This is a genomic window from Streptomyces sp. NPDC056628, from assembly GCF_042792555.1.
Lineage (GTDB): Bacteria > Actinomycetota > Actinomycetes > Streptomycetales > Streptomycetaceae > Streptomyces.
In genome coordinates this window covers 1-44,649 of sequence record NZ_JBHTWG010000048.1, presented here as the reverse complement: position 1 = coordinate 44,649, position 44,649 = coordinate 1, and the positions used below count along the sequence as shown (strand labels likewise).

Annotated in this window: 38 protein-coding genes and 1 pseudogene; 22 read left to right on the top strand and 17 right to left on the bottom strand. The window is 72.7% G+C overall.

The features are described from left to right. Nucleotides 1–345: 345 nt before the first annotated feature. Nucleotides 346–2,745, top strand: coding sequence for a beta-L-arabinofuranosidase domain-containing protein (locus ACFRAC_RS33660; RefSeq protein WP_382937901.1), 2,400 nt, complete (start codon nt 346–348; stop codon nt 2,743–2,745). Nucleotides 2,746–2,770: 25 nt separating this feature from the next. On the opposite strand, the gene ACFRAC_RS33655 is transcribed toward ACFRAC_RS33660, so the two are convergent. Beyond that, nucleotides 2,771–3,604 (bottom strand): phosphotransferase enzyme family protein, encoded by an 834-nt coding sequence (locus tag ACFRAC_RS33655; protein ID WP_382937897.1) that lies wholly within the window; start codon nt 3,602–3,604, stop codon nt 2,771–2,773. 168 nt (nt 3,605–3,772) lie between these two features. Between ACFRAC_RS33655 and ACFRAC_RS33650 the strand changes: the two genes are divergently transcribed. Further along, complete coding sequence (locus ACFRAC_RS33650; protein ID WP_382937894.1) at nt 3,773–4,591, top strand: SAM-dependent methyltransferase; 819 nt, start codon at nt 3,773–3,775, stop codon at nt 4,589–4,591. 188 nt (nt 4,592–4,779) lie between these two features. Here the strand turns inward: ACFRAC_RS33650 and ACFRAC_RS33645 are convergent, their stop codons facing one another. After that, nucleotides 4,780–6,003: an MFS transporter gene (locus tag ACFRAC_RS33645; protein ID WP_382937891.1), complete on the bottom strand. Its 1,224-nt coding sequence runs from the start codon at nt 6,001–6,003 to the stop codon at nt 4,780–4,782. 459 nt (nt 6,004–6,462) lie between these two features. On the opposite strand from ACFRAC_RS33645, the gene ACFRAC_RS33640 reads away from it, so the two are divergent. Beyond that, a complete protein-coding gene (locus ACFRAC_RS33640; protein WP_382937888.1) occupies nt 6,463–6,687 on the top strand; it encodes a hypothetical protein in 225 nt (74 codons plus the stop codon). A gap of 100 nt (nt 6,688–6,787) precedes the next feature. Here the strand turns inward: ACFRAC_RS33640 and ACFRAC_RS33635 are convergent, their stop codons facing one another. Continuing rightward, nucleotides 6,788–7,087, bottom strand: coding sequence for a hypothetical protein (locus tag ACFRAC_RS33635; RefSeq protein WP_382937886.1), 300 nt, complete (start codon nt 7,085–7,087; stop codon nt 6,788–6,790). A gap of 119 nt (nt 7,088–7,206) precedes the next feature. Here ACFRAC_RS33635 and ACFRAC_RS33630 point away from each other — a divergent pair, with 119 nt between their 5' ends. From ACFRAC_RS33630 to ACFRAC_RS33620, 3 genes are read left to right on the top strand one after another with little or no spacing between them, the layout of a single operon-like run. Beyond that, complete coding sequence (locus tag ACFRAC_RS33630; RefSeq protein ID WP_382937883.1) at nt 7,207–9,285, top strand: DUF4139 domain-containing protein; 2,079 nt, start codon at nt 7,207–7,209, stop codon at nt 9,283–9,285. Nucleotides 9,286–9,289: 4 nt separating this feature from the next. Beyond that, nucleotides 9,290–10,852, top strand: coding sequence for a DUF4139 domain-containing protein (locus tag ACFRAC_RS33625; protein ID WP_382937881.1), 1,563 nt, complete (start codon nt 9,290–9,292; stop codon nt 10,850–10,852). Beyond that, nucleotides 10,849–11,403 (top strand): TlpA family protein disulfide reductase, encoded by a 555-nt coding sequence (locus ACFRAC_RS33620; RefSeq protein WP_382937878.1) that lies wholly within the window; start codon nt 10,849–10,851, stop codon nt 11,401–11,403. Before ACFRAC_RS33625 ends, ACFRAC_RS33620 begins: the two co-directional genes overlap by 4 nt. 66 nt (nt 11,404–11,469) lie before the next feature. On the opposite strand, the gene ACFRAC_RS33615 is transcribed toward ACFRAC_RS33620, so the two are convergent. The 3 genes from ACFRAC_RS33615 to ACFRAC_RS33605 all read right to left on the bottom strand — a co-directional run bounded on the left by ACFRAC_RS33615 (nt 11,470) and on the right by ACFRAC_RS33605 (nt 18,219). Then, nucleotides 11,470–15,741, bottom strand: coding sequence for a discoidin domain-containing protein (locus tag ACFRAC_RS33615; RefSeq protein WP_382937875.1), 4,272 nt, complete (start codon nt 15,739–15,741; stop codon nt 11,470–11,472). A 406-nt stretch (nt 15,742–16,147) separates the two neighbouring features. Then, nucleotides 16,148–16,732 carry a TetR family transcriptional regulator gene (locus tag ACFRAC_RS33610; protein ID WP_382937872.1) on the bottom strand — a complete coding sequence of 195 codons (585 nt, stop codon included), beginning with the start codon at nt 16,730–16,732 and terminating at the stop codon, nt 16,148–16,150. Beyond that, the gene (locus ACFRAC_RS33605) at nt 16,729–18,219 is read right to left on the bottom strand and encodes an MFS transporter (RefSeq protein WP_382937868.1); all 1,491 of its coding nucleotides are present in this window, start codon (nt 18,217–18,219) and stop codon (nt 16,729–16,731) included. The genes ACFRAC_RS33610 and ACFRAC_RS33605 overlap by 4 nt, the downstream gene beginning before the upstream one ends. A 260-nt stretch (nt 18,220–18,479) precedes the next feature. Between ACFRAC_RS33605 and ACFRAC_RS33600 the strand changes: the two genes are divergently transcribed. Both ACFRAC_RS33600 and ACFRAC_RS33595 read left to right on the top strand, forming a co-directional pair. Further along, nucleotides 18,480–19,487: an NADP-dependent oxidoreductase gene (locus ACFRAC_RS33600; RefSeq protein WP_382937862.1), complete on the top strand. Its 1,008-nt coding sequence runs from the start codon at nt 18,480–18,482 to the stop codon at nt 19,485–19,487. 21 nt (nt 19,488–19,508) lie between these two features. Next, complete coding sequence (locus ACFRAC_RS33595) at nt 19,509–20,561, top strand: alcohol dehydrogenase catalytic domain-containing protein (RefSeq protein ID WP_382937857.1); 1,053 nt, start codon at nt 19,509–19,511, stop codon at nt 20,559–20,561. Nucleotides 20,562–20,582: 21 nt separating this feature from the next. Here ACFRAC_RS33595 and ACFRAC_RS33590 read toward each other — a convergent pair whose 3' ends face one another. The 6 genes from ACFRAC_RS33590 to ACFRAC_RS33565 all read right to left on the bottom strand — a co-directional run bounded on the left by ACFRAC_RS33590 (nt 20,583) and on the right by ACFRAC_RS33565 (nt 27,063). Further along, nucleotides 20,583–20,975 (bottom strand): cupin domain-containing protein, encoded by a 393-nt coding sequence (locus tag ACFRAC_RS33590; protein WP_382937854.1) that lies wholly within the window; start codon nt 20,973–20,975, stop codon nt 20,583–20,585. 56 nt (nt 20,976–21,031) lie between these two features. Continuing rightward, complete coding sequence (locus ACFRAC_RS33585) at nt 21,032–22,444, bottom strand: glucoamylase family protein (protein WP_382937852.1); 1,413 nt, start codon at nt 22,442–22,444, stop codon at nt 21,032–21,034. A 185-nt stretch (nt 22,445–22,629) separates the two neighbouring features. Beyond that, complete coding sequence (locus tag ACFRAC_RS33580) at nt 22,630–23,832, bottom strand: family 1 glycosylhydrolase (RefSeq protein ID WP_382937850.1); 1,203 nt, start codon at nt 23,830–23,832, stop codon at nt 22,630–22,632. A gap of 132 nt (nt 23,833–23,964) precedes the next feature. After that, nucleotides 23,965–24,834 carry a carbohydrate ABC transporter permease gene (locus ACFRAC_RS33575; protein WP_382937847.1) on the bottom strand — a complete coding sequence of 290 codons (870 nt, stop codon included), beginning with the start codon at nt 24,832–24,834 and terminating at the stop codon, nt 23,965–23,967. Beyond that, on the bottom strand, nt 24,831–25,802 hold the full coding sequence (locus ACFRAC_RS33570) for a carbohydrate ABC transporter permease (protein WP_382937844.1): 972 nt from the start codon (nt 25,800–25,802) through the stop codon (nt 24,831–24,833). The genes ACFRAC_RS33575 and ACFRAC_RS33570 overlap by 4 nt, the downstream gene beginning before the upstream one ends. Before the next feature lie 16 nt (nt 25,803–25,818). Next, on the bottom strand, nt 25,819–27,063 hold the full coding sequence (locus ACFRAC_RS33565) for a sugar ABC transporter substrate-binding protein (protein ID WP_382937841.1): 1,245 nt from the start codon (nt 27,061–27,063) through the stop codon (nt 25,819–25,821). Between the two features lie 508 nt (nt 27,064–27,571). On the opposite strand from ACFRAC_RS33565, the gene ACFRAC_RS33560 reads away from it, so the two are divergent. Next, nucleotides 27,572–28,408, top strand: a complete 837-nt coding sequence (locus tag ACFRAC_RS33560; protein ID WP_382937839.1) for a methyltransferase domain-containing protein — start codon at nt 27,572–27,574, stop codon at nt 28,406–28,408. An 18-nt stretch (nt 28,409–28,426) separates the two neighbouring features. Here ACFRAC_RS33560 and ACFRAC_RS33555 read toward each other — a convergent pair whose 3' ends face one another. The 4 genes from ACFRAC_RS33555 to ACFRAC_RS33540 all read right to left on the bottom strand — a co-directional run bounded on the left by ACFRAC_RS33555 (nt 28,427) and on the right by ACFRAC_RS33540 (nt 31,581). After that, nucleotides 28,427–29,494: a LacI family DNA-binding transcriptional regulator gene (locus ACFRAC_RS33555; protein ID WP_382937905.1), complete on the bottom strand. Its 1,068-nt coding sequence runs from the start codon at nt 29,492–29,494 to the stop codon at nt 28,427–28,429. A 528-nt stretch (nt 29,495–30,022) separates the two neighbouring features. Next, a complete protein-coding gene (locus tag ACFRAC_RS33550; RefSeq protein WP_382937836.1) occupies nt 30,023–30,856 on the bottom strand; it encodes a sterol desaturase family protein in 834 nt (277 codons plus the stop codon). Next, complete coding sequence (locus ACFRAC_RS33545; RefSeq protein ID WP_382937833.1) at nt 30,853–30,978, bottom strand: hypothetical protein; 126 nt, start codon at nt 30,976–30,978, stop codon at nt 30,853–30,855. Before ACFRAC_RS33545 ends, ACFRAC_RS33550 begins: the two co-directional genes overlap by 4 nt. A 132-nt stretch (nt 30,979–31,110) precedes the next feature. Beyond that, complete coding sequence (locus tag ACFRAC_RS33540) at nt 31,111–31,581, bottom strand: FadR/GntR family transcriptional regulator (protein WP_382937830.1); 471 nt, start codon at nt 31,579–31,581, stop codon at nt 31,111–31,113. 260 nt (nt 31,582–31,841) lie between these two features. On the opposite strand from ACFRAC_RS33540, the gene ACFRAC_RS33535 reads away from it, so the two are divergent. The 8 genes from ACFRAC_RS33535 to ACFRAC_RS33500 all read left to right on the top strand — a co-directional run bounded on the left by ACFRAC_RS33535 (nt 31,842) and on the right by ACFRAC_RS33500 (nt 39,187). Beyond that, a complete protein-coding gene (locus tag ACFRAC_RS33535; RefSeq protein WP_382937828.1) occupies nt 31,842–32,606 on the top strand; it encodes a hypothetical protein in 765 nt (254 codons plus the stop codon). 164 nt (nt 32,607–32,770) lie between these two features. Beyond that, complete coding sequence (locus tag ACFRAC_RS33530; protein WP_382937826.1) at nt 32,771–33,055, top strand: hypothetical protein; 285 nt, start codon at nt 32,771–32,773, stop codon at nt 33,053–33,055. 75 nt (nt 33,056–33,130) lie between these two features. Beyond that, a complete protein-coding gene (locus ACFRAC_RS33525) occupies nt 33,131–34,204 on the top strand; it encodes an NAD(+)/NADH kinase (RefSeq protein WP_382937823.1) in 1,074 nt (357 codons plus the stop codon). Nucleotides 34,205–34,291: 87 nt separating this feature from the next. Next, a complete protein-coding gene (locus ACFRAC_RS33520; protein WP_382937819.1) occupies nt 34,292–35,461 on the top strand; it encodes a sensor histidine kinase in 1,170 nt (389 codons plus the stop codon). Next, nucleotides 35,458–36,117, top strand: coding sequence for a response regulator (locus tag ACFRAC_RS33515; protein ID WP_382937815.1), 660 nt, complete (start codon nt 35,458–35,460; stop codon nt 36,115–36,117). The genes ACFRAC_RS33520 and ACFRAC_RS33515 overlap by 4 nt, the downstream gene beginning before the upstream one ends. Nucleotides 36,118–36,231: 114 nt before the next feature. Beyond that, entirely contained in the window at nt 36,232–36,870 is a 639-nt protein-coding gene (locus ACFRAC_RS33510) for a GPP34 family phosphoprotein (RefSeq protein ID WP_382937812.1), read from the top strand. A 14-nt stretch (nt 36,871–36,884) separates the two neighbouring features. Continuing rightward, complete coding sequence (locus ACFRAC_RS33505) at nt 36,885–38,441, top strand: carboxylesterase/lipase family protein (protein ID WP_382937807.1); 1,557 nt, start codon at nt 36,885–36,887, stop codon at nt 38,439–38,441. 71 nt (nt 38,442–38,512) lie between these two features. Continuing rightward, nucleotides 38,513–39,187: a hypothetical protein gene (locus ACFRAC_RS33500; protein ID WP_382937805.1), complete on the top strand. Its 675-nt coding sequence runs from the start codon at nt 38,513–38,515 to the stop codon at nt 39,185–39,187. On the opposite strand, the gene ACFRAC_RS33495 is transcribed toward ACFRAC_RS33500, so the two are convergent. Further along, entirely contained in the window at nt 39,171–39,797 is a 627-nt protein-coding gene (locus ACFRAC_RS33495) for a glyoxalase (RefSeq protein WP_382937802.1), read from the bottom strand. The genes ACFRAC_RS33500 and ACFRAC_RS33495 overlap by 17 nt on opposite strands. 309 nt (nt 39,798–40,106) lie before the next feature. Here ACFRAC_RS33495 and ACFRAC_RS33490 point away from each other — a divergent pair, with 309 nt between their 5' ends. From ACFRAC_RS33490 to ACFRAC_RS33470, 5 genes and pseudogenes are all read left to right on the top strand, one after another. Beyond that, nucleotides 40,107–41,978, top strand: coding sequence for a hypothetical protein (locus ACFRAC_RS33490; RefSeq protein WP_382937800.1), 1,872 nt, complete (start codon nt 40,107–40,109; stop codon nt 41,976–41,978). After that, nucleotides 41,975–42,400, top strand: a complete 426-nt coding sequence (locus tag ACFRAC_RS33485; RefSeq protein WP_382937798.1) for a hypothetical protein — start codon at nt 41,975–41,977, stop codon at nt 42,398–42,400. The genes ACFRAC_RS33490 and ACFRAC_RS33485 overlap by 4 nt, the downstream gene beginning before the upstream one ends. Before the next feature lie 49 nt (nt 42,401–42,449). After that, complete coding sequence (locus ACFRAC_RS33480) at nt 42,450–43,238, top strand: hypothetical protein (protein WP_382937796.1); 789 nt, start codon at nt 42,450–42,452, stop codon at nt 43,236–43,238. Nucleotides 43,239–43,342: 104 nt separating this feature from the next. Then, a complete protein-coding gene (locus ACFRAC_RS33475; RefSeq protein WP_382937793.1) occupies nt 43,343–44,152 on the top strand; it encodes a universal stress protein in 810 nt (269 codons plus the stop codon). 24 nt (nt 44,153–44,176) lie between these two features. After that, a pseudogene (locus ACFRAC_RS33470) lies at nt 44,177–44,362 on the top strand (N-acetyltransferase); the annotation flags it as partial. Between the last annotated feature and the right edge of the window lie 287 nt (nt 44,363–44,649).

Sequence of the window (44,649 nt, the reverse complement as noted above, 5' to 3'; positions counted from 1 at the left end):
GCGTTGTCGGGATCGTCCGCGTACGCCCAGTACGCGGACGACCCTCCGCCTTGCGATGCACCGCACCAGACGCCGCGGACCCCGCCCTTCGGGCGCACGACGCTACTTTCGAAACACGCCCTAGCCCCGGAGCTGTCCCGGCCGTCACGGGCGATCTCCGCACCGGCTGACCGCCGTCCCTCGCCGCGCTCCCTCTGGACAGGTCAGCGCGAGCGTGCTGTCATGCCGACGACCGCCCTTTCAACGTTGTAGAAGCCAGGGAGCCGAGCGCTCCGTCCTCCCCCACGTACGTGCGCGACATCGTTGTCCCCCTCGGTCGACCCTTCCCGGAAGGCAGGTCCCCCCATGTCCCTCAGTCGACGGGCGTTGCTCGGCGCGGGCTCGTTCTCCCTCACGGCCGCGGCTCTCGGCGCTCCCCTCGCCGGGGTCGCGGCCGCGGCCCCCGCCCCGTCGGCCGGGACGCCGGTGCCCGACCGGTTCCGGCGGCTTCGGCCGGGCAGTGTCACCGCGCGCGGCTGGCTCGCCGGGCAGCTGCGGCTGCAACTCGGCGGCCTGTGCGGGCGGTTCGAATCCGGCTCCCACTTCCTGGACTTCGCGGCGACCGGCTGGGTGCACCCGGAGCGCGGCGGGTGGGAGGAGGTGCCCTACTGGCTGCGGGGCTACATCCCGCTGGCCGTCGCGACGGGCGACACGGCCGCGCTGAAGCGGTCGCGGGAATGGGTGGACGCGATCCTGGCCACGCAGCAGGGGGACGGCTTCTTCGGTCCGCGCGCCCTGCGCACCTCCCTCGACGGCGGGCCCGACTTCTGGCCGTTCCTGCCCCTGCTCCAGGCTTTGCGCAGCCACGAGGAGTACACCGGCGACCGGCGCGTGGTGCCGTTCCTCGTCCGCTTCCTGCGCTTCATGAACGCCCAGGGGCCAGGGGCGTTCGACCGGAGCTGGGTGTCGTACCGGTGGGGCGACGGGCTGGACATCGCCGTCTGGCTCCACCGCCGTACGGGCGAGGCGTTCCTGCTCGACCTCGCGGCCAAGATGCACACCCACGGCGCCGACTGGACCGGCCCCACACCGAGCCGGCACAACGTCAACATCGCCCAGGGCTTCCGCGAACCCGCCCAGTACGCGCAGCTCACCGGTTCCGCCGAGCTCACCCGGGCCACCTATCGCGCCTACGACACGGTCATGGCCGAGTACGGACGGTTCCCCGGCGGAGGTCTGGCCGGTGACGAGAACTACCGGCCCGGGTTCACCGACCCCCGTCAGGGCTTCGAGACCTGCGGCATCGTCGAGTTCATGGCCAGCCACGAGCTGCTGACCCGCGTCACCGGCGACCCGGTGTGGGCGGACCGCTGCGAGGAGCTGGCGTTCAACATGCTCCCCGCCTCCCTCGACGCCGAGGGCAAGGCCGTCCACTACATCACCAGCGCCAACGGCGTCGACCTCGACGACCGGGCCAAGACGCAGGGGCAGTTCCAGAACGGCTTCGCCATGCAGGCGTTCCAGGCCGGCGTCGACCAGTACCGCTGCTGCCCCCACAACTACGGCATGGGCTGGCCGTACTTCACCGAGGAGCTGTGGCTGGGCACGCCCGACGGGGGTCTCGCGGCCGCGATGTACGCGCCCAGTTCGGTGCGCACCCAGGTCGCGGGCGGCACGACGGTGACCGTCACCGAGGCCACCGACTACCCCTTCGGGGACACCGTCACCTTCACGGTGTCCACGCCCCGCCCCGTACGGTTCCCGCTCGTGCTGCGCGTCCCCGGCTGGTGCGGTGGCCCCGAACTGCGGGTGAACGGGACCGCGTCCCCGGCGTCCGAGGGCCCGTCCTGGGCGCGGGTGGAGCGCACCTGGCGCGACGGCGACACCGTGCGCGTCCGGTTCCCCCAGCAGGCCAGGCTGCGGACGTGGTCCGGTCAGCACGGCGCGGTCAGCGTGGAGCGGGGCCCGCTCAGCTACTCCCTGGCCATCGGGGAGCGCTACGAACGCGTCGGCGGCACCGACACGTTCCCCGCCCACGCCGTCCACGCCACCACGCCGTGGAACTACGGCCTGGTGCCGGACACCCCGCTCACCGTCGCCCGCACCGGATCCGGCGTACCCGCGCAGCCGTTCACCCCGCGGACGGCCCCCGTGCGGATCACGGCGCAGGCGCGGCGCGTCCCGGAGTGGATCGCGGACGACGAGCACGTCGTCGCGCCGCTCCAGGACGGACCCGCCCGCAGCACCGAAGCCGTGGAGACCGTCACGCTCATCCCCTCGGGCGCGGCCCGGCTGCGGATCACCTCCTTCCCCACGGCGGCGCCCGACGGCAGGCCGTGGATCCCCGAGCCGCCCTTCCGCCGGCTGCGGAACAAGCACAGCGGCAAGGTCCTCGCCGTCGACGGGATGTCGTTGGAGAACAGCGCCCGTGTCGTGCAGTTCGCCGACACCCGGACCGCCGACCACGCCTGGCAGCTCGTGGACAGGGGCGACGGCTGGTTCCTGATCCGCAACGGCCACAGCGGCAAGGTCCTCGGCGTCGACGGCATGTCGACGCAGAACAGCGCCCGTGTCGTGCAGTTCGAGGACAACGGCACGGCGGACCATCTGTGGCGGCTGGTCGACGACGGCGACGGCTGGTGCCGCGTGCTGAACAGGAACAGCGGCAAGGTGCTCGGGGTGGACGGCATGTCGACCGCGGACAGCGCGCAGGTGGTCCAGTTCGACGACAACGGAACGGACGACCACCTGTGGCGCTTCCTGTGACGTCCGTGCGGGCGTCTCCCGTGTCCTACCCGTCGCCTGTCGCCGTCCGGAGCCGCTCCAGCCACTCGGCGGCCAGTGCGCGTCCGCCGGGAAACCGGTCCTCCCGGTCCCAGCGCCAGGCGGTGATCATCGCCAGGACGAGGGTCCGGCACCGGCGCAGCAGGGTGGGGTCGGCTCCCGCGTAGTGCGCGGCGACCTCGTCGGGCGCGTGGGCGAGGTCGAACTCGACGGGGCCGCGGCAGCACGTCTCCAGGTCGATGAACCGCACCCCGCGGTCCGTGGTGAGGACGTTCCCGGGGTGCGGTTCGCCGTGCAGCAGCTGTTCGGCGCCGCCGTGCTCGCGGACGGCGCGTCCCAGGGTGCGCAGCGTGTCCGCGAGCAGGGCCCGGTCGGCGTCCGCCAGCTCCGGGGTGCGGGCGCGGTCCGCCACGAGACGCCGGGCCTGCGCGACCCGGTCGGTGAAGTGCGGTGCGGGCACGTCGAGTTCGCGCATCCCGGCGTGCAGTCGCGTGAGGGCGGCCGCGTACGCGGCGGGCGGGACGTCCTCCGAGGTGGCCGGCGCGTAGTACGTCCACAGCGTGATCACGAAGCCGTCCCGCTCGTAAGGGCGCGGCTCGACGCGGGGGTCCAGGGCGGCCACCGGGCATCCCGATCCGGCGAGCCGCCGCGCCAGGTCGATCTCGAACCGCGCCACCTGGTCCGTCACGGGCGCCACCCGGGCCAGGAGGTCGCAGGGCAGCAGGCGCAGGGTGAGCTTGTTGGAGTCGTGCAGGACGACCGCGTCGTCGGCGGGCAGGCCGAGCGAGGAGACGACCGTCAGGGCGGCGGCCGTCGCGCGTGACGCCTCGGTCCCGTTCATCGTCGCCCCGCCTCTCCGCCGGGCACGGCCACGCCCGGCCGGCGCACCCTACCAAGGCACCCCGTGCGTCACGCCGGGGTCCGCTCCCGGATGCGGTCACGTCCCTCAACTCGGCCCGGTAGGTTGCTCCTTGCCGGGTTGCACAGGCCAGATCTGGAGGGACTTCGCGTGACCGAGATTTCCGCCGCGTCGAGGGAGGCGCGCAAGCGCATCAAGACGGACCAGCCGCACACGGCCCGCATCTGGAACTACTGGCTGGGCGGCAAGGACAACTACGAGGTCGACCAGGCGGCCGGGGACCAGATCCGCGGCCTGCACCCGGGCATCGGCGACTACGCCCTGGCCGACCGCAGGTTCCTCGGGCGCGCCGTGAAGTACCTCGCCGGCGAGTGCGGCACACGCCAGTTCCTGGACATCGGCACCGGTCTGCCGACGGCCGACAACACGCACGAGGTGGCTCAGCGCATGGCGCCGGAGTCCCGCGTCGTGTACGTCGACAACGACCCCATCGTGCTGGCGCATGCCGAGGCCCTGCTGACCAGCACGCCGGAGGGGCACACCGCCTACCTGGACGAGGACCTGCGCGACGTCGACGCGATCCTGGAGCAGGCCGGGCGGACCCTTGATCTCGATCAGCCCGTGGCGCTGATGCTGCTCGGCGTCGTCATCTTCATCGAGGACGACGAGGAGGCGGCCGGCATCGTGCGCCGGCTGATGGACCGGCTGCCCTCCGGCAGTCATCTCGTGCTCTCGCACACCGTCACGCACCCGGGCATGCCGGACGTCGACGCCGCCGTGGCCTTCTGGAACGAGCACGGCACCCCGAAGCTGACCCAGCGCACACCGGAGGGCGTCGCCCGGTTCTTCGACGGTCTGGAGCTGCTGGAGCCGGGTGTCGTCTCGTGCAACCGGTGGCGGCCGGACGAGAGCGTGGCCGGGCTGCCGGAGGACGTGGCCATGTTCGGGGGTGTGGGGCGCAAGGTCTGACGTCCGGCCCGGCGCCGGTCGGACTCCGGGCACACTTCGGGGCGGCCAGTCATCGCTGCTGTGCCGCCCCGGAGTGCGTCCCTGCTCCACCCGCCGGTCGAGTGCCCCGGCGAATCCCCCTCACACCTGTCGATCCGATCGATTTCGGAGCCGGGCTTCCCGGTGACCGCTTCCCGCGCGCCGGCCGGTCAGGGCTGGTGGGTGGGCGCGGCCTCGGGCCGGACATCTGCCGTGGACGATGTGATCACCTCGGAGCCCGCCGAGCGTCCGTCGCGCCGGTCCATGACGCCGCCCGCGACGGCCAGGCCGAGTCCTGCGACGGCCAGGGCGGCGCCCACGAGGCTGGGCGAGGCCCAGCCCCAGCCCGCCGAGATGGCGAGGCCGCCCAGCCAGGCGCCACCGGCGTTGGCCAGGTTGAAGGCGGAGTGGTTGGACGCCGCCGCCATGGTCGGGGCGTTCTTGGCCTTCGCCATCAGCAGCATCTGGACGGGCGTCGTGATGAGGGACCCCATCGCGCCGATGAACGTGATCGTGATCAGCGCCCCGACCGTGCTGTGCACGGCGAAGTAGAACACCACCAGCCCGGCGGCGAGCAGGGCCAGCCCTCCGTACATGGTCGGACGCAGAGCGCGGTCGGTGAGCGGTCCGGCGACCAGCGTGCCGAGCGTCATGCCGACGCCGTACAGGGCGAGGACCAGCGTGGTCGAGGAGTCGGAGAAGCCGCTCAGGTTCGTCAGCATCGGCACGAGGTAGCTGTAGACCGCGAAGAAGCCGCCGAAGCCGATCACCGCGGTGGCCAGGCCGATGGCGACCTGCCGGTTGCCCATGGCCCGCAGCTCGTGCCCGATGCCGGACTGCCGGCCGCGCGGCTGGTGCGGGACGAACAGCGCCAGCGCCACCAGTGCCACGACCCCGATGACGGCCACGGCCCCGTAGGCCGCCCGCCAGCCCAGTTGCTGCCCGAGCGCGGTGCCGGCGGGGACACCGACGATGTTGGCGACCGTCAGCCCGAGGAACATCTTGGACACGGCCCGGGCGGCCCGGTCCGGAGCCACCAGCCGGGAGGCGACGACCGCGCCGACACCGAACAGCGCGCCGTGCGGCAGTCCCGCCAGGAAGCGGGCGGCGAAGAGCAGACCGAAGTCCGGGGCGAACGCGGAGGCGATGTTCCCGACCACGAAGAGGCCGGACAGCCACAGCAGCAGCCGCTTGTGGGGGACACGGGCACCGATACCGGTCAGCAGCGGCGCGCCGACCACGACGCCGAGCGCGTAGGCCGAGACGACGTTGCCCGCCTGGGGCACGGACACCCCGACCCCGTCGGCGATCTGGGGCAGCAGCCCCATGGTGGCGAACTCGGTGGTGCCGATGCCGAAGGCGACGACAGCCAGGGCCAGCAGAGCCAGAGGCATGGTGCGGGGGAACCTTTCGAAGACGGTGGTCCGGGACGGAGAAGGAGCCGAGAGGCCGAGGTCACGGGGATTTCTCGACCGGCCGCGTCGAGCACCATTGCCCAGCGCACCGCCCACACAGGGCAGGCCCATCAACACGGGAGCAATCATGGACGGGCGCGCATTCCTGGATCGCGCCGCACCGTGACGTGATCTATGTCATGTCATGACGTGCCGACGAGCGCCCGCACCCGGCCCTCGACCCTCTGTGATCGTCTCGCCACTTTCAGGCGCGTCTCACTCGTGGAGCACGCACCCCTGTCACCCGGAAGGACCGTCCCGTCCTCACGACCAGTCAGGCGCCCAACACCCATGCGCTGAAGGCCAGTTGTGCGGTGCGGGCCACCATCCGAGGAACCGGCTCACCCGCTCGGATGCTCTCGGCGCGCAGAAGATCGTCGCGCTGTGCATGGTGAGTTCATGAACACCACACCTCGCCTGAAGAAGGCCATCGCCCGCATGCCCCGCACCCTCGCCGTGACCACCGCCGTCGGCATCGCCTGCGCCGCCGGCCTGGCGACCGCCGCGCCCGCCATGGCGGCGCCCGCCACCCACGCCGCCGTCCAGGCCGCCCCGGCCGGCGGCGACGGCGAGCACTTCCAGTGCGGAAACGGCCTGCTCCCGATTCTCAACTTCTGCAACTGACCACACCGCTCGACCCGACCAGGACCACAGCCTCCCCGTGGCGGTCAGGCACCAAGGCGACAGACCTGGTGCCTGACCGCCCAGACGCGCGCGGCCAGGCTCAGACGCGAGCGTGACGGGCCGGGGCGGACGCCCGTACGGAGACGGAGCGGCGCTGCTCGCCGGCCGCCGCCCGCCCGGGGCCGAGGCGGCGCAGCCACCAACTGGACAGCCCCAGCAGACTGGCGAAGACCACGAGGAGCAGCACGGACGTCCACATGGGCCGGCTGCCGGGCGACGACCACGCCGTCCCTATGCTCGACGCCGCCCACAACAGGACGCCCGCGGCGTACAGCGTGCGCACGCGGCGCAACTGCCGGGCTACCGACGACGATTCACGGGACTCGCTCTGTGCTGCCATGCGCGCCGTGTACCCCCGTCGGCCTCATACGCACCTGCCATCTCGCGGAATCACTGTCGAGCCGGGTGCGGCCTGCGCGTAGGCTGCCGTCGGCAGGACCACGACGGGGGCGGGGTGGGATGAAGTCCGAGGTCGCACAGACACAGGGGTGGGCGTCGACGCTCGACGCGGTGGTGGTGTACGCGCAGGGCGCGCTCTGCACACGCGTCGCCCGGGGCACCGTACCGGCGGACGGCCGGGTGCGGGTCACCGGACTGCCGCGATCGATGGACCCGGGGTCCCTGCGCGCCAAGGCGGTGGGCGGGGGTGGTGTACGCGTCACCGAGGTGCGGGTCGAGGTGGACGCCGAGCCGGCCGCCACCGAGGACACCGGCTCTCTGCGGCGTGAGAGGGAGCGGCTGCGGGACGCGCACGCGGCGGCCCAGGCACGACGCGACCGGCAGGTGAACCTGATCGGGGAGACGGCGGCGCTCCGCCCGGTGCCGCCCGCCCGGGAGCCCGGGGACCCACCGCGCGCCACGCCCGCCGACGCCTGGCTGCGGCTCGCCGCGTTCGTCGACGAGCGGCTGCGGGCGCAGCAGCTCCGGCTGACCGCGCTGGAGGAGGAGCTGAGCAGGGCCGAACACGATCTCGCCGTGGCCACGGACCGGTGGGCGCGAGCCTCCACCGACGTGCCGTCCGAGCCCATCGCGACCAGCGTCGTCGCCGTCCTGACGCTCGACGGCGCGGACGCCGGTGCCGGACCGGTGGACGTCGAGCTGGAGTACGGCGTCCCGGGTGCCGTCTGGGTCCCGGCGTACCGGCTCACGCATCGTCAGGGCGAGGACGGCGGCACCCTCGTGCTGCGAGCCTCGGTCGCACAGCGCACGGGCGAGGACTGGACGGGCGTCCGGCTCGCCCTGGCCACCGCGGATCTGCGCCGCCGTCCCGGCCTGCCGAGACTGCGCTCCCTGCGACTGGGACGGCGGCAGCCCCCTCCCGCGCCGTCCGGCTGGCGGGAACCCCCGGCGGGGCTCGCCGACCTCTTCTCTGGGTACGACGCGGCAGGTCCGCGCCCCGTCCCCGTGGTCCCCGTGCGGGCCGCTCCAGGTCCCGTTCCGCCACCGCCCCCGATGCCGCCGGGCTACGGCGCGGCACCCACCGCGCTTCCCGAGCCGGGCGGGCCCGCCGCTCCCGCGGCCGCTCCCTTCCAGGCCGCGCCCCCGCCCCCGCCCGCACCGCAGGCGTACGGCATGCCGCCGGCCGGCTTCGCGGGTGCCCCGGCCGCCTTCGACGCCGCCGCGCCGGGCGCGGCACCGGCCATGCGGTCGCGGCGCGCCGCCCCCATGCCCCCGCCGCCGTCTCCGCCGGCCGCCACGGCGCCGCCTCAGCCGCGTGAGGCCGAGCTCGACTACGCCGCGCTCGTGCTGTCCGGTGCCGACGAGCCCGGTCACCGCCGGGGCCGGCTGTTCCCCGGGCCGTCGTACGACCCCCGGTCGGAGGAGTGCCGGCGTCAGGCCGAGGCGGTGGCCGCGCTGCCGCTGCCCGGGCACGCCGTGCGGCCCCGGGCGTCCGCGGGTTCCTTCGACCACCGCTACGACGCGATAGCCCGCGCCGACGTCCCCTCCGACGGTGTCTGGCACACCGTCACCGTGACCGAGATCCCGGTGGGGCTGCGCACGGAGTACCTGTGCGTGCCGTCCGTGGAGCAGACGGTGTACGCCACGGTCGTCCTCTCCAACGCGACCGACCAGGCCCTGCTGGCCGGACCGGTGGAGGTCATGAGCGGCGACGACTTCCTCACCACCGCCGCGCTGCCCACCCTCGCCCCCGGCGGCGTCCGCCGCATGGGGCTGGGACCGGCCGAGGGTGTCCGGGTCACCCGCCGCACCCAGCTGCGCGAGTCGACGGCGGGACTGCGCAACAACACGACCGTGCTCGCCCACCGCGTCCACGTGGAGCTGGCCAACCGGCTCGCGCACGCCGTCACCGTCGAGGTCCACGAGCAGGTCCCGGTCACCTCGGAACCGGACGTGCGCATCGACGAACAGGCCGACTGGACGGCACCCGAGCAGGACGGCGCCGGCGACCGGTACGCACCCGGCACCCGCGTCTGGCGCGTGGACCTGCCCGCCGGCGGCGCCACCGCCCTCGACGGCGGCTACGACATCCGCGTCCCGGCCGCCAAGGCCCTGGCCGGCGGCAACCGGAGGAGCTGACACCATGCCCGCGGACACCACCCAGCCGATCCCGCTGCCCGTCACCGCCGTCACCTGCCTGGAGGACCGCGCCCACATCGAGCGCACCGCCGACCTCGACGTCGCCGCCGGCGTCCAGCGGCTGCGCCTCGGGCCGGTCAGCGCGCTCGCGGTCGACCGCACCCTCCACGCCGACCTCACGGGCGACCACGACGCGGCCGTCCTCGACGTACGGATCGTGCGGACCTGGACGCCTCCCGGGCCGCTGCCCTCCCCGGACGACTCGGCGCTGCGCACCCGCGTCCACGCCCTGGAGGAGGAACAACGGGCCCTCGGGCACACCTGCGACCGGCTGCGCACCCGGCTCGACCTCCTCGGCCGGCTCGCCGCCGACCTCCTGCGGGACATCGCGGAAGGCGCGGGCCACGGCGAGACCGAGGAGGACCGCTGGACCCGTGAACTGGACCGGGCCGACGGCGAACGCGACACGTGCGCCGAGGAACTGCGGGCCGCCGAAGCCCGGTCCGCGGCACTCGCCGGTGAACTGGCTCAGGCGCGGCAGGCCCTCGCCCTCGCCGAGGAGCGGCCCGCCGAGCTGGTCGGCCAGGTCGAGCTGACCGTGCGCTCCGAGGCCGCCGGGCGGCTCCGGCTGCGGCTGACCCACCTCACCTCGTGCGCGCTGTGGCGCCCCGCCTACCGGGCCGTCCTCGACGGCGACTCGGTGACGCTGGAGACCGACGCGATGGTCTGGCAGCGCACCGGCGAGGACTGGTCGGACGTACGCCTCACCCTGTCCACGGCCCGTTCGGCGCTCACCACCGATCCGCCACGCCTGACGGAGGACCGGCTCACCCTCGAAGAGCGCACCGCCGAGGAGCGCCGCAGGGTCGAGGTGGAGCTGCGCGAGGAGGAGATCGCGGAGCTCGGCCCGTCGGCGGTCGTGGGCCTGCCCGGGGTGGACGACGGCGGGCAGACGCGGGTGCTGCACTCCCCCGTGCCCGTGTCCGTTCCCCCGGACGGCCGGGCCCACCGGGTGCCGATCACCACGGTGACGACGGCCGCGCGCAGCCAGTACTCCTCGTCGCCGGAACTGTCGCCGCTGGTCACCCGGGTGGTGCGGTTCGACAACACGTCCGGGCACGCGCTGCTGGCCGGACCCGTGGACCTGGTTCGCGGCAGCGGTTTCACCGGGCGCGGCACGCTGGAGTTCACCGCGCCGGGCGCCCCGGTCGAGCTCGCCTTCGGCAGTCACGACGACTACCGGGTCATCCGGCACGCCGAGGAGTCCCGCGACACTGCGACGCTGTCGCAGCGCACGCTGATCACACGGACGGTCCGTCTGCACGTGTCCCGCTTCTCGGCACCCGCCGCCCGGGGCGAGCAGGTCGTCGCCGTGCGCGAGCGGATCCCGGTGTCCGAGGTGTCCGCGGTGGACGTACGGCTGCGCAAGGAGGCGTGCGCCCCGGAGCCGGACGCGGTCGACGCGGACGGCATCGCGCGCTGGGACCTGTCCCTGCCGCCGGGCGGCCACCGCACGGTCACCCTGGTGTACGAGATCTCGGCGAGCGGCAAGGTGACGGGCCTGTGAGGCACCGGATACTTCTCCTGGCCGCCTCCCTGCTCGTCGCCGGTTGCTCGGGCGGGGGCGGGGGCGGCGGTTTCACCCTGGGCGAGGATGGCATCGCCACCGTGGCGAAGGAGGACAGGGACCTCGCGCCCGACCTGTCCGGCCGTACCCTGCACGGCGAACGGCTCTCCGTCCGTTCGTACCGGGGCGAGGTCGTCGTCCTGAACGTGTGGGGGTCGTGGTGCGCCCCCTGCCGCGAGGAGGCCGTGCACTTCGAGAAGGTCCATGAGGACCTCAAGGCGCGGGGTGTGCGGTTCGTCGGCATCAACGTCGGCGATCCCCGCGCCGGTCACGCCCGTGCCTTCGAGAAGGAGTTCGGCGTGACCTACCCGAGTCTGCACGACCCGAGCAGCAGGCTGATGCTCCGCTTCGAGAAGGGCACGCTGAGCCCGCAGACGATTCCGTCGACGCTCGTGCTCGACCGGGACGGCAGGATCGCCGCCCGCTCGCTGGCCGCGCTCGGTGAGCGGAGTCTGCGCTCGATGATCGAACCCGTTCTCGCAGAGCGCTGACCTCCCACGACGACGCGGGGCCGCCCCTCGGAGGACGGCCCCGCTCGGTGCGATGGTGCTGTCGGGTCACTCCACGATGACCCTGAAGGTGCTGGTCGTGTTGCGGATGTCCTGCGCGTTGCCGCTCATCCGCAGGTTGCGGAAGACGGCCTCGCCGACGGCCGGGCCCTGACCGGGTTCCGGCATCTCGTTGGCCCAGATGCCGAAGCCCGACTTGGCGTCGAACGCGTCGCCGCTCTTCTTGGAGTCGGTGATGGAGATGTCGGTGAAGACGGTGTCCTTCACCGGGAACTGCGGCTGCCCGTTGACGTAGTTGGTCTGGAACATCACGCCTCCGTAGGTGGAGTCGGTGATGTCCACGTCGTTGACCCGGATGCCCTGGAAGACCTTCGAGGCGGAGAACGCCCAGATGGCGGGGAAGACCTGCGAGCCCCAGAAGTGGCCGCCGGTGCGTTCCAGGGAGACGTTCTCGATCGTGGTGGGCTCGGTCCCGAAGCCGTTCATCGGGTAGCCGAAGTCCAGCGAGGAGATCGTGATGCCGGAGTAGACCAGGGTGTCGGCGACGCGGATGTTGCGGAAGGTGTTGTCGTAGCCGCCGTAGACGGCGATGCCGGCCGCCCGCCAGGTCAGGGTGGAGGTCAGGTTCTCGTAGAGGTTGTTCTTCTCGTCGGCGCCGCCGGCGTCGATGGCCGAGAAGAGGGCGAAGCTGTCGTCGCCGGTGGCGCGGGCGTCGTTGTTGACGACGTGGTTGTCCGTCGAGCCGTTCGTCATGTTGACGCCGTCGGCGAACAGGTCGCGGATACGGGAGTTCTTGATGGTCATGCTGTCGGTGTTGGCGCCCCAGTAGAGGCACACCATGTGCTCGACCCAGATGTCGTCGATGGTGATGTCGGAGACGTTGGAGAAGTCGAACACCTTGCCCGGGCCGTCGATCCGGGACGTGTAGTTGCCGAAGTAGGCGAAGCCGGCGAACGTCGAGCCCTTCGCGCCGGCCTCGGCCCGGAAGCCGACGTCAGTGTTCTCCTGGGAGGCGGGGGCGTGGAAGCGGGTGAACCACGGCCCGGCGCCGACGACCTTCACGGCCTTGCCGTAGACCTGGAACTTGCTGGACGCCTCGTAGTCACCGGCGGGCAGGTAGACGCCGACGAGCTTGCGCGTGGTGTCCATGCGGACCTTGTCGAGGGCGTTCTGGACGTCCTGGTGGGAGAAGCCGGCCGGGACCGCGTAGGCGGCCGGGTCGGGGTTGGCCTTCGCCGTCGCCTGTTCGGTGTTGACGAAGTCGATGGCGTAGGTGGAGGAGTTGGCGGCGTCCTTCTGCAGCCGGATCCGGGAGCCGGCCGGCACGGTCTTCCCGAGCTGGACGTTCGCCTCGTCGTAGATGTGGCGCGGGGCGCCGGAGCCGGGTGAGTTGCCGGGCGCGGTCTCGTTTCCGTACAGCCAGGCGTACTTGGAGGTCAGGTCGACGGGCTTGAGGAACTGGCCGTCGACGTAGACGTTGAGGGTGGTGTTCGTGCCGTCGGGGATGGAGAAGCGGGTCACCAGGGTGTTGGTGGCGGCGCGGGTGGTCCACTCGACGTACTGCCCGGTGCCGGTGAGGGTGACGGCCTTGCGGCCGCTGGCCTCGCCCGCGAGGTCGCCGATGGTGCGGTTGGGCCCGACGACCTTTGCTCCGCCGCCGGCCGTGCCGTCCTCGGCCTCGTACAGGTCGTACGGCATGTCGGCGCCGCGGCCGACGAACAGCGGCTGGGTGGTGGTGTTGTTGGCGCGCTTGACGGGCAGTTCGTTGGCGTCGGCGGCGATGACCGTCTTGACGGTGTACTTGCCGTTCGCGGCCGTCCAGGTGCCGAGGCTGACGGGTGCGGTGGTCTGGCCCGCGGCGATGGCGCCGTTGTACGAGCCGGTGAGCGTCTTGACCGTGGCGCCCTTGCCGTCCTGGACGGTCAGGGTGATGTCGTGGGCACCGGACGCGGAGGCCACCGAACCCTGGTTCTTCAGGGCGACGGTGAACTTGACGTCGTCGCCGGCCGAGGCGCTGGAGGGCGTCCAGGAGACGGGGGCGGCGAGCAGGTCGGAGCTGGCGACGGGCTTGACGACGAGGGCGTCGGGACGGGTGTAGGTGTTGTTCGCCTCGTTCTGCTCGATGACCTTCTGGGACGGGTCCACCTCGGCGCCGACCGGGTAACTGCCGGCGTCGCGGGTGCCGATGCTCGCGGAGACGGTCTTCGACTCGCCGGCGGCGAGGGCCGGGACGTCGGCTGTGGCCGCCTTGGTGCTGCCGAGGGTGAAGTCGAGGTCGGTGGCCTTGGACGCCCTGGTGCCGCTGTTGGTGACGGTCGCGGTGAGGCCGATGGTGTCCGACTCGACGGGGGCCGCGGGGGTGTGGGTGATGCCGGTGACCTTGAGGTCGGGGTTGGCGGCCGGGGTGCCGATGACCTGGAGTTCGGCGACCTGGGCGCCCGGGGCACCGGAGTTGGCGGTGAACCGGAGCCGGACGTCGGCCGCGGAGCCGGTGACCGGGATGGTCACGCTGTTTCCGGTCGCCGGGGCGAAGGTGTACTCCTTGGCGGCGGCCAGGGTCTCGAAGGTCGTGGCGTCCTGGTCGCGGCCGAGCACCTGGATGTTCTGGGTGCGGGTGGACCAGGCGGGGTCCGGGTTGAGCTTGACGACGATCCGGTCGAGGTCGGCGTTGGCGCCGAGCTTCGTGGTGAGGGTGGCGGGGTAGGCGCCGCTGCCGCTCTCCCAGTAGGTGCTGAGCTGCCCGTCGTTGGCGTTGGCGGCGACGTAGGTGAAGACGGACGAGGACGCCTCGACGGGCTTGCCCTGGGCGAGGTCGGAGCCGGCCGTCGTGCCGGGACGGGTGACGCTGTTGCTGGCCGCCGACACGTTGCCCGCGGCGTCCTTGGCCTTCACGTGGTAGGTGAAGGTGGCCCCGGCGGACGGGGTGTCGGTGTACGTCGTCACGTCACCCGGCACGGACTTGAGGAGCTGGTTGTTGCCGTAGACGTCATAGCCGGTGACCTTGACGTTGTCGCTGGACGCCTGCCAGGTCAGCTTCACGTCGCCGCCGGACTGCGTGTAGGCGAGGTTCGCGGGCGCGGTGGGCGGCTGGGTGTCGCCGCCGGCTCCCTTGCGGGTGACGCTGTTGCTGTCGGCGGAGACGTTGCCTGCGGCGTCCTTCGCACGGACGAAGTAGGTGACGTCGCTGCCGGCCGGCTGGGTGTCGGTGTAGGTCAGGGTGTTTCCGGCGACGCTCGCCCGCAACTGGCCGTTGGCGTAGACGTCGTAGCCGGTGACGGCCGTGTCGTCGCTCGCGGCGTTCCAGGTGAGCCGGATCTGGCCGGTGGCGGGTTCGGTGTAGGCCAGGTTCGTGGGCGCGGAGGGCGCCTGGGTGTCGCCCGTGGCGGGCCCGTACACCTCCAGCTCGGACACCTGTCCCGCGGGCCAGCCGGTGTTGGCGGTGATCAGGACGCGGACGTACCGGGTGGTCGTCGCGTCGAAGGAGAGCGTCGCGGACTGGTCGTTGGCGCTGTCGAAGGTGTACGCCTTGGAGGCGGTCAGGTCGGTGAAGTTCTGGTTGTCGGTCGAGCCCTGGAGCTTGAGGGTCTGGCTGCGGCTCGGCCAGCCGGCGGGGAGCCGCAGCGTCACCTCGTTCACCTTGACGGACGAGCCGAGGTCGACCTGGAGCCACTGCGGGAAGGCGTTGTTCCTGCTCTCCCAATAGGTGGCGCGGTTGCCGTCGCCGGCGTTCGCGGCACCGTAGACGTCCGCGTGCCCGCTCTCGGTGAAGGGCTTGCCCCGGGCCAGGTTGGGGGTGGCCGCGGCGGTCGTGAGGACCTGCATCTCGGCGAGCTGGGCGGTACCGGTGACCGAGTTGGCGCTGAAGTCCGCCCGGACGTAGCGGGCCAGGGTGGCGGAGACGCTGATCCGCACGGTGTTGTCGTTGCCGGGGCTGAAGACGTACGGCGCCGACGGCTTGAGCGTGGCGAACGTCTTGCCGTCGGCGCTGCCCTGGAGGGCCAGCGTCTGCGTGCGGGTCTCCCAGTGTTCGGGCAGGCGCAGCACGACCTGCCGGACGCGCTTGCTGCGTCCGAGATCGGTCTGGACCCACTGGGCGGACTTCTTCGCGGCCTGCCAGTAGGTGTCGGTGTCGCCGTCGGTGACGGCGGCCGCCGCGTGGGCGCGCCGGGCGCTGCCCGCCGTGGCCGGGGCGGTCGCGGCGGCGTCAGGACCGCCGGCCGCGTGGGCGCCGACGGCGGGCAGGCCCAGCACCGCGACGGCACACGCGAGCAGGGCGAGCGCCGTGCGCCGTTGCGGGGATCTCGGCTTGTGTCGAGTCATGCGGGGTCACTTCCTGGGGAGGCTCGCACGCCGGGGGGCGGCGAGGGCGGCTCGTTCCTGGGGAGTGGTGCCTGGCTGTGCGAGGGACCGGACCGGGAGAACCGGCCCGGAGAGAGCAGGATTTTGCATTGATTCATCGAAATATTGCAGAGCGCTGTGAGCCGGTCTACAGTCGCGACAGCACAAATTTCACCAGAATCGCTCAGCGGCAGGCGCCGCGGGTACAGGGGGACCGGAATCGTGGGGCGCCGATCCTCGACAGGCGGGTCCACGGCAGCCGATTGCGCGCATCACCGTTCTCTGCGGGCGCGGAGTCGCATGCCGTTCACTTGCGCATCGGGAGCGCAAGTGAACGCAAAGGCGCGCAATTTCTTGCGTGCCGATGAGGTATGGACCGCAGTGACTTTCAGGGCGTGAGATGCCCCTGCACGGCCGGCGCGTACCGGTCGACCAGGTCGTCGACCGCTGTCGCGCGCACCTCGGTGCCGCGCGCGATGCCGTACACGACGCCCAGGCCGAGGAGCGTGGCGACGGCCAGTTCGGCGCGCAGGCCCGCGTCGGGGCCGTCGAGGCGCGCGGTGATCCGTTCGGTCACCTGGCGGCGGAAGTTGGCGCGCAGGATGTCGCCCTGCTCGCCGTGCAGCGGCGCGAACACGATCCGCAGGAGCGGGTCGGCGCCCTGCTCGGTCTGGCTGACCAGCACATGCCGGACCATGTGGGCGCCGAGCCGCTCCAGCGGCGCGGCCAGCAGGGCCTCGGCGTCGGCCTCGAAGGACATGACCTGGGCGAAGAGGGTGTCCTTGTTGCCGAAGTACTTGAGGATCAGCGGTGGGCTGACGCCGGCGCGGTCGGCGACGGCCTTGAGGGTGATGTCGGCGTGCGCGTGCCGGGCCAGCAGGTACCGGGCCGCCCGGAGGATGGCCGCCTTGGTGGAGGCGGCGTCCCTGCGGGCCGGTGCGGGCGTGACGGGTGGAGTGCTCACGGCACTCATGCTCCCTCCAGCGCCTCGTCCCGCGCGCCCCGGGTGCCGCCCTCGGTCGCGCGCCGGACGTCCTCGGCGCCGCCGGACGGTTCGGCGGGGATGCACCAGGCGGCGACGGCGGCCACCACGGCCACCCCGCCCGCCATCACGAACGCCAGCTGGTACCCGTGCAGGGCCGGCACCGGCACACCCGCGACGGGGCGGGTGTGGTGCACGAGGATCGCGGCCACGGCCGCGCTCGAACCGGCCTGACCGACCGTGCGCAACAGGACGTTGACGCCGCTGGCGGAGGCCGTCTGCTCGGCCGGGACGGCCCGCAGGATGAGTGTGGGCAGCGCCGAGTACGCGAGGGTGGTGCCCACGGCCACCACGGTGGCGCCGGTGATGATCATCCACAGGTCGCGGCTGTCGGCGATGCGGACGACGTACCCGGCCGCGATGACCAGGGCGCCGAGGACGAGCGTGACCCGGGGCCCGCGCGCGGCGGAGATCCGGGCGGAGACGGGTGACAGCAGCAGCATGACGACACCGCCGGGCAGCAGGCACAGGCCGGTGGCCACGATGGACAGCCCCAGTCCGTACCCGGTCGCCTCGGGGGCCTGCACCAGTTGCGCCGTCACCAGGGTGTTGGCGTAGAACGCGAAGCCGGCGAGCAGCGCGGCCACATGTGACAGGCCCACCCTCGGCCGGGCCACCAGCCGCAGGTCCACCAGCGGTTCCCGGGAGCGCAGTTGCCGCGCGCACCACAGGCCCAGCACGACGACGGCACCGGCGAACAGGCCGACGACCCGTGCGCTCCCCCAGCCCCACTGGCCGCCCTGGGAGACGCCGAGGAGCAGGCACACCAGGCCGACGGCGAGCCCCAGCGCGCCCGCGACGTCGAAGCGGCCCGGCTGCCGGACCGGCGACTCCCGCACCGCCCACCGGACCAGGATCACCCCGGCCGCGCCGAGGGCGCCGGTCACCCAGAACATGGTGTGCCAGTTCGCGTACTGCACGATCAGCGCGGCCAGCGGCAGGCCCAGGGCGGCGCCGATGCCCACGGTGGAGCTCATGAGCGCGACGGCCGACCCGCGGCGCTCGGGGGGCAGTTCGTCGCGCAGGATGCTGATGGAGAGCGGGACGACCGCGGCGGCCGCACCGGACAGGGTGCGCGCGGCGATCAGGACGCCGATGTGGGAGGACAGGGCGCACAGGACCGAGCCCAGGGTCATCAGGGTGAGGGCCGCCATGAGGACGCGCCGCTTGCCGTACATGTCACCGGCCCGACCGAGCACGGGGGTGAGGACGGCGCCGGCCAGCAGGGTGGCCGTGACCATCCAGGAGACCGCGCCCGGCGAGGCGCCGGTCAGCGCGGGCAGGTCGGGCAGCAGGGGGACGACCACCGTCTGCATGACGGCCATGAGGATGCCGCCGTAGGCGAGCACCGGCACGGTGAGCCGGCTCTTGAGGCCGCTCTCGTGGAGCGGCTCGGGTATCGCGGCGGTCTGGCCCATCGGCAGGTCACTCCAGCGGGGCAGCGCCTGGTGAGGCGGCAGGTGAATGGCTATTCACCCTATCCGGTGAATGGTCATTCACCAAGGCCGGGGATTTCGCCGGCCGGCTTCCGGCGGAGTCCGCCTCCCCCCTCTCCCTTGCTCCGGACGCCCCGCACCCGTACGCTCACCGGCCATACCGACTGGACGGTAGGTGCCCGGCGAGAGGACCGCCGTCCCCGGTGGAACCGCTTCGCCGACCCCCCAGGGAGCCGCCGCACATGTCCGGAACCAATCACCAGGTACGTCTGGCCGCGCGTCCGGTGGGTGAGCCCCGGCCCACCGACTGGGAGCACACGCGGGAGCCGGTCGGGGAGCCCGGCGACGGGGAGTTCCTGGTCCAGGTGCTCTACCTGTCGATCGACCCGGCGATGCGCGGCTGGATGAACGCGGGCCGGTCCTACATCCGCCCGGTGGAGATCGGCGAGGTCATGCGCGCGGGCGCGATCGGCCGGGTGACCGCCTCCCGCCACCCCGGGTTCGCCGTGGGCGACCATGTGTCGGGCTCGTTCGGCGTGCAGGAGTACTGCGTGTCGGACGGGCGCGGGGTGACGGCGGTCGACCCCGCGGCGGCCCCGCTGCCGACGTACCTCGGCGCCCTCGGCATGTCGGGGCTGACCGCCTACTTCGGCCTGGTGGACATCGGGCGCCCCGAGCCGGGTCAGACGGTGGTCGTCTCCGGCGCGGCAGGAGCGGTCGGCAGCGTCGCCGGTCAGGTCGCCAAGGCCCTCGGCTGCCGGGTCGTCGGCATCGCGGGCGGCGAGGAGAAGTGCCGGCTCGTGGTGGACGAGTTCGGGTTCGACGCCGCGATCGACTACCGCGGCGAGGACATCCGCAAGGCGCTGCGCACCCACGCGCCCGACGGCGTCGACGTCTACTTCGACAACGTCGGCGGCGACGTCCTGGACGCCGTCCTGCCCCGGCTGGCGCGCGGCGCCCGGGTCATCGTGTGCGGGGCTGTCTCCCAGTACAACAGCACCGAGCCGAAGGGCCCGGCCAACTACCTCTCGCTGCTGGTCAATCGGGCCACCATGACGGGGATGGTGGTCTTCGACTACGCCGACCGGTACGCCGAGGGCGTCGCGCAGCTGGCGGCGTGGCGGGCCGAGGGGCGGCTCACCTCCCTGGAGGACGTCGCCACCGGGGGCGTGGCGGCCTTCCCCGACACCCTGATGCGCCTGTTCCGCGGTGAGAACCGCGGCAAGCTCGTCCTGAAGATCGCGGACTGAGCGTCCGGGAAGAGGAACGCGATGAAGGCTCTGAGCTTCCACGGCCGGCACGACATCCGTTACGGCGATGTCCCGGACCCGGCCGTCACCCACCCCACCGACGCGGTCGTGGAGGTGACCACGGCCGGTATCTGCGGCAGCGACCTGCACATCTACTCCGGCCATCCGTTCAGCCCCGAGCTCGGCTACACGCCGGGACACGAGTGCGTCGGCGTGGTGGCCGAGACCGGGGCCCAGGTCACCGGTTTCCGGCCCGGCGACCGGGTGCTGGTGCCCGCCTCGGTCGGCTGCACCCGGTGCCGGACCTGCGCCGCCGGGTTCACGGCCCGGTGCGAACGCGCGACGTCGAGCACCGAGCTCTGCTACGGCGTGAGCCCGCAGCTTCCGGGCAGCCAGGCCCAGTTCCTGAGGGTGCCGTCCGCCGACATCAACCTGGTGCGCCTGCCCGAGGGCATCTCCGACGAGGCGGCCGTGGTCCTCACGGACAACGCGCCGACCGCCTGGTACGGGTGCCGCCGGGCCCGTATCCAGCCCGGTGAGACGGTCCTGGTCGTGGGTCTGGGCCCGGTCGGGCTGATGGCCGCGCAGTCCGCCTTCGCGATGGGGGCGGCGCGGGTGCTCGGCGTGGACCTGGTGCCGGAGCGCCGTGCCTTCGCCGCCTCCTTCGGCGTGGAGCCGGTGGAGGGCGACGACGCGAAGGCCGCCGTCCGGGAACTGACCGGGGGCCGGGGACCGGACGCGGTGGTGGAGGCCGTGGGCTCGGACGCCACCATCGAACTGGCCCTCAAGGCGGTGCGGGCGGCGGGCCGGGTCAGTGTCGTGGGAGTCAGCCACAGCAAGGCGTTCCCGCTCCACATGGGGCTGGCGCAGATCAAGGAGCTCGAGTTCCACATCGGGCTCTGCTCCATCCACTACGAGCTGCCGCCCCTGATCGCCCTCGCCCAGAGCGGCCGGATCACCCCCGAGGCCGTGGTCTCGCACCGCTTTCCGCTCTCCGAGGGCCCGGCGGCGTACGCGCTCTTCGCCGACCGGTCGGACGGGGTGCGCAAGATCCTCCTCGACCCTACGGCCTGACCGGCTCCGGAGAGCGCCGGATCAGGTCGCCCGGGAACGGACGGTCATGCCGGGGCGGCGCCGGTGGACCGTCAGGTACGACAGGCCCCGCTCTCCCGCGGCCAGGGCGCGCCGGCTGCCGCGGGGCAGCCACAGCAGGCCGCCGGTGGCCAGGGGCTGGTCGCCGCCCAGTCCGGTGACGGTTCCCTCGCCGGCGACGACGAGGAGCAGGACGTCCAGGTCGGGTTCGACGTGGGTGCCGACCCGCCGTCCTGGCGGCAGATGGACGACGTCGGCGTCCAGCTGCCGCCCCGGCTCGGCGAGTCTCCACAGGACCCCGGCCGACGCGGGCGCGTCGGTGAGGGTCGTGACGTCGCAGAGCAGCCGCGCGAGCGGCTCCTCCTCGGGGCCGGTCGCTCCGCCGGGATCGCCCACGAGCCGTTCCTTGCGATCAGGTGCTGCGGGCGATCATACGGAGGCGGCGCGGCCGCTCAGATCGAGAACCGCTCCCTGCGCAGCAGGGGCCGCACCCGGCTCGCGAACCCGCCCGTGCGGAACGGGGCCTGGAGCAGACCGGGGCGCAGCCGCTGGGCCAGGGCGGCGATGATCATGCCCTGGTCGAGAGCGAGGACGAAGTCGCTGACCCGCCCGGTGGTGACGTCGACCGAGTCGCGGAAGCCGTAGCGGTCGTCGTAGGCGCCGAAGGCCCGGTCCAGGCCCCGGAGGTTGGCGACGGCCTCGGCGGGCGCCTGCGCCAGGGCGAGGAAGGCGGCGTGCGGGGTGACGACACCGAGCGAGTGGTAGCCGTCCTCCTGCATGCCGAGGGCGTCGACGCCGTACTCGCGGTAGCCGCCGTCGGGGACGGAGGCCGGGGAGAAACCCCAGTAGCCGTAGCCCTGTTCGGCCAGACCGTGTTCGATCTGGGCGCGGACGTACCGCTGGTGCGTCAAGCCCCAGGAGCGCGGCGCCCACTCGGACTCGGGCACGAAGAGGGGGACCATCAGCGCCTCGAACATCGAGCCGCCCCAGGTGGGGACGACATCGAGGCCCCGATAGGTGTAGTGCCCCTCCCACACCCGCACACCGTCGATGTCGGTGTAGGCACCGCTCGGCTCCTGCTCCTGACCCGCCCCGGGCAGCAGGGTGCGGAACAGGTGCCAGTAGTGGTCGGACGGCACCGACCCGTCCGCGATACCGAGGTAACTGGCCATCCGGGGCTCGGTGTTGAGCGCCCCGTAGTGGTGACCGGTGGGCTCGCCCTTGCCGGGCTTGTCCGGCCAGTAGCCGCCGCGCAGCTGGCCCGGTCCGGCGACGGGGTCCGCCGGGTCGTAGGGGGTGTAGTAGTACGACCAGTCCGCGTCGGCGAGGAGCGCTCCGACGCGCGGCCGCAGGGCGGGATCGGCGTGGGCGGCGATGCGCAGCCCGGTGACCAGCCACGCGTTGTCCACGCTGGACAGGAAGGGCCGGACCGGGTCACCGGTCTCCGGCCAGGCGGTCAGCAGGGAGCCGTCGTGGGCGTCGTACCAGTTGAACCAGAACCCATGGGCGCGTTCCAGCCGTTCGACGGCGCTCAGGGCGCGGTCCAGGCGGCGGTGCATGGTCGACTCGGAGATGAGGCCGAGTCCGGCGGCGGCGACCGTGGACCACAGGCCGCAGCCGATGTTGGTCGGCGAGGTCTGCGCGGAGGGGACGGGAGTGCCGGGGCCGCTGACGTCGATCTTGTCGGTGGCCAGACCGAGTTCGGTCGTCATGGCCTCCATGGAGCGGTGGGTCGCGGCGAACCACTGCTTCAGCAGACGGTGGGCCGAGGCGTCGGCGGGCGCGGCGTGGGCGGTGAGCGGGGTGGCGCAGGTGAGGGCCGCGGCGGTGCCGGCGGCGGAGGTGATGAAGCGTCGGCGGTTCATCGGTCTGGCTCCCTGGGGTGAGGGGACGGACGGTGCGGTGCCGGAATGCGGGGGTGCCGAGGAGACGTGCGGAGGGGGACCTGAGGCGGGGACCGGCCGGTGTCAGGGGCCGGCCGGCCCCCGCCTGTTCGGGGCGGCCGCGGGGCGGGGACGCGCAGGCGTCGGCGCCGGTCCGGGCCGGCGGGTCAGTCGCCGATGCGGGGCAGCGTGCGCTCGCGGCCGTGGCCGCCCAGCCAGACCGCGGACGGCTTGGCCGTGCGGGCGAAGGTGACGGGGTGGACGGCGATGAGGCCGAAGGTGGGCCGGTAGGAGCCCCACTCGTAGTTGTCGAGGGCGCTCCACGCGAGGTAGCCGCGGACGTTGAGTCCGTCGTCGAGGCAGGCGGCGACCGCGTCGAGGGCGCCGGTGTAGTAGTCGACCCGGCGGCTGTCGTCGGCGGTGGCGATGCCGTTCTCGGTGACGATCAGCGGCGTGTCGTCGCCCAGGACCGCGGCGGTGTGCCGCAGGGCGTGACCGACGGCCGTCGGGTAGTACTCCCACTGGGTGAGTGTGCGTTCGGCGTCCTCGGGCGCGGGGATCGGGCCGTCGGCGCCGATCTTGGTGCGGGTGTAGGACTGCACGCCGATCCAGTCGTCGCCGCGGGCCGCCTCGATGAAGACGTCCTCGCGCGGGTGACGGTAGTCGGCGGTGACCTGCTCGGCGCCGGGGAGGGCCTGGTACACCTGGTTCGCGACGGTCCAGCCGACCTCGATGCCGGGGTGCCGGTCGCGCAGCGTCTTCACGGCCGCGTGGTGCGCGGCGATGACCGCGTGGGTGGTCTCCTCGTCCGGGGTGGGCAGCCCGGCGGGCGGGAAGCCCTGGTCGCCTGCCTTCTTGGCACCGGCCATCACGGCGATCATGTTGGGTTCGTTGATGGTGCAGACGTACGGCACCCCGTCGGCCATGATCGGCGCGCAGTGCTCGACGTAGCGGGCGAAGAGGTCGACGGCGCCGTCCGCGGTCCAGCCGCCGCGGTCCTCGAACCACTGCGGGACGGTGAAGTGGTGCAGCGTCACCATGGGGCGCAGCCCCCGGGCGACGGCGCCCTCGACCATCCGTCGGTAGTGGGCGATCTCGGCGTGGGAGAAGGTGCCGGGGACCGGTTCGATGCGGGACCACTCGATGCCGAACCGGTAGTCGGTGAAGCCGAGCCGGGCGAGGAGGTCCATGTCCTCGTCCCAGCGGTGGTAGCTGTCGCAGGCGTCGAGGCTGGGCTCCTCGATGCCGGCGGCGGGGTCGTGCTCCTTGCGCCACCAGTCGCTGTTGACGTTGTTCCCCTCGATCTGGTGGCCCGCGGTGGAGGCGCCCCACAGGAAGCCGTCGGGGAAGGGGGTGGTGCGGTGCGTCATCGTGTGTGGCTGTCTTTCCGTGGGTGGGCGTGTGGGGGTCGTCCGGGCATGACGGCCCGGCCCGGTGGCGTGCGGGACGGCGGCCGGGAGGGATCGGGTGACGTGGTCGGGCCTGCTTGAGGCCGGTGGGGCCTACTTGAGGCCGGCCGTGGCCACGCCCTGGGTGAAGTGCCGTTGCAGCACGGCGAAGACGAACAGGACCGGCAGGACCACGAGCAGCGAGCCGGCCATCAGCATGCCGTTGCCGCCGGCGACGGTGCGGTTGGGGTCGTTGGCGAAGGTCGCCAGCGCCACCGGCAGCGTGTACTTGTCGGGGTCGTTGGTGGCGATCAGGGGCCAGATGAAGTTGTTCCAGGAGCCGAGGAACGTGAAGATCGTCAGCGTGGCGAGGGCGGGCTTGACCAGCGGCATCACGATCCGCCAGAAGATGTACCACTCCCCCGCGCCGTCGAGCCGGGCCGCCTCCAGCAGCTCGTCGGGGACCTGGAGCATGAACTGCCGCATGAGGAACACCCCGAACGCGCCCGCCGCGTACGGCAGCACCAGGCCGGCGTAGCTGTCGATCAGGCCCATGCCGTTCATCAGCACGTACAGCGGCAGGATCATGAGGTTGCCGGGGACCATGAGGGCGGCCAGCACCAGGCCGAAGATCTTGGAGCGGCCGGTGAAGTCGAGTTTGGCCAGCGCGTAGCCGAGCATCGAGCAGAACACCAGGTTGCTGACGGTCACCAGGACGGCCACGATCAGCGAGTTCAGGAAGTACCGCGGCATGTCGAGCTGGTCGAGCAGGGCGGTGAAGTTGTCCAGCGTCCAGTCGGTGGGGATCCAGACCGGCGGGCTGGCCGTGAGGTCCTGCCGGGTCTTGAACGCGGACAGCGCCATCCACAGGAACGGGGCGGCCATCACCAGCAGTCCCAGCGAGGCGACGGCGTACAGCAGCGGCTTGCGCGCGCGTCCGGCGCGGTGCGGGCGTGGAGCCTTGACGGCTGTCTCGGCGGTCATCGGGTGTTGTCCTTCAGCAGACGGAGCTGGAGCACCGTGATGCCCATGATCACGACGAACAGGACGTACGCCATGGCGCCGGCATAGCCCATGTGGAAGAAGTTGAAGCCCTCGCGGTACATGTCGAGCGACACCGTCAGGGTGGAGTCGGACGGGCCGCCCTGGGTCATCACGAACGGTTCCTCGAACACGTTGAGGTAGCCGATGGAGGTGATGACGGTGGCGTAGAGCAGAGTGGGCCGCAGCAGCGGGACGGTGATGCGGCGCAGTTCCTGCCAGGCGCCCGCGCCGTCCAGCCGGGCCGCCTCGCGGACCTCCGTGGGGATCGCCTGGAGGCCGGCGACGCACAGCACCATCACGGTGCCGAGGTTGCGCCACACCGCCATGGCGATGAGCGACGGCATGGCCCAGGTCTCGGAGCCGAGGAAGTCCGGTGCACTCACGCCGATCTCGGTGGCCAGGGAGGCGACCAGTCCGTCGGACGGGTCGAGGACGAACCGCCAGACGATGGCCACGGCGACGATCGTCGTGACGACGGGAGCGTAGAAGCCGATCCGGAAGAACGTCCGGGCCCGGTCGATGCCGTTGTTGAGCAGGATCGCCGCGAGGAGCCCGAGGACGATGGTCGCCGGTACGCCGACGACGACGAAGTAGGCCGTGTTGAACAGGGCCGTGAGGAACGTGTCGTCCTGGAACAGCCGGGTGTAGTTGTCCAGGCCGACGAACTCGGCCTCCAGCGGGCGGGTGACGTGGCGGGCCCCGAAGTCGGTGAAGCTCATGAGGAGCGTGGCGACGATCGGGAAGAGCATGAACAGCCCGAACAGCACCAGGAAGGGCGTGGAGAACAGCCACCCGGTCAGGTTGTGCCTGCTCGGGGACCGGCGCCCGCGCCGCGCGGGGGTACGGCCGGGCCCGGGACTCTTGTCGACGGCCGCGTGGGGGGCGGCCGGTCCTGTGGTGAGGGACATGAAGGGGGCTGCTCTCTTACTTCACGAGGCCTTCGATCTGGGACTGGGCCTTGTCCAGGGCGGCCTTGGCGCCGGACTTGCCCTGGGTGACGGACTCGATCGCGGCGTCGACCTTGGAGGTGATCTCGGTCAGCCGGGGCTGGGCCGGAGGGGTCTTGGCGGTGTCCATCTGCCGGCGCCAGATCTGCAGGTCCGCGTCCTTCGCGAGGTCCCCCGACGTCCAGGCGCCCTTGTGGGCGGGGAGGTCGTTGGTGCGCTCGAACCAGTCGGCCTGGCCCTTGGCGTCGGCGAGGAAGGAGATGAACCCGGTGGCCGCGGCCTTGTGCCGGCTGTCGGCCGACACGGCGAGGCTGGAACCGCCGGCCATGGACACGGACGCCTTGTCGGCGGGGACGGGTGCGATGGCCCACTTGCCCTCGAGGTCGGGGTAGTTCTCGTCGAGGAGACCGGTCATCCAGGGACCGCCGAGGAACATCGGCACGGCGCCGGTGTTGAAGTCCTTCGTCACGTCGTAGCCGGGCTGGACGGACGTGTCGCTGAGGTCCTTGCGGAAGTAGCTGCCGTAGTTCTCCAGCGCCTTGACGGCGGAGGGCGAGTTCACGACGGGCTTGCCGTCGTCGTCCAGGACGGCACCGCCGGCCGAATACAGGAACGGGTAGAAGCTCTGCACGGTGTCCAGGCCGCGGGGCTGGATCGACAGGCCCCACTCGGTGCCTGCCTTCTCCTGGTACGCCTGCGCGGCGCTCCGCAGCTCGGCCATGGTGGCCGGGGCCTTGTCGATGCCCGCCTTCTTCGCGAGGTCGGTGCGGTAGAACAGCACCCGGGTGTCCACGTACCAGGGCACGCCGTAGGCGGTTCCGTCGTACGAGCCCTGCTGCCAGGCGGCGGGGAAGAAGTCCGCTTCCTCGAAGGTCTCGGTGTCGACCGGCTCCAGGACGCCCATGTCGGCGAACTCGCCCAGGTAGGTCCCGCCCATCTGCACCACGTCCGGCAGCTTCCCGGCGGCGGCCGCGGCGACCAGCTTCTGGTGGGCGACGTCCCAGCCGATCGGCGTGACCTTGACGGTGATGTTGGAGTGCGTCTTCTCGTACTCCTTGGCGACATCGCCGAGCTTCTCGCCCTCCGTGCCCATGGCCCACACGGTCAGGGTCTGCTCGGCGTCGGCTGCCACACCCGCGCCACCCGAGCCGCCGCAGGCGGTGAGGGTGAGCGCTGACGCGAGGGCGAGGGCCAGCGACCCGGTGGCGGCGGCGCGGTTCATGGAGGGCTCCTCCTTGAGCTCTGATGGATGTATGCGCTGCCTGTAAGCGCATACATCACTCTGTTGCAGCACTTCGGGGCCTGACAAGAGGGGTTGTGGTCACACTCCGGTAACGAGCGCGAAACGCCGGACGGCCCGCACGGCACCGGCGCCGCTCGGAGGGTCGCGGCCAACCCGCTCCAGCAACGTAGGCCGGATCATTGCAGAGGGAAAGCATCTGTGACGCATACCCCGGCCGGGACGGGGACTTGGGGCGGACGTGACCTCCCACTGGGCCCGGCCTCGACCTGTGGGCATACTGCGCCGGGACGAGCGGGTGCGCGCCGCGAGGGCCTCGGGCGTGGTGAGAGGACCTGGACGGCTTTGCTCCCGTTACCCGCCACCGCCCGTCGAGTTACCCGCCACCGCCGGTCGAGTTACCCGCCACCCCCGTCGAGTTGCCGGCCACCGCCCATGGAGAGACGGCCTCCCGGCCCCCGACGGATCACGGACGCACTAGCCTGCCACGATGGAACGCGGACCCGAGGCACCCGACCGACCCGCACCTTCCACACCTCCGGAGCTTCCGGCACCTCCGGAACTTCCGGCACCTCCGGAGCTTCCGGACGGAGCGGACGACGGCGACCGGGCGAACGAGTACGACCTCTTCGCCGAGACGTACGCCGCGGAGAACGAGAACAACCTTGTCAACGCGCACTACGAGCGCCCCGCCATGCTGGCGCTGGCCGGCGACGTGACCGGCCGCCGGATCCTGGACGCCGGCTGCGGCGCCGGTCCGCTGTCCGCCGCGCTGCGCGAGCGCGGGGCTCTCGTCACGGGCCTCGACGCCAGTTCCGCGATGCTGGAGCTGGCCCGGCGCCGACTCGGGGAGGACGTACCGCTCCACAGGGCGGACCTGGGCGAGCCTCTGCCGTTCACGGACGGCGCGTTCGACGACGTGGTGGCGTCCCTGGTCCTGCACTACCTGGAGGACTGGGGCCCGGCGCTCGCGGAGCTGCGCCGGGTGCTCCGGCCCGGCGGGCGCCTGATCGCCTCGGTGGACCACCCGTTCGTGGCCTACACCATCACCGAGCCGCGGCCCGACTACCTCGCGACGACGCCTTATACCTTCACCTGGTCGTTCGACGGGCGTCCGCAGCGGATGCGATTCTGGCGCCGGCCGATCCACGCGATGACGGACGCTTTCGGGGCCGCCGGGTTCCGGATCTCCGCCCTCAGCGAGCCGCGCCCCGATCCGGCCGCGCGGGACCGGTTCCCCGAAGACTTCGACGACCTGTCGACAAAGCCATGTTTCCTCTTCTTCGTCCTGGAGGTGCCGGGGCCGGACACGGCCGCGATCGGCTGACATCCGTCCACGGAGCAGTCAGACGGCGCCGAACGTCCCCGTCCCGACGTCCGCGCAGCCGCAGCTCGCCCGGCGCGCGACGCTGACCGGCAGCACGAGGGACACCGGCTCGTCGCCGCTCTGGCCGTGCAGGCGTCCGATCAGCAGCTCGGCGGCCTGCTCCCCCATGCGCACCATCGGCTGGCGGACCGTGGTGAGGGAGGGCCGGACCAGACGGCTGAGGGGGATGCCGTCGAACCCGGTGACGGCCACCTCGTCCGGCACCCGTACGCCCCGGCGTTCGAGGGCCTGGAGCGCGCCCACGGCCATCTGGTCGTTGGCGAAGACGAAGGCCTCGGGCCGCTCACCGTCGGTGTCGCACAACAGGTCCGCCGCGCGGGCGCCCTCCGCCTGCGTCATCATCGGCATCCGCAGCGCGGGCCGCTCCCCGGTGTCGGCGCCGGCCTCCGCGCACGCCCGGCGGAAGCCACGGAAGCGGGCCTCGACGTCCGGCGACGTGTCGTCCACTCCGACGTAGGCGAGGCGGCGCAGCCCGTGGTCGTGCAGGAGGTGCCGGGTCAGTTCGTACTGGCCGTCCTCGTTGGCCACCTCCACATGGTCGAGGTGGTCCAGGGAGGGGTCGGCTCGCGGCCCGGCGAGCATGACGACGGGCCGGCGCCGGGAGATGACCTCCAGCTCCTCGGTCGGCACGGTCCGCGCGAGCACCGCGAAGCCGTCGACGCGGCCGGCGACCTTGGCCACGAGGCTCTCCGGGCCGCCTTCGAGCGAGGCGGCGATCAGCAGCGCGTAGCCGTGACGGCGGGCGGCGCGTTCCATGCCGCGGATGATCTGGTCCGAGTAGAGCATCGCGGCGTCGTCGTCCTCGATGTCCGCGGTGTCCGGGTCCGCGTAGTCGGGGAAGCAGAGGCCGAGCACTCCGGTGGACCGGCTGGCGAGGCCCCGCGCGTTGCCGCTGGGCACGTAGCCGAGTTCGCGGGCGGCGGCGAGGACACGCTCGCGGGTGGCGGCCCGGACGGAGTCGGGGTTGCGGTAGACCCGGGACACGGTCGCGATGGACACGCCGGAGCGCTCGGCGACGTCGTACACCGTGGGTGCGGCGTTCACGATGCGGCGCCCTCCATGATCGTTCCCCCGCTCCTGCTGGTCGCGCAAGGCGCCGACCTGTGAATGAAAGCGCATTCACCCTAGGGCTGCGGCGGGGTGTGAAGCAACCGTGGACGGCCGGTGCCCGGGGCGGTTCCGCCGGTGTCGGGCCCCACCGCACCGTCGACCTGGCGGGCGAGGGCGACGTGCGCCCGGGGCGACGGGGGCCTTGCGAGACGTACAGGCGATGACTCCCTCCGACCGCGTTCGGGACCTGAGACGGGACCACCGATCGGTGACCCGACTCCTGAACCGTGACCGTTCCCCTGAAGGGCTTGAGCACGACCGCTGGTACGCCCCCTCGGACGGTGGAACCCGGTGGGTGGCGACCGTGCGTGAGTTGCGCCGCGAACGCGAACCCCCCGCATGTCCGGCCTGCCCACAGCACGGACCTACGGCACACGACGTCTAGGTCGCCTGCATCGGTCATGTGGCCTGCGTCGGCCGGAAGGGCGTCGACGCGCACCGAGCTCAGTGCCTCGGCTGCGGTGTCCACCCCGGTGGGCCGAAGGCGTATCCCGCGCGGTCGCGCCAGCGGGTGGCCGTGCGGATGTCGTGCCAGGTGGCCGCGTACTCGTGGAAGGCGACCCGCAGCGGGTTGTAGGTGCCGATGTTCTTCGTCAGGCCGTACACGACACGCTCGCCCTCCGGCTGGAACGTCCCGAAGAGGCGGTCCCAGACGATGAGGATGCCGCCGTAGTTGCGGTCCAGGTAGACGTTGTTGGAGCCGTGGTGGACCCGGTGGTGCGAGGGCGTGTTGAAGACGAGCTCGATCGGCCGCCAGAGGCGGTCCACGCGCTCGGTGTGCAGGAAGAACTGGTAGATGAGGCTGACCGACTGCTGGAGCAGGATCATCCACGGCGGGATGCCGAGCAGGGCGAGCGGCATCCAGAACGGCAGGCCGCTCATCGGCGTCCAGCTCTGCCGCAGTGCCGTCGACAGGTTGAACCGCACGCTGGAGTGGTGGACCACGTGGCTCGCCCACAGCAGCCGGACCCGGTGGTGTGCGCGGTGGAAGGCGTAGTAGGCCAGGTCCTCGGCGAAGAACAGCAGCACCCAGGTCCACGCCGAGCCAGGGGACAGCTGCCAGGGCGCCACCGTGTAGAGGGCCGCGTACGCGACGATCACCACCGCCTTCCACGGCAGGGCGATGACCTGGCTGCCCGCGCCCATCGACATGCTCGTCGCGGTGTCGCGGACCTCGTAGCCGCGTTCGTCGTCGTCCGGCAGGAAGCGGTACGACAGCGCCTCCACGGCGACCAGCAGGACGAACGCGGGGATGGCGTAGACGACGGCGGGTATCACGCCGTACCTCCTTCGGGTTCCCGGGCGGGGCGGGCGGCGCGGACGCTGTGGGCCAGCAGGGCGCGGGCCGCGGCTTCGGCGCCCTTCTCGTCGCGGCAGGCGATCAGTGCGGCCAGCTTCATGTGGCCCGCGATGTCCAGCAGTTCGGTAGCGCGCAGGGCGACCGGGACCTCGCCGGCGGTGAAGCGGTCCGCGACCAGGGTGTTGAAGGCCAGCAGGTAGGCGATGTTCCCGGAGCCCTCGACGACGAGCCGTCACCACGCCACGTCCGCCGCCGCCAGGTCGGCGAGGTCGGGGCCGAGGTGGGCATAGGCCGCCGCCGCGGCGACGATCTCGGACGCGGTCTGCTCCGGGCAGCGCGCGGCGCACAGCCTCGCCGCGTCCGCCCCGATGGACGCCCGCATCTCCAGGATGTCGCGGCTGAGGTCGTAGGACAGGGACAGGCCGTCGGTGTGCGCGACTTGCAGGGCGAGGTCGAGTCCGGCGGTGCGCCGCCAGTCGAGCACCCGGGTGCGTCCGCCGTGGCTGACCTCGACGAGCCCCGCCTGCTGGAGCCGCTTCACCGCCTCCCGTACCGCGTGCCGGTTGACTCCGAACTCGGCGGCCAGATCACGCTCGGAGGTCAGCGGGGTGCCCGGGGCGAGAGCACCGCTGAGGACACGGTCCCGGAGCAGCGTGAACAACTGGTCCGAGACCGCCTCGCGGCGGATGCGCTCCTCTGTCATGCACACAGCCTGAGGGTGCCGGCAGCGACTGGTCAACTGGTTGGACCACACCGCTGCCATGGCTGGAATCAGCTCCCCGGCGTCGTCGGAGGATGGAGGCGGACGGTCACGAGTCATCCGTGAAACGCGGCCACAAACCTGTGCGTTGGCAATCGATGGACGTCGCTCCACGGCCGGGCCACCACTTCACCCGTTAGATTCTGCGTACGTGCGGACCCGGTGTCCGCGACAGGGACACGTAGAGAGAGGTGTCACGCGTCATGTCCGGAAGCAGCACCACGGTCACGGAGTTGACCTCGCAGTACAGCGCCCAGGTGACCGCCGACCTGGAACGCAACCGCAAGGAACAGGACCGCATCACCGGTGAGATCGAGGTGTTGCAGGCCCAGTTGACGGCACTGCGGCACGACCGGACCGTCCTGGAGAACGTCCAGCGGGCGCTCGGAGCCGCCCAGGAGGCCGGCGTGGCGGACGACGCGTCCGTCCCGGCACCGGAAGAAGAGGAGCCCGTCGCGGTCGTGCCCGCCCCGCGCGCCCGGGAGCCGCGCACCACCCGGCGCACGAAGGCGGCGGGTGCCGGCAAGCGGGCCAAGGAAACACGCCCGGCCAAGCAGGCCAAGGGCAAGGGCACGGGGACCGGCACCGCGAGCCGCCGCCGCACCGGCGCCAAGAGCACCTCCACCGACGCCGGCAAGGGCACCGACAAGACCACCGCGAAGGCCGTCGACGCGGCCGCGTCGTCCAGCGCGTCCTCGCCGTCACTCGTCGAACTCGTGCGCGGTCATCTGGCCGAGCGCCAGGAGCCCCGCTCCGCCGCCGAGGTCGCCTCGACGCTGGCCGAGCAGTACCCCGAGCGCGGCGTGAAGGCGACGGTGGTGCGCAGCACGCTCGAAGGGCTCGTGGCCCGGAACCAGGCGCACCGCAGCAAGCAGGGCCGGTCCGTCTTCTACACCGTCCCGGACGCGTCCGCGCCGTCCGCGCCGTCCACCCCCGCCGAGCGGAGCCCTGAGGAGGAGTCGGACTGACCCGGTCGGACCGGCCCACGACCGCCGTACCCCGGCCGGGCGCCACCCCCGAACGGACCAGCGTCCGTGGCCTTTCCGGTGATTTACGCCCGCCCGGGTCCGTCGCCCGGGCGGCGGCGGGTACGGCGTCTGCGGACCGGCTCACGACCTGGAGGAGAGTGGCCATGTACGCAGTGGTGCGGCGGTACGAAGGAGTGACCGATCCGGCGGAGGCGGGCCGTCGGGTGGAGGAGGAGTTCGTGCCGCTCCTGCGCCGGGTCCCCGGGTTCGTGGCCTACTACTGGGTCGACGCGGCGGACGGCGTCATGTTGTCGATGGGTGTCTTCGAGGACCGGGCGGGCGCCGAGGAGTCGACCCTGCGGGCCGGTGACTTCGTACGGGATCGTCTGGCCGAGCTGCTGCCCCAGCCGCCGCTGGTGGCGGCCGGCGAGGTCGTGGCCCATTCGTAGCGGGCGGCGGCGCCGTACGGTCCCCTCCCCCGCACCCTCGGCCCCGACCGGGACCACGACACTCTGGAGGCAACGGTGACGGTCAACCGCCTGGGAATGGTGGTGCACGGCGGGCGTCCGGAGGCCACGGACGCGGCCGCCGCGGTGCGCGCCTGGTGCGCCGAGCAGGATGTGCCATGCGCCGACATCGACGTGTGGCACGAGGGCGGGCGACTCAACGCCCGCGACGAGGTCGAGGCCGCCGGTGACCCGGACCTCATCGTGACGCTGGGCGGGGACGGCACGTTCCTGCGCGGCGCCAGGCTGGCGGCGGAGAGCGACGCCCTCGTGCTGGGGGTGGACCTGGGCCGGGTGGGCTTCCTGACGGAGGTGTCGGCGACCGCCATGCGGGCCGCGCTGGACGCGGTGCGGGAGGAGCGCTTCGACATCGACAGCCGCATGCTGCTCGCCCTGCGCGCCTCCCGTCTCCTGGAGGTGCCGCCCGGCATGGAGGCCCTGATGGAGTACGGGCGCGGCCCGCTGCTGCCGCCTCCCCGGGTGCGTTCGGACTGCCGGATCGACGAGGACTGGGGCGTCCCGCTGGACGTGACGGCGCTCAACGACGTGGTGCTGGAGAAGCTGTCCCGTGACCGGCAGGTGTCGGTGGGCGTCTACGTGTCGGGCAGGCTGCTGGCGTCGTACTCGGCGGACGCCCTGCTGGTGGCGACGCCCACGGGTTCCACCGCCTACAGTTTCGCGGCCGGCGGGCCGGTCGTCTCGCCACGGGCGGAAGCGCTCGTCTTCACGCCGGTCGCCCCGCACATGGCGTTCGACCGGTCGGTGGTCACCGCGCCCGACGAGCCGGTCGGGCTGCGCATCCTGGAGCGGTCCGGGCAGGCTGCGGTCAGCATCGACGGGCAGCTGCGCGGTGTGCTGGGGCCGGGCGACTGGATCGGCGTGTACGCCGCGCCGCGCCGGCTGCGGGCCGTACGGCTGGGGCCGATGGACTTCTACGGGCGGCTGCGGGAGCGGATGAACCTGACCGACGCGCCGGCCGCCGTCGCCGACGGTTCGCCCGCGCCGCTCTGGTCGGTGACCACGCCACCGCCGGGTGACATCGCGCACCTCGCCCTGCTGACGGCACTGGACGGCCCGCCGGGCGCGCCCTGAGGGGTATCGACGACGGTGACGCCGTCCGACACCTCCGGCAGTGCGCATTCCGTGCCGGCCGGTGCTACGGCTGGGTAGGGTCAGGTCGTGGGGCGCAGCAGGGGGAAGCAGGACGGCGGGTCGGCCGCGGAGGCCGGGGGTGAAGTCCTGCCCCGGACCGCGCGGTTGCTGTGGTACGCGTCGGCCGGTCTGGTGCTCGGCGTCCTCGGCACCGCGGTGCTCGTCGCCGGAGCGGGGCACGGTCGTCGGCTGCCGGTGGCCGTGGTCCTGGTGCTCGCACAGGTCTGCGCCCTGAGGTGGCAGGTGCGCGCCCCGCTCCCCGTGCTCGCCGTGAACGCGCTGACGGGGCTGGTGGTGTGGGCCCTGCTGCCCGCGGTCTCCGTGACAGGCTCGCTCCTCGCGGCGCAGATCACGTTGTGTGTGCTGTCGGCGACACGGCCCCGGCGTGTGTCCGTGTCCGCGCTCGTCGTGCTCTGTCTGCCGGGGGCTGCGGCGTTCGCGGACGGCGGCCCCGCGGGCCTGGCGGTCTGTCTGCCGGCGATGGTCCTGGCGTGGACGGCGGGGCAGTGGCGCAGGGCGCAGCAGGAGCGGCTGAGGGCGGAGACGCGCCGTGCCGTGGCGGAGGAGCGGGCCCGTATCGCGCGTGAGGTGCACGACGTGGTGGCCCACACCCTGTCGGTGATGGTCGTGCAGGCGGCCGCCGCGGACGACGTGTTCACCGACCGGCCCGAGCGGGCGCGCGAGGCGTTGCGGGCCATCGAGACCGCCGCGCGGTCCGCACTGGGTGAACTGCGCATGCTGCTGCGGGCGTTCGGGCCCGAAGCGGACGACGAAGCCGTGGCACAGCGGCGGGCACCGGGGCCCTCGCTCGCGCATCTGGACGAGCTGGCGGACGCCGTACGGGCGTCCGGTATGACGGTGCACGTGGTCACCGAGGGCGTCACCGACACCCTGCCCGCGTCCGTGCGTCTGGCGGCCTACCGGATCGTCCAGGAGGCCCTCACCAACACGCTGCGCCACTCGGTCGGTGCGGACGAGGTGAGCGTGCGGGTGACGACCGAAAGGCACTGCGTGACCGTCAACGTGACCGACAACGGGCGTACGGCGAAGGGTGCCGGACCCCCGGCGGGAGGAGGGCGCGGTCTGCTGGGGATGAGGGAACGCGCCCAACTCGTCGGCGGGAGCGTGCACGCCGGTCCGCGCCCGGGAGGCGGCTTCGAGGTCGCGGCACGGCTCCCGGTGGAGGTCGCGTCATGACCCTGCGCGTCGTCGTGGCCGACGACCAGGCCCTGGTCCGCACCGGCTTCCGCATGATCATCGACGCCCGCGACGATCTGGAGGTGGTCGGCGAGGCGTCCGACGGGCGCGAGGCGGTGCGGCTGACGCGGGAGCTGGTCCCCGACGTGGTGCTGATGGACGTTCGTATGCCCGTCGTCGACGGCATCGAGGCGACCCGGCAGATCTCGGCGGCCGGCAGCCGGGCCAGGGTCCTCGTGCTGACCACCTGGGACATCGACGCGCACGTGGTCGCGGCCCTGCGGGCCGGTGCGAGCGGCTTCCTGCTGAAGGACATCCGCCCGGGTGAACTCGTCGACGCCATCCGTGTCACCGCCCGCGGCGACGCGCTGCTGGCGCCCGCCGTGCTCGGCCGCGTCCTCGACCGGTTCCTCCGTACCGTTCCCGACCCCGCTCCCCCGCCGTCCCTGGACGGCCTCTCCGGCCGCGAGCGGGAAGTGCTCACCCTGATCGGTCAGGCCCTGTCGAACGCGGAGATCGCCGGGCGGCTGTGCCTGTCGGAGGCCACCGTCAAGAACCACGTCACCGCGGTGCTGCGCAAGCTGAACCTGCGGGACCGGGTGCAGGCCGTCGTCGCCGCCTACGACCACGGACTCGTACGGCCGCGCCGACCCTGACGCCGGACTCCTCCCTGAGGAGGAGCCCGGGCGGAGCTCCCCCTCTGCGTTCCCAGGGTCCGGCCCCTCCCACGGCCGATGTCCCGCCGTGACCCGCGGTCCTACCGTCGTTCCATGACCGACGACCTGGCCTGCGCCATGTATCTGCTGGCCCACGACGAGGCAGCCGAGGGCCCGTACGACCGTTCCCGGACGGCTCTGCTGGTCCGTGCCTGTGCTGTGATCGACCTCGCGATGCGCGGCGTGCTCGGGGAGGACCACGGCACCGTCACCGTGTCCGGCGCGCCGACGGCCGGCGGTCCCGTTCTCGACCGGGTCCTGCGGGACGCCGCCGAGGGGCACGGCTGGAGACGTCTCCTGCGCGGCGACCGGCGGCGGACGCTGACGGAGGTCGAGGACCAGCTCGCCGGGGCGGGGGTTCTCCTCGTGACCGAGCCCGGCACCCGCTGGGGCGCACGGCGGTCGAGACTGGCGGATCCGTCGGCGGCCGACGCGGTCCGGGCCCGCGTCCTCGCGGCGCTGCACGGGAACGGCCCGGTGCGGGACGTCCCGGCCGCCGACGCCGCGCTGCTCGCGCTGGCGTCGGCCGGCAGGGTCCCCACGGTCGTCTCCCGCCGGGACCAAAAGGTCTTCCGGGACCGCATCGACGCCTGCACGAGCCGGCTCGCCGCTCTGGCGCCCGGCCTGGAACGCGCCGTACGCGCCCTGCCGACGACGATGGTCGCCGCGCAGGGCGGCGTGGGCGGCAGCTGACGGACGAGGAGCCGATGACCATGCACCGCGTCCTGACCGCCGTGGGTGTCGCCCTGACCGTCCTCCTGGCGGCGGCCCCGTCTCCGGCATCCCCGTCCGACTCGCCCGCTCCCACGACGGTGCGCACCCGGCACGGCCTGCTGCGGGGCGCCGGCCACGACGGCTACCGCACCTTCGAGGGCATCCCCTACGCGGCACCCCCCGTCGGCCGGCTGCGCTGGGCACCACCGCGTCCGGCGGCGCCGTGGTCCGGGGTACGCGACGCGACCCGGCCCGCGAGCGCCTGCCCGCAGCCGCCCGGCGAGGTGCCCGGCGGCAGCACCGACGAGGACTGCCTCCACCTGAACGTCACGACCCCGGACGGTGCCGGCCCGGCGCGTCCGCGCCCGGTCGTCGTATGGCTGCACGGCGGTGGCCTGACCACCGGAGCGGGCAGCACGTACGACGCCCGGCACATGGCGATCCGCGGCGACGTCGTGGTCGTCACCGTCAACTACCGGCTCGGCGTGCTGGGTTTCCTCGCGCACCGCGGGCTGCCCGGTTCCGGAACCTTCGGCCTGGCCGACCAGCAGACGGCGCTGCGCTGGGTGCGCGCCGAGATCGGCGCCTTCGGCGGCGACGCGCGCAACGTGACACTCGCCGGTGAGTCCGCGGGCGGTTACAGCGTCTGCGCCCAGCTGGCCTCACCCGCCGCCGCAGGACTCTTCGACCGGGCGATCATCCAGAGCGGCCCGTGCACGGGCAGTCCGGAACGGCCCTTCGCACCCTCCTCGGTCCCCTTGTCCACGGCGCGCGCGGCGGGCGCGGACCTGGCGGCGAAGGCCGGCTGCGGCTCCGCGCGCGACCAGTCGGCCTGCCTGCGGCGCAAGGACGTCTCCCGGCTGCTCGGGGCCGAGGAGGCGGACCAGCACCCGGCCTACGGAACGCCGTTGCTCCCCGAGGACCCCGCCGCGGCGGTCGCCGCGGGGCGTTTCCACCGTGTTCCCGTCCTGATCGGGCACACCCGTGACGAGGGCAACGGCTGGGCCGCGGCGATCGTCCAGGCCGGTCATCCGGTCACGGCGGAGACCTGGCCCGACATCGTGGCCGCCTTCTTCCCCGCGCCGGAACAGGCCCGCGCGATCGTACGCGCCTACCCGGTGCGCCACGACGACGGCGGACCGGTGTTCGGCGCGGTCGTCGGCGACGCGAACTTCGCCTGCCCGACGGCGCGCACCGGCGACCTGCTCGCCGCCCATGTGCCCGTGTGGCGCTACGAGTTCGCCGACGAGCACGCCCCACCGCTCACCCCGGGCCCGACGCCGTTCCCGGTCGGCGCGTCGCACGCGACCGAACTGGCGTATCTGTTCGACCTGGGCGGCCGCCCCCGCGAGATGACCGCGGCGCAGCACCGGCTGGCCGACACCATGATCGACTACTGGACGGCCTTCGCCCGCGGCGCGGACCCGAACGGCGCGACGACACCGCACTGGCCCCGCCGGGGCGTGCTCTCCCTGGCGCCCGACCACGTCATGCCCACGACGACCGTCGAGACCCGCCACCACTGCGCGTTCTGGTCGCGCCCGCGGTGAACCCGACCCGACGGTCGCGCACCACGTCCGACGAACCTCGATCGATCCAGCACACGACATGGGGGACCACCATGAACGAATCCACCGCCAGGCGTCTGACGGGCCTGGCCGGCATCGCGGTCTCGGCCGCCCTCGCCATCGAAGTACCGCTGTATTTCCTCTACTCGGGTCCGCCGCCGGACTCCAATGTCCTGGCGCGGCTGCTCGTCGGCATCTTCGCGCTGGCGTTCCTGCTCGTGTTCGTGACGGCGTTCCGCGAGCTGGTCCGGCGCGTCGACCCCGCCTACGCGTGGGCCGGGCACCTGGCGTTCACCCTCGGCCTGGTCTACGCGACGGTCACCCTGGTCTCCCACGGGCTGGAAGCCGGCGCGGTGATCGCGACCGATCATCCGATCGACCCGACCATCACGGTCGACGGCACCTACATCCTGTACGGGACGATCGGACGCGTCCTGCTCGCGATGTTCCTGACCACCGTCGGGTACAGCATCTCCCGGACGAACCTGCTGCCGCGCTGGACCGGCCGTTCCGCCTACATCCTGGCGGGGATCAACGCGGCCTTCATCCCGTCCCTCTTCTTCGGCAACGAGCCCGCCCACTTCTACGCGGCCAACGGCTGGGGGACGACGGCCTCGATGGGCGCGCTGTTCGGCTACTGGCTGCTCGCCCTGAGCATCTCCCTCCTCCGCAGCGCCACCCGGAGGGTCACCGCCGGCGCACCGGTCCAGGTCACCGCCCGGCGTTGACGTCCGCGGTCGTCCACTCGAAGGCGTCCGGGTCGGTGAAGGGGCCGGCGGGGCTGCCGATCGTCAGCCGGTGGGAGCCGGTGCCCTCCGGGGAGACACCGGCGACCTTGGCGAGGCCGCGGCGCTTGTAGAGCGCCAGCTTCACGGGGCCCGAGCCGGTCTCGAACTCGGCGTACCTGCCGCCGAAGCTCTTGCTCACCGCGAGGCCGTGCCCGACGTAGAACTGCTTGCCGGCCTTGACGTCCTCGACGCCGAGCAGCAGCACGATCTCCTGGAAGCGGCGGGTGGCCGGACCGGTGTTCCTCTTGGCCGAGGAGGCCACCTGCCAGATCGTCCCGTCGGGTGCCTGGACGACGCCCCCGTAGCCCCACAGCGACTTGGCGGCGGGCTTCAGCGTGGTGGCGCCCGCGTCCACCGCCGCGCCCACGAGGGCGTCGACGTCGGCGGGCTGGGCCACCACCAGCGACAGGGTGAAGCCGCGGAACCCGCTGCTGGGTGCCTCGGAGGCCCGGAAGCGGATCTGGCCCTCCAGCCCGAAGGCGGTCGTGTAGAAGCGTTCGGCGGCGGCCGGATCGGCCACTTCGAGGGTGACGAAGTCGATGGAAGTCATGAGGAAGACGCTAGGAGGGCTCCGGGCGCCGCGCTTCTCGATTCCTGACCGGTCGCCGGCGCCGGATCGCCCCGCCTGCGGAAGCGTCCGACCGGCCGCTGTCCAGTGGCCCCCGGCGTCTTCACCGGATCGGGGGAGGAAGCGTTTGAGCCGCGCGTGTCGCGGGCCGCGGTCCTCTAGCCTCGCGCTCCTGTTCCCGACTCCTCCGTCCGGTGGCGGCACCGCCCCCTGGCGGCGGCTCTCGAGCAGCGCCGGAGCCGTCGGAGCCGCACCGGGGACAGGACCACCCTTCACGACCATGGGAGCACAGTGCCGGGCACCAGCCTTCCCGAAGACCGCTACAGCCGCACGGAGGCCACCCGGCTGCTGTGCGCCGGCGTCTACCAGGACGCCACCTTCCGACGCCAGGTCATCGACGAACTCGTCGGCCACCAGGAGCGGCCTGTCGCCCCCTCCCTGGGCGTGGACGTCGTGCCGGTGCTGGCTCACGCCGTGCGCGTCGCCCGCCAGGAGGCCCGGACGGCGCTGCTGATGCTGGCCGCCTGGGCCGGGTTCATCGTCTCCGACTTCCTGATGGTGTGGGACAGCCTGTCCGACCTCTGGGGCCCCGACGTCGACGTGGGCTTCGGGGACGTGTTCACCGCGTTGTACGAGGGCCGGCTGAACGTCTCCGGCGAGCTGTGGCTGCCCTGGTCCCAGGTCTACGCCCTCGTGACGTTCGCCCTGTGGTTCGCGGGCGCCCTCAACGAACGCGGCCCCTCCGTGAAGGAGCTGGGGCTGCCCGCCCCCGTGGCCCGCGCCGCCGACGGCATGAGCAGCCTCGCCACCGCGGGCAGTCTGCTGTTCGTCGCCCTGTACTGGTACTGGTACCTGTCCGCTCTGGTGGACGGCACCGCGCAGACGCCGTACCCGGCGCTCTTCCCCCTCCTGATCACGCTCATCGGCTGGCAGCACCAGGCCGCGCACCGCAAGGCGCTGTGCCAGTGGCTGTCGAAGTGGACGTTCCGCACCGCCACCCAGCCCGGGCTGCCCGCGGGCCTGCCGTACGACGACCTGGTCCGTGACATCCGCGAGGAGCAGCATGCCCCGGTCACGCTCTACGACGTGGAGCGGCCGTTCGTCGGGCTGGGCACGCGCAAGCGGAGCTGGTCGTTCGCCATGGAGCTGCGCAAGCTGCCCGACGGCCGCCGCGACCGTATCCCGGCGCAGGTCGACGCCGGGGACCGCGGCGCCTTCGACGGGCACGCGGCCGGCGCTCCGCCACGCGCCAGGGAGCGGCTGACGGCCCGTGCCGCGCTGGACCTGATCGAGCCGCAGCTGGTGGAGCTGCGGGAGTCCGCGGCACGTACCGGGCGGGACCGTCTGCGGGACCTGGAGATCGAACGGTTCCTGTACCTGCCGGGCGGCGTCGGCCGTTCGGAGCAGGTGGAGCTCGGAGGCGTGGACGACGCGAGCGCCCACGCCGTCTCGGACCGGAGCCGCGGAACGGCCGAGTACGCCGTCTACGAACCGGAGCAGATCGCCGCCCATCTGGACGAGGCGATCGACGAGGGCGGCGAGGCCCGGCGTGTCTTCCTGCGCGTCCGCATCGGAGGCTGGCACGAACAGCTCGTCGCGACGGTGCTGGTGCGGGTGCACACCCAGGGCGGGATGCTCGTCCTGGAAGTCGAGTCCTACGTACTGGGCCCGATCCGCAAGGAGTTCCGCGGCGTGGACGCGCTGGTGGAGCGGCTGCCGGAGCATTGGCACAGCGCGGCGCTGCGCGCCCTGCGGCACGCGCCCGCGATCGGCCTGGACTGCGCGATCGGCGCGCTCGGCAGTCTGCGCCGGGAGATCGCCTCCGGCTGGTCCGAGGGCGCGGAACCGCCGGACGTGCCCCGTGTCTCGCTGCGGGCGCTCGCCGCGCAGCAGAAGCTCTCGCGTTTCCAGGACATGGACGCCGAGCGGTACATCAAGACGGTCGAGGAGCGGATCGTGGGCGGCGTCCGTACGGCGCTGCGCGAACACGGCTACCGGACCGAGGAGTTCGAGCAGCACATCTACCAGGTCAGCGGTGGAGGCGTCTTCGTCCAGGACATGTCGGGCGGTTCCATCGCCACCGGCAGCCACGGACAGGCCAACTCGCACACCGCTCCCCCGCCCGGCACCGGCCGTGGGCGTCAGGAAGGGAACCCCGCATGAGCCAGAACACCACCTCCCCGCAGCCCTCCGGCGGCGAGGGCCCGGACGCGGCCGGCGGCGGCGTCACCATCGGGTCGATGTCCGGCGGCTCCATCGCCACCGGCCGGGACGGCCGGGCCGTCTCGTACAACACCACGGGCGGTGCCGCGCTCGACACCGCTCATCAGGAACTGCTGACCGCCGTACGGGAGTTGCTGGCCGAGTTGCCCGACGGGGCCGGCCGGGGAGCGGACGACGCGGCCCTGCACGACGAACTCGTGGGCCTGCAGGAGGAGATCACGCGCTCGGGCACGGCCGAGCAGGGGCGCCTCACCCGGGTGCTGGGCAGCGTCCGGCGCTGGCTCGGCTCGCAGGCGGCAGCGGCGGGCGCCGTGGCGTCGGCGACCGCCGTGGTGCAGGGCATCGCCCAGTTGCTCGGCTGACGGCCGACCGGACAACGCAGACGGCCGGCAGCCAGGAGGGACGACGGCGATGAGGGTGTACGACAGGGAGCGGCAGGACTGGGTGGACGGGCGCCGCGAACGCCTCCACCAGCCGGACCGGGACCTGGACCTGCCGCGCCAGCAGCGCGTGGTGCGGCGCGGTGGCATGGTCCTGGCCGCGGTGGGGATGTGCTTCGGCGTGTGGGCCTTCGGCTGGAAGGACGAGCCGGAACCGCCTCCTCCGCCGCCCTCGTCCCCCACCGCGCAGGAGCAGGAGGGGACCGGGCCCTCCGCTGCGGCGACCGAGACGGCGGACGGCACGGCAACGGCGTCCGGGGTCCTGCCCGACACTTACCGCGAGGTGCAGGACGACGAGGGGTTCCGTATCGCGGTCCCCGCCGACTGGACGGCCGAGCGCCGCCCGTCGAAGTACGGCATCAAGATCGTCAACTACAGCAGCCCGGACGGTCTGCGCCGCCTGCAGATCTTCCAGCTGGAGGAGCCCTCGCCGTACGACTCGCTCGTCATCGCCCAGGAGGAGGCCGCCCGGAGGGACGGGTACGAACGGATCGACATGGGCCCGATCCCTTCGGCGCCGGACGACGCGGCCGAACACGAGTACCGCACCACCGAGATCGCCGGCGACGCGGACCCCGGGACCGTTCGGCACGTCATCGACCACCGCTTCCGGGCCGCCGACGGCAACCGCTACGCACTGGTCGCCTACGGCCCCGACAACCAGGACTCCGCCGAGCGCGAGCTGATCGAAACGGCGGCCGCCTGGTTCTGCCCGCCCGCGACGACCTGCCCCGCGCCCGACGGGTCGGGAGGCGGCTGAGCCGTCCGGGGTGGCAGGGGTCCCGGCCGGGTGGCAGCGCGGCCCGGCCGGAGTGATCCTTGGACAGGCGTGTCGTTCGGACGCCCGGTGGCGCAGGAGGTCCGGTGGGAAAGCTCGTGGTCGCGGGTGTGGACGGCTCGTCGTCGTGCCGGGCGGCCGTGGAGACGGCCGCGCACGAGGCCCGGCGGCGCGGTGCCGGGCTGCGGGTGGTGCATGCCTTCGGCCCGCTGACCCGGCCGATGTACACGTCGCCGGACCCGGCCCCGGTGGAGGAGCTGATGCGCGAGGCGGCGGATCGCGCCCACGCCGTGGCCCCCGATGTGGAGGTCACCCATGAGGTGGTGCACGGCGGGGCGGTGGAGGTGCTGACCGCCGAGTCACAGACCGCGGACCTGCTGGTCGTCGGCGCCCGGGGCGTCGGCGGCTTCGTCGGGATGCTGCTGGGGTCGACAGCCGTCTCCCTCGCCTCGCACGCCCTGTGCCCGGTGCTGGTGGTCCGGGGCGAACCGGACCGGAGCGGGCCGGTCGTGGTCGCGGTCGACGGGTCCCCGCAGGGCGAGCGGGCCCTGGAGTTCGCCGTCGCCGAGGCGGAGTCGCGCGGGGCCGAACTGCTCGCCGTGCATGTGTGGCAGCCGGAGCACGCGCCGGCCGGTACTGGCGTGGAGGCCGCCGAGCGGCTGCTGGCGCTCGCCCTCGCCGGGTTCGCCGAGAGGTACCCGGACGTGGTGGTCAGACAGCAGGTGCTGAGCGGGGAACCCCGCGAGACGCTGATCGAGTCGAGCAGGAACGCCCAGGTCGTCGTCGTGGGCTCGCGGGGGCGCGGCGGTTTCGCCGGGCTGCTGCTCGGCTCGGTCAGCCAGGCCGTGCTGCACCACGCGCACTGCCCGGTGGCCGTCGTCCGCGGCAGGGACTGACCGGCAACGGTCCGGCCGAGGGGCGGCACCGATGTCGTCGCGACGCTGTGCCACCATGGCTTCGTCGTGCGCGGCCTGAAGCGCCTCCAGATCGAGACGCTCGCGGACAACACCGCGATGCTCCTGGACGAGGGGGTGCTCGGGCTCCTCGTGGACGAGTGGCGGCCCGATGCGTCCGCCTACGGTGCTCAGGGCCGTACGTCCACGTAGTCCCCGGCGGCCTTGGCCGCGCCCGTGGTGGCGGTGCCGGCGAAGTTCCAGCGCCATTGACTTGCACCTCGGGTTGAAGCCCGAGGATTTTGGCCTTCCTGACCGGTTGCTGTGCCGCTATGCGGCAGGGTTTCCGGTGGGGATTCCGTGGCTTCCTGTTTCTTCGCGCTGTGCCGGGATTGCTCCTGGTCTTACCGGCGCTCCGCAGGCTGATACCGCCAGTCCGGCGGCCTGTTTGATGTTGATCGCGGCGTTGGTGTCCCGGTCGTGGACGGTGCCGCAGGCGG

Bases quoted from the DNA above. Each gene is read 5' to 3' on its own strand.
- ACFRAC_RS33660 (WP_382937901.1), top strand. From the start codon at position 346: ATGTCCCTCAGTCGACGGGCGTTGCTCGGCGCGGGCTCGTTCTCCCTC.
- ACFRAC_RS33655 (WP_382937897.1), bottom strand. From the start codon at position 3,604: ATGAACGGGACCGAGGCGTCACGCGCGACGGCCGCCGCCCTGACGGTC.
- ACFRAC_RS33645 (WP_382937891.1), bottom strand. From the start codon at position 6,003: ATGCCTCTGGCTCTGCTGGCCCTGGCTGTCGTCGCCTTCGGCATCGGC.
- ACFRAC_RS33640 (WP_382937888.1), top strand. From the start codon at position 6,463: ATGAACACCACACCTCGCCTGAAGAAGGCCATCGCCCGCATGCCCCGC.
- ACFRAC_RS33635 (WP_382937886.1), bottom strand. From the start codon at position 7,087: ATGGCAGCACAGAGCGAGTCCCGTGAATCGTCGTCGGTAGCCCGGCAG.
- ACFRAC_RS33630 (WP_382937883.1), top strand. From the start codon at position 7,207: ATGAAGTCCGAGGTCGCACAGACACAGGGGTGGGCGTCGACGCTCGAC.
- ACFRAC_RS33625 (WP_382937881.1), top strand. From the start codon at position 9,290: ATGCCCGCGGACACCACCCAGCCGATCCCGCTGCCCGTCACCGCCGTC.
- ACFRAC_RS33615 (WP_382937875.1), bottom strand. From the start codon at position 15,741: ATGACTCGACACAAGCCGAGATCCCCGCAACGGCGCACGGCGCTCGCC.
- ACFRAC_RS33610 (WP_382937872.1), bottom strand. From the start codon at position 16,732: ATGAGTGCCGTGAGCACTCCACCCGTCACGCCCGCACCGGCCCGCAGG.
- ACFRAC_RS33605 (WP_382937868.1), bottom strand. From the start codon at position 18,219: ATGGGCCAGACCGCCGCGATACCCGAGCCGCTCCACGAGAGCGGCCTC.
- ACFRAC_RS33600 (WP_382937862.1), top strand. From the start codon at position 18,480: ATGTCCGGAACCAATCACCAGGTACGTCTGGCCGCGCGTCCGGTGGGT.
- ACFRAC_RS33595 (WP_382937857.1), top strand. From the start codon at position 19,509: ATGAAGGCTCTGAGCTTCCACGGCCGGCACGACATCCGTTACGGCGAT.
- ACFRAC_RS33585 (WP_382937852.1), bottom strand. From the start codon at position 22,444: ATGAACCGCCGACGCTTCATCACCTCCGCCGCCGGCACCGCCGCGGCC.
- ACFRAC_RS33580 (WP_382937850.1), bottom strand. From the start codon at position 23,832: ATGACGCACCGCACCACCCCCTTCCCCGACGGCTTCCTGTGGGGCGCC.
- ACFRAC_RS33575 (WP_382937847.1), bottom strand. From the start codon at position 24,834: ATGACCGCCGAGACAGCCGTCAAGGCTCCACGCCCGCACCGCGCCGGA.
- ACFRAC_RS33570 (WP_382937844.1), bottom strand. From the start codon at position 25,802: ATGTCCCTCACCACAGGACCGGCCGCCCCCCACGCGGCCGTCGACAAG.
- ACFRAC_RS33565 (WP_382937841.1), bottom strand. From the start codon at position 27,063: ATGAACCGCGCCGCCGCCACCGGGTCGCTGGCCCTCGCCCTCGCGTCA.
- ACFRAC_RS33560 (WP_382937839.1), top strand. From the start codon at position 27,572: ATGGAACGCGGACCCGAGGCACCCGACCGACCCGCACCTTCCACACCT.
- ACFRAC_RS33545 (WP_382937833.1), bottom strand. From the start codon at position 30,978: ATGAAGCTGGCCGCACTGATCGCCTGCCGCGACGAGAAGGGCGCCGAA.
- ACFRAC_RS33540 (WP_382937830.1), bottom strand. From the start codon at position 31,581: ATGACAGAGGAGCGCATCCGCCGCGAGGCGGTCTCGGACCAGTTGTTC.
- ACFRAC_RS33535 (WP_382937828.1), top strand. From the start codon at position 31,842: ATGTCCGGAAGCAGCACCACGGTCACGGAGTTGACCTCGCAGTACAGC.
- ACFRAC_RS33530 (WP_382937826.1), top strand. From the start codon at position 32,771: ATGTACGCAGTGGTGCGGCGGTACGAAGGAGTGACCGATCCGGCGGAG.
- ACFRAC_RS33515 (WP_382937815.1), top strand. From the start codon at position 35,458: ATGACCCTGCGCGTCGTCGTGGCCGACGACCAGGCCCTGGTCCGCACC.
- ACFRAC_RS33510 (WP_382937812.1), top strand. From the start codon at position 36,232: ATGACCGACGACCTGGCCTGCGCCATGTATCTGCTGGCCCACGACGAG.
- ACFRAC_RS33505 (WP_382937807.1), top strand. From the start codon at position 36,885: ATGACCATGCACCGCGTCCTGACCGCCGTGGGTGTCGCCCTGACCGTC.
- ACFRAC_RS33500 (WP_382937805.1), top strand. From the start codon at position 38,513: ATGAACGAATCCACCGCCAGGCGTCTGACGGGCCTGGCCGGCATCGCG.
- ACFRAC_RS33495 (WP_382937802.1), bottom strand. From the start codon at position 39,797: ATGACTTCCATCGACTTCGTCACCCTCGAAGTGGCCGATCCGGCCGCC.
- ACFRAC_RS33485 (WP_382937798.1), top strand. From the start codon at position 41,975: ATGAGCCAGAACACCACCTCCCCGCAGCCCTCCGGCGGCGAGGGCCCG.
- ACFRAC_RS33480 (WP_382937796.1), top strand. From the start codon at position 42,450: ATGAGGGTGTACGACAGGGAGCGGCAGGACTGGGTGGACGGGCGCCGC.